The sequence below is a fragment of the Bradyrhizobium sp. Ken51 genome, from assembly GCF_055807435.1.
The window spans coordinates 56,607-112,838 of record NZ_JBVVPB010000004.1 but is presented as its reverse complement, the minus strand read 5'-3'; the positions used below and the strand labels follow the sequence as shown (position 1 = coordinate 112,838).

The following is a 56,232-nucleotide window of genomic DNA, read 5'->3' as shown; positions in this document are numbered from 1 at the left end:
GGACATCATGGGCGTGATGGCCTAAGGCCAGACGCCTGAACGGCCGCTGAATGCATGCCCGGGTCACTCGATCCGGGCATGCATCATTCCGCCGGGTTCGATCGCGGACCCCGGGATGAGGCGACCCAATAAGCAAGACACATCACGAAAGAAGAGGAATTGCAGACCATGGCTGCCAAAGACGTCAAGTTTTCCGGAGACGCGCGCGATCGCATGCTGCGCGGCGTCGATATTCTCGCCAACGCCGTCAAGGTGACGCTCGGCCCGAAGGGCCGCAACGTGCTCATCGAGAAGTCGTTCGGCGCGCCCCGCATCACCAAGGACGGCGTCACCGTCGCCAAGGAGATCGAGCTCGAGGACAAGTTCGAGAACATGGGCGCCCAGATGGTGCGTGAGGTCGCCTCCAAGACCAACGACCTCGCCGGCGACGGCACCACCACCGCGACCGTGCTGGCCCAGTCCATCGTGCGCGAAGGCGCCAAGTCGGTTGCCGCCGGCATGAACCCGATGGACCTCAAGCGCGGCATCGACATCGCGGTCGCGGCCGTCGTCAAGGACATCGAGAAGCGCGCCAAGCCGGTCGCCGCCTCCTCCGAGGTCGCTCAGGTCGGCACCATCTCGGCCAACGGCGATGCCGCCATCGGCAAGATGATCGCGCAGGCGATGCAGAAGGTCGGCAACGAGGGCGTCATCACCGTCGAGGAGAACAAGTCGCTCGACACCGAGGTGGACATCGTCGAGGGCATGAAGTTCGACCGCGGCTATCTCAGCCCCTACTTCGTCACCAACCCCGAGAAGATGACGGCCGAGCTCGAGGACGCCTACATCCTCCTGCACGAGAAGAAGCTGTCCGGCCTGCAGGCCATGCTGCCGGTGCTTGAAGCCGTGGTGCAGTCGGGCAAGCCGCTCGTCATCATCGCTGAAGACGTCGAGGGCGAGGCGCTGGCCACCCTGGTCGTCAACCGCCTCCGTGGCGGCCTGAAGGTCGCCGCCGTCAAGGCGCCGGGCTTCGGCGACCGCCGCAAGGCCATGCTCGAGGACCTCGCGATCCTCACCGGCGGCCAGCTGATCTCCGAAGACCTCGGCATGAAGCTCGAGAACGTCACGGTGAAGATGCTTGGGCGCGCGGGCAAGGTGGTGATCGACAAGGAGAACACCACGATTGTCAAGGGCGCCGGCAAGAAGCCGGAGATCGAGGCCCGCGTCGGCCAGATCAAGGCCCAGATCGAGGAGACCACCTCGGACTACGATCGTGAGAAGCTCCAGGAGCGGCTCGCCAAGCTCGCAGGCGGCGTCGCGGTAATCCGCGTCGGCGGCGCCACCGAGATCGAGGTCAAGGAGAAGAAGGACCGCGTCGAGGACGCGCTCAACGCCACCCGCGCCGCGGTGCAGGAAGGCATCGTCCCCGGCGGCGGCGTCGCGCTGCTCCGCGCCAAGAAGGCGGTTGGCCGTCTGACCAACGCCAATGCCGACGTCCAGGCCGGCATCAACATCGTGCTGAAGGCGCTGGAAGCCCCGATCCGCCAGATCTCCGAGAACGCGGGCGTGGAAGGCTCGATCGTCGTCGGCAAGATCCTGGAGAACAAATCGGAGACCTTCGGCTTCGACGCCCAGACCGAGGAGTATGTCGACATGGTCGAGAAGGGCATCATCGACCCCGCCAAGGTGGTGCGCACCGCGCTCCAGGACGCCGCGTCGATCGCCGGCCTGCTGGTGACCACCGAGGCCATGGTCGCGGAGTCACCGAAGAAGGAAGCCGCCCCCGGCATGCCGGCCGGTGGCGGCATGGGCGGCTTCTAAGCCCATCCGCGCCTGACAGTAGTTGCGAAGGCCGCCTCCGGGCGGCCTTCTTTTTTGCCGATCATGGCCCGAGCTTTCCAATTCAACCGGCGGCCAAAACCCACTACGGTGACGCCCGATTCGAATTGTTTGGGCATGATCTCATCGGAAAACCGCTGCACACTTTTCCGGATCATGCCCCATTGCCCCGGGGATTTCGTCGATGCGCCCGCTTCTGTTTTGCTCCACGGCCGTTCTGGCGGCTCTGCTTGCAGTTTCGCCTGAGGTCGCATCGGCCCAGATGAAGCTGGCGCCCAAGGCCACGGCGTCGGGCGGCGCCGAGACGCGCTATTTCACCTCGATCGACGGGCTGATGGACGGCAATGCCGACGTGATCCTGAAGGAGACACGCCAGGGCAAGACCGTCACCGCGGCCGTGCTCGACGTCTGTTATCCCGTCGCGAAGAATTCCGACCGCAAGGACCGCTTCATCGTCAATCTCCAGGTCGCGGGCCAGAACCTGACGGGTACGACTCAGAGCCTCGGCGCGAAGGCGCCGGTCACCGTCAAGCTGCTGCGCAAACAGGCCGGAGACACGTTCGAATTCCGCGGCCAGATCAGCATTGGCCAGGCCGTCACCGAGGTCACCTCGCCCGACAATTCCGATCTCAGCGAGAAGGAATTCCTCGACAACCAGACCTCCGACGACGGCATCACGCCGCAGCCGAAGGATTTCACCGACGTCTCACCGGAAGCGATCGCGGTCAAGGTCAAGGTGGATGCCGCGACCGAGTTCCTGAAGAGCCTGAAGGGCCAGGACGTCGAGGTGACGCTGGCGAGCCTCACCGTCGGCTGCGACGCGCTGCGCGCGGGCGAGCAGACCATCAACATGTCGGTCGATCCGGAGCGCGCCGGCACGCTGCTGGCAAAATTCAAGGCGATGCCCGGTGTCACTGCCGCGGGCTGGACCGCGGGCATGATCGAGATGGACCGCACCATCCGCATTCCCGCCGCCGACTGGCGCGACGGCGACAAGATCAACCGCGACAAGCTCGCGGCCGCGGTGGCTGGCGTGCTGAGCAGGACGCTCGCGGCAAAGCCGGTCTCGCAGAGCTTCAACCCGGCGACCGGCAAGCTCAAGCTGGTGTTCAAGCGGCCGAACCTGGATTTTCCCGCGCTCGAGCTCACCGACACGATCGAGGTTGCGGGTCTCGTCTCGCCCGACAAGCCCGGCACGACCGACAAGCTCATGCTCTGGGTCGGGAGTCCCGCGACCACGACCACTGACGAGAGCAGCGGCGCCAAGCTCAATCTCTCGGACGAAGCGACCGCCGACGAGGAAGGCGATCAGCCCGATGACAACGGTTCGGTCGAGGCGCTCGCCAAGGAACTGAAAGGCCAGCGCTGGGACGCCGACAAGTCGGTGTGGAAGTGACGTAACCCGCACATCAACTCTCGGTCGTCGCCCCGCTTGACCGGGCGACCCAGTACTCCGAGACGATTTTGATGCATCGAGAAGCTGCGGCGTACTGGATTCCCCGCTTGCCGCCTACGCTAAAGCTTCGGCGCCCCTGGACCTCAACCCCGGCGAAGCCTTGGCGTAGCCGGGTCGCGGGGAATGACAGCGGTGGCTAATTGCCGTTGACGCGGAAGCGCAGCGGCTTGGGGCCGACGAGCGTGAGCACGTCGCCCTGGCGCTTCCAGGTCTCGACGCTGCCGAGGGCCGCAACGAGATCGTCGTCGGCCTGCGCTCGCGCCGGCGGGCAGGAGCGGTCCTGGATCTGGCCGGGGACGAAGATCACGGTGTTGCCGGCAACCGAGAATTGGCCCTTGCCGCCCTTGCACCAGAGCTCCAGCACGACCTCGCCATTGTCGCCGATCTCGATGTTCGGAATCCGCTTCGAGCCCGGCTGCGGCAGCGCCTCCAGCGTCATCTCGGTGCCGAACGGAAAACCGTCCTCCGCACGCGCAAGCGTGGACATCGCGAGCATTGCAACCGCCGCACACACCGTCTGCCTGAACGAAACCATGAGACCTCTCGACCGACTTGATTTGCGGCACCTTCTATAAGACAGCGGCGCCGTTGAGAAGGTTCGCCCGTGCGCCACGCGAAAATCCCCGCGAGGACCAACCTCGCGGGGATTTGGGTTGAAGCGGGGCGTGGCCTGCTACTTCAGCACCATCGCCGTGAACGGCCAGACATAGGCCTGCAACGTCACGAACACGCCGACCAACGAGGCCAGCACGATCGAGTGCCAGAACACGAAGCGCAGGATCGTGCCTTCGTGCCCGTACCAATTCGTCGCGGTGGACGCGACCACGATCGACTGGGCGTCGATCATCTTGCCCATCACGCCGCCGGACGAGTTCGCCGCAGCCATCAGGATCGGCGACAGACCAAGCTGCTCGGAGGTGATCTTCTGAAGATTTCCGAACAGAACGTTGGAAGCGGTATCCGATCCCGTTAGCGCCACGCCCAACCAGCCGAGCAGTGTGCCGAAGAAGGGATAGAGCACGCCTGTTGCAGCAAAGGCGAGGCCGAGCGTCGCGTCCACGCCGGAGAGCCGCGTTAGCGTGCCGATCGCAAGCATCGCCGAGATCGTGATCAGCGAGATCGCGCAAAGCCGGATGGTGCGCCCGTATTCCGTCAAGAGCCGGCCAGGACCGACGCCCATCAGGAAGCCTGAGATGATCGCCGCAATCAGCATGCCCGTGCCGGTGAACGAGAGATAGGTGAAGCCGAACACCGCGCTCTCTTTCGTCGGCCCCGGCGCGACCGGCGGCATCTTGTTGATCATCTGATGCAGCTCGGGAACGGGGTAGTTCCAGGTAAAGATCGAGTTCGCCCAAGTCTTGAATCCACCATTGCCCCAGATCAGCATCACGATACAGACGATGATCCACGGCAGCAGCGCGCTGAACAGCTCGCTCTGCGTCAGCGGCGTCTTGTCCATCGGTTTTGCGGCGGCCATGGTGGCGGCCGATTCATCGCGGCCGCGCAGCGCAGGGGACAGCCAGAGCTGCCTCGGCTGCCAGACCTTCAGGAACAGGATCAGCGCGCCCATCGAGATCAGCGATGCGCCGATGTCGACGATCCAGGGATTGATGAAGTTCGAGATCACGAATTGCGGGACCGCGAATGACACGCCGGTGACCAGGATCGCCGGCCAGACATCCTTCATGCCCTTCCAGCCCGCGAACGCCCACACCACCCAGAACGGCACGATCAGCGAGAAGAACGGCAATTGCCGGCCGACCATCGCGCCGAGGATGTAGGGATCAAGCCCGGTGACCGAGGCAAGGCCCTGGATCGGCGTGCCCAGCGCCCCATAGGCGACCGGCGCGGTGTTGGCGATCAGCGACAGGCCGCTTGCTGCAAGCGGCGAGAAGCCGAGGCCGATCAGGACGGCGCCCGTGATCGCGACCGGCGTGCCGAAGCCCGAGGCACCTTCGAAGAAGGCGCCGAACGAGAATGCTATCAGCAGCAATTGCAGCCGCCGGTCCTCGGTGACGCCGCCGACCGCGCGCTTGAGCAATTCGAAGCGTCCGGTGCTCACCGTCACTTGGTAGAGGAAGATGACGTTGAGAACGATCCAGCCGATCGGGAAGAACCCGGTGACGATGCCCAGCACCGAGGCGCGGATCGACATGTTCGCGGGCATGGTGAAGACGAAGATCGTGATCAAATTGGCCACGATCACGGCGATGACCGCCGCGATATGAGCCTGGACGCGGCCGCTCGCGATCAGGACCAGCAATGTGACGACAGGGACTGCCGCCGCGATCGTCGACAGCACGGGGCTGTGCAACGGGTCATAAACTTGATTCCACATGGTCTTCCTCCCCCACGCATGTGTGCTGCAGGCGGCCCGCGTGGACAGCCGATCCTGCTTGGCGTTGAAGCGATAACCCCCGAGCCAGACGCGAATTCCTCGCGAATGCAGCGGTTCCCGTCCGCTCACAAGCTCGCGAAATCCCGAAGGCCCCCGCCCCGCGCCGTTGAGCCCATGCTAGGGTTGCAAGCTGCGACAAGCCAACGCAAATTGCAGGCCTTGCGACTTTAGTCTAAGCGCGCCGATTTCCGCCGTCGTCCCAAGTCTTTGGCCCCTGGCAGTTGTGCACATCCCCTCAGGAGACTCAGCTCTGTGAAGAACATCAGCGCCACGCTCGCGATCGTCTGGCGAATCGCCGCCCCATATTTCCGGTCGGAGGACAAATGGGCCGGCCGCGGTCTGCTGGCCGCTGTCATCGCGATGGAGCTGGCGCTGGTCGCGATCGACGTCCTGGTCAATCAATGGCAGAACCGGTTCTACAGCTCACTGCAGGCAAGTGACTGGGATAGTTTCGTCAGGGAGATCTGGATCTTCATTGGCCTCGCCTCCGCCTTCATCGCGCTGGCGGTCTACAAGCTGTACCTGAATCAGTGGCTCCAGATCCGCTGGCGGCAATGGCTGACCCGGCACTATCTGGGCGAATGGCTGCAAGGCGCCACCCACTACCGCATGCAGCTCAAGGGCGATGCGGCCGACAACCCGGACCAGCGCATCACCGAGGACGTCAAGAACTTCGTCGAGCAGACCCTGACTATCGGGCTCGGCCTGCTCTCGTCGATCGTGACGCTGTTCTCGTTCGTGATCATCCTCTGGGGGCTTTCCAACGCTGCGCCGTTGCACCTGTTCGGCGCCGATCTCATGATCCCCGGCTATCTGTGCTGGGGCGCGCTGGTCTACGCGATCTTCGGCACTGCGTTGACGCACTGGATCGGCGCTCCGCTGGTCAATCTCAATTTCGAGCAGCAGCGCTTCGAGGCCGACTTCCGCTTCAACCTCGTCCGCGTTCGCGAGAATTCCGAGCAGATCGCGCTACTCAAGGGCGAAGGCGCCGAGCGCGGCCGGCTGCTGGAGCGCTTCGGCTTCGTGATTGGTAATTGGTACGCCATCATGAGCCGCACCAAGCGCCTCACCGCGTTCACCGCGAGCTATCAGCAGGCCGCCGTGATCTTTCCCTACGTGCTGGTGGCGCCGGCCTTCTTCGCCAAGAAGATCCAGCTTGGCGACATGATGCAGACCGCCTCCGCCTTCTCGAGCGTACAAGGCGCACTGTCCTTCTTCGTCACGGCGTACCGGTCGCTGGCGGAATGGCGCTCGATCGTCGCGCGCCTCGACGGCTTCGAGATGTCGGTCGATGCGGCCGCGAATTTGCCGCCGCACGAGCCTGCGATTGCCCTCAAGGTCGCCGGCGGCAATCGCAATATCGCCCTCGAACAGCTCTGCGTGAACCTGCCGAGCGGCACGCCGCTGGTCGCCGCCGACGCCTTCTCCGTCCAGACGCCGGAGCGCGTGCTGGTGACCGGACCGTCGGGCTCCGGCAAGTCGACGCTATTCCGGGCCATCGCCGGCATCTGGCCGTTCGGCACCGGCAGCATCTTCGTCCCGGAAAAGGCGAAGCTGATGATGCTGCCCCAGCGTCCCTATTTCCCGGTCGGTGTGCTGCGCGACGCGGTGGTTTATCCGGCCGCGCCGGGCGCATTCGAAACCTCCCGTGTCAGGGACGCGCTGATCGCCGTGGGGCTGCCCGACCTCGCCGAACGGCTCGAGGAGGACGGTCATTGGAACCGGATGCTGTCGCTGGGCGAGCAGCAGCGCCTCGGGCTCGCCCGCGCGCTGCTGCACGCCCCGGACTACCTGTTCCTGGATGAGGCCACGGCCTCGCTGGACGAACCGTCCGAGGCCCGCCTGTACCGGCTGCTGGCGGAGAAGCTGCCGCAGGCCACCCTCGTCTCCATCGGCCACCGCTCGACGCTGGAAGCCTTCCATACCCGCAAGGTGACGATGGTGAAGCACGGCGCGATCCACGTCCTCGGTGACGGTGGTGTGCCGGTCGAGAAGGAGCCCAGCGCGGCACGCTGAGACGGCTCGACCGAGCCCTGAGGCTATTATGGCCCTTCGTTGCGGCCCTCCTTCGAGACGCCCGCCTTTGGCGGGCCCTCAGGATGAGGTCTGTCCTCGCGGTGAAATCTTTGACCCCTCATGGTGAGGAGCCCGCCGGAGGCGGGCGTCTCGAACCATGCAGGGCCCCGGCCCGGCGCCCCAAAGTCCCAAAGCAAAAGGGCGGCAGGTTTGCCCTGCCGCCCTTCATAAAGTCGCTTCGGGAAGAAGCTTACTTCAGGTTGCTCATCGCCGTCAGGTCGAACGACAGCTTGGCAATGCCGGCCGCGCCGCACCAGTTGGAGCCAGCGCCGCCCGGATTGATCGCGGTGACGTTGGCGGTACCGGTGGCGTTGAAGGCGCTGGTGAAGGCGTTGCAATCACCCTTGTTCAGGTCGGTGTCGGAGTAACGCAGGTCCAGCGTGAACACCTTGTAGGTGAAGCCGATGCCGATGTTCCAGGTGTTGTAGTCCTTGTACGGGATACCGTTGGCGAAAACGGTGCCCACGCCGGTGCCGTAGAAGGCGTCCGAAGTACCGAACCACTGCCGGCCGAACTCACCCGACACGTACATGCCCATGCCGGAGGGACCGAAGGCCGTGCTGGGCGCCGTGTACTTGGCGGTCAACGAAGCGTAGTTGCCCCAGGCACCCGAGTTCAGGAAGTTCGGCGAGTAGTACTCGGTCGCGCCGACCGTGAAGCTGTCGTTGATGGTGTAGTTCACCTTGCCGTAGACTTCGACGAAGCTGACGTCCTTCTTCATGACGTTGCCGTCGGCGAGGAAGATCGTGGTCGTGCTGACGCCGCAGACGTTGCCGCCGGGAATGCCGCCGGTGAGCACGTTGTCGGCGCAGCTGCCGCCCGGATACAGGTAGCCCCAGACACCGATGTCGAAGGCGAAGGCGCCGAAGGTCGGGCGGATACCGCCGTAGATATCGACTTCAGCAGCGGCGCGATTGGCGAAGGAGATGCTCTCCGCGGACACGCCGACGTAGAGCTGGAGGTCCTTGTTGACGTTGTAGCGCGGCTCGAAATAGGCCGCGACCGACGGCTTGTGGTTCGACTGCGTGACGCCGCGGAAGATGTAGTCGCTCATGATGGCGCCGCCGAAGGCGATATCCCAGGGGTCAAACGCGACGACCGGCGGGGCCTTCAGCGCCTTCACTCGCATGTCTGCCGCGAAAGCCGAGCCCGTCACCATTGCCAGCGCCGTTGCCAACAAAGCCACTTTTTTCATTTCGATCCCCATCACCAGTTCTAAGACCCCAGCCGATCCCGGAAGCCCCCGGAACGCTCGACCTGATTGAAAATTTCGTAACTGCGGCAATTTGGATGGAGTGACGTAAACCGTGAAGCAAAAAACACGGGCATCTGCCGACTTTTTGGGCGTTCTGACGATTCTACGGAAGGTTGTCAGCCTGTGTGTCTTCTTGATCACATTATTTGCATGCCAAAGTGCACTGGGGGGCCCGGGTTAGTACGGGCCCCGCGGTACCGTGCTGCCCGCGCCACGAATCAGGCTGCTTCCGGACAAGACCATCCCGCGCGCGCCGTCGCGCCGATGCAAAAAGGCCGCAGCATCGCTGCGGCCTTCCTGTTGTCGATCATGGTCGTCGGATTGGATCCAGCGCTTTGCCTAACCTTGGGCCTAACCTTGTCCTTCGGCCGGCGTCGTGTCCGCAGAAGACGAAGGCATCGCCCAGCTTGTCTCGGCGGCGGGCTCGGGAGCCGGAGCTGCCGGTGTTGACGGCTTCGGCGCGGGAGCTGCCTTCGCCTTCTTCGGCGCCGCTTTCTTCGCAGCCTTCTTGGCGGCCTTCTTAGGGGCAGCCTGCTTAGCGGCCTTCTTGGCCGACTTCCTGGCGGCCTTCTTTGGCGCGGCCTTCGCAGATTTCTTTGTGGCCTTCTTGGCAGACTTCTTCGCGGATTTTTTGGCTGCCTTCTTTGAGGTCTTCTTCGCCGCTACTGCCTTCTTGGCCTTTTTGGCCTTCTTGCTTTTCTTCTTCTTCGCTTTCGCCATCGTGGTCCTCCTGTTGCCGCCGAACAATGGTCGATCGGGCGTCTTCAGCCGTCACCTCCGGACGAAAGCTCAGCCTTCGAAAGCTCGGCCTTCGAAAGCTCGGCCTTCGAAAGCTCGGCCTTCGAAAGCTCAGTCTTGCGCGTTCAATGCCGGCCGCGACCCGCCCGTAGCCCAATCGAGAAGCTCAATCGTGTGTACGACCGGAACTGACGTGCCACTGGCAATCTGCACCATGCAGCCGATATTGCCTGCGGCAATCATGTCCGGGTTGACGCTCGCGATGTTGGCGACCTTGCGATCGCGCAACCGGCCCGCAAGCTCGGGCTGGAGAATGTTGTAGGTGCCCGCCGAACCGCAACACAAATGGCTCTCCGGCACATCTTTCACCACGAATCCATTATTGGAAAGCAATTCTTTCGGAAGGCCCGTGATTTTCTGCCCGTGCTGCAACGAACACGCAGAGTGATAGGCGACGACGATGTTGTCCTTTCGCGCTGTGGCCGCGAGTCCAAGGCCGGCGACGTATTCAGTGATGTCCTTGGCGAGCGCGGAGACCTTCGCCGCATCGGCGGCAAACGCAGCATCCTCTCGCAGAAGATAGCCGTAGTCCTTGATCACGGTGCCGCAGCCGGACGCGGTCACCAGGATGGCGTCGAGCCCCTCGCCGGCCGCTTCCGCGCGCCACGCCGCGACATTGGCGCGAGCCCGCGCCAATGCGTCCTGGTCGTTGCCGAGGTGATGGGTCAGCGCGCCGCAACACTGCTCGTCCCTGACGAGGACGACCTCGATGCCGTGGCGCGTGAGGAGACTGATGGCGGCCTGGTTGATGCGCGGCGCCAGCACCTGCTGGGCGCAGCCCTGGAGCAGCGCGACCCGGCCGCGCTTCTTGCCGAGAGCCGCGAACACACTTCCAGCGGCGGGCCCCCGCGGCGGCAGCCGGCTCGGCGCCAGCGCCAGCATCGCCTTGAGGCGCAGGATCATGCCGGGCGTCGCCGATGGCCGGGGCGTCGGCAGGAATGCGGCCAGCGGGCGGGCCAGCCGTGCCAGCACCATGCTGGCGCGGAAACGCTGCGGGTCCGGCAAGACGAAGGCCAACACCCGGCGCAGCAGCCGCTCGGCCAGCGGCCGCTCGTAACGCTGCTCGATCCTGACCCGGGCCTGATCGACCAGATGCATGTAATTCACCCCCGAGGGGCAGGTCGTCATGCAGGCCAGGCACGACAGGCAGCGGTCGACGTGTTTGACCACTTCGGCCGTCGGCGTCTGGTCCTTCTCCAGCATCTCCTTGATCAGATAGATGCGGCCGCGCGGGCTATCGAGTTCGTCGCCAAGCAGCACATAGGTCGGACAGGTTGCGGTGCAGAAGCCGCAATGGACGCAGGCGCGCAGGATCTTGTCCGCTTCCGCGATGTCGGGATCGGCGAGCTGCGCGAGTGAAAATTCGGTCTTCATGCGGCAGCGCCCCGCGTCAGCCGGCCCCGGTTGAGGATGGTCTTCGGATCGAAACTGGCGCGGACCCGCTCGCTCAGCGCGGCAAGGCCAGGGGCTTGCGGGTGGAATACATCGATCGCGCGCCTAATGTCCTCGGCCGCCCGGATCAGCGTGGCGTGCCCGCCGGCTGCATTCGCACGTTCGCGCACGGCCGGGCCATGCGCGTCCGGCTTCGGTGGCAACGCCGCCCAGATCAGTCCACCGCCCCAATCGTAGATCAATTCGCCACCGGTCTCGCGCGCCAGCAGCGTCCCGAGCGCCGCGCCCGACGCCGGCGGACAGACGATCCGCCAGACCGGCCAGGCCCCCAGCGCGCCGCCAGCCGCGAACGGCAGGACATCGCGGATCGTGGTCCACAGCGCCGCTGACGCCGTGTCCTCGACGAGAGTCGCGGTTCCGAACGGCGCCAGCAATTCGCGCAGCGAGCCGGCACGGTGGGCGGCCGAGGCGGTAATGCCTTCGAGCCGCAGCACGGTCAGCGCCTCGCCTTGGTCTGCGATATCGCCGAGACCTTCGATCCTGGTCCGGAACGCCGATTTCGGCAGGTGCGCGGCCCCGGAAACGTCGAAGGGCGAGCCAAGCGCCGCCGTCATTGCCTTGTTCGCGGCGGCATCGTCGAGCCCGCGCAGCAACAGCGTCCGCTCGGCCTCCGGCTTCGGCATCACCTTCAGGGTGACCTCGGTCATGACCGACAGCGTGCCCCAGGAACCGGCGAGAAGCTTGCAGAGGTCGTAGCCGGTGACGTTCTTCACCACCTTGCCGCCGGTCTTGAAGCTGTCGCCGAAACCGGAGACGGCATGCGCCCCGAGCAGATGGTCGCGCGCCCCGCCGGCCTTGATCCGGCGCGGACCGGCCAGGCCAGCCGCGATCATGCCGCCGATGGTGCCGAGCGCGGGCGTGCCGAGCAGTGACGCCGTGTTCATCGGCTCGAAGGCGAATTGCTGGTTCTTGGCATCGATCAGCGACAGCACGTCGGCCAGCGGCGCCCCGGCCTGGAGCGTGACAATGAGTTCGTTGGGCTCGTAGGCGGTGATGGCATTCAGCGCGGAGACGTCGAGCACGGCGTTGGTCGCCATCGCATGGCCGATGCTACGCTTGGAGCCATGACCGATGATCTCGAGCGGCTGCTCATTGGCAATCGCCGCGCGCACCACCTCTTCGACGTCTTTGGCGTCTCGTACCTTGAGCGTATCCACGCCTGTAGCGGGTAACGAAGTTTGCAGCGAAAATCAAATTTGGCGCGTTGCAGCGAGGCGACGCTAGAATCGCGGGATGTCAGGAAACGCCAGCTTGCCGGCGTGGACGTGCATGCGGCCGAGCTCGGCGCAACGGTGCAGGGTCGGAAACACCTTTCCGGGATTGAGCAGGCCCTGCGCGTCGAAGGCGCATTTCAGGCGCTGCTGCTGGTTGAGGTCGATCTCGCTGAACATCTCCGGCATCAGATCGCGCTTCTCGATGCCGACGCCGTGCTCGCCGGTGAGCACGCCGCCGAACTCGACGCAGGCGCGCAGGATGTCGGCGCCGAAGGCCTCGGCGCGCTCGATCTCGCCGGGCTTGTTGGCATCATAGAGGATCAGCGGATGCAGATTGCCGTCGCCGGCATGGAACACGTTGGCGCAACCGAGCTGGTATTTCTCCGATAGCTCGCGGATGCGCGCCAGCGCCTTCGGCAGCGCACCGCGTGGGATGGTGCCATCCATGCAGAGATAGTCCGGGGAGATGCGGCCCACGGCGGGGAACGCAGCTTTCCGGCCGGCCCAGAACAGATTGCGCTCGGCCTCCGAGGTCGAGATCTGGCAGGTGGTCGAGCCGCAAGCGTTCGCAATCGTCTCGACCCGCGTGATCAGCTCGTCGACCTCGATCTTGGGACCGTCGAGCTCGATGATGAGGAGCGCCTCGACGTCGAGCGGATAGCCGGCATGGACGAAGGCTTCCGCGGCGTGGATCGCAGGCTTGTCCATCATCTCCATGCCACCGGGAATGATGCCGGCGCCGATGATGCGCGCCACGCATTCGCCGGCCGCCTCGACTTGCGCGAAGCCGACCATCAGCGCGCGCGCCGTCTCCGGCTTTTGCAGGATACGCACCGTGATCTCGGTGATGACGCCGAGCAGGCCTTCGGAGCCGGTGATGACGCCCATCAGGTCGTAGCCAGAGTTCTCCGCCGACTTGCCGCCGATGCGCAGGATCTCGCCGCTCATCAGCACGATCTCGCAGCCGAGCACGTTGTTGGTGGTCATGCCGTATTTCAGGCAGTGCACGCCGCCGGAATTCTCCGCGACATTACCGCCGATCGAACAGGCGATCTGCGAGGACGGATCCGGCGCGTAGTAGAATCCGGCATGGGCGACGGCCTGACTGATCGCGAGGTTGGTGACGCCGGGCTCGGTGACGACGGCGCGGTTGTCGAAGTCGATCTCGCGGATGCGCTTGAACTTGCCGAGGCCCAGGAGCACGCCGTCTTCCAGCGGCAGCGCGCCGCCGGACAGCGAGGTGCCGGAGCCGCGCGGCACCACTTTGATGCCCTGCCCTGCACAATATTTCAGGACGAGCGAAACCTGCTCGGTCGTGTCGGGCAACACCACGACCATCGGCGGCTGCCGATAGGCCGTCAATCCGTCGGATTCATAGGCCCGCATCTCGGCGGTGCTGTCGATCACGCCTTCGCCCGGCACGATTGCGCGCAATGCAGCCACGATCTCGGCGCGGCGCGCGAGCACGGCCTGGTCGCTCGCCGGCATCATGATGGCCATAACATTTCCTTCATGGCATTTCCTTCCGGCCGAGGCCGCACGATCGATTTGTCGCGGTAAATCAACCACGTCCGCGGTGGTTTGGGTAGGCCATCCGAAAGTCGGATCGACGATCCTGCGCGAGTTCGCTCTGGGACAAGTAGGAAATCGTGAAACCTGTCATAGCTTGGCGGCTTGTCCAATCCGGGCAGGCCTGCCAAAACCGGCAGGTCCGACCATTGCCGATCAGGCAAGCAACAGACCAGCCCCCAGGGAAGAGACGAAGAGCACCCGATGACAAAACTGATTTTTGGCGCATTGACCATCCTCACCGCGATTGCCACCGCACCCAGCGCGATGGCGCAGGACGTCGCGGCCGGCAAGTCGTCGTTCAACAAATGCCTGGCCTGTCACGCGATCGGCGAAGGCGCCAAGAACAAGGTCGGCCCCGAGCTCAATGGCCTCGACGGCCGCAAGTCCGGCACCGCGCCGGACTACAATTATTCCGACGCCAACAAGAATTCCGGCATCACCTGGAACGAGGCCGTGTTCAAGGAATACATCAAGGACCCCAAGGCCAAGATCCCCGGCACCAAGATGGCGTTCGCCGGCATCAAGAACGAGACCGAGATCAACAATCTCTGGGCCTATGTGTCGCAGTTCGACAAGGACGGGAAGATCAAGCAGTAAGCGGCTGAACGGCGGCCGCTAATCGGCGGCCGCCTGCGCCGGAACGATGTTTCCGATCATCGTCTCGATCTCGGTCTTCACGAGATCGGGCACCGCGTTCTGCACCATGTGGCCGAGATCCGGCAGCACGATCAGCTTCGCATTCTGCACGGTGGCGGCGAACGGGCGCGCGTGAATGTCGGTCTTCACCGTCTTGTCGGGTTCGCCGGCGATGATCGTGACCGGCGCCGATATCTCGCCGTAGCGCGCGACCTGCGCGGCGACCGCTTCCTTCAGGGTCACCAGATCATAGGCATTGGCGATGAACTCGCGCGGGCGCAGCAGCAGCGGCGTCGCGGAGTCCTGCACGAAGCCATCCGGCATCATTTGCGGCAGGAAGACGTTGCGCGCGCCGGGCTCGCTCAGGAAATAGCCCAGCGGCAGGGTTATGGTGTAGGCGAGCAGCGGGCCGATCACCGGCGTTGCGATGATCTCGTTGTAGCGGCCGACGCCGCCGCGCCAGGGATGGGTGACGGGCGCGAGCATGACAAGGCCCGCGACGCGGCCGCGATGATCGAGCGCCAGCCGCGCGCCGAGCGCACCGCTCCAGGAATGCACCACGAAGACCGCGCGATCGATCCCAAGCTTGCCGAGCGCCTCATCGATCATCCGCGCCTGCACCTCCGGCGTCGAATCCTGCCGCCGCGCCCGCGTGCTCCAGCCATGGCCGGGACGATCGATCAGTATGACGCGATGATCTCTGGCAAGGAGATCGCCGAGCGGCCGCCGCATCGCTTCGAGGTTGGAGCTCGCGCCGTGCAGCATCACGACCGGCAGGTCGGAATCGCGCGGGCCGATATCGACGAGGTGAAGCACCGCACCCTCGACCTCGATCATCCGGCCCTGCGGTGGAAAGGCGCGTTGCACGGCGAGGACGCCGGCCTGCGTGACCAGCGCCAGCACAACCAGCGCGGTCACGACTGACATCACGATCATGGATGGAATCCGGGCGATCCAGGGCACAGGGCAGTTACGTGGCTTGCAGGCGGCAGTTTCGCCCGGGGAGCCTCCGCGCTCCACTGGAAAGGCCGGGGCTGTGGATATGTGCATAATTCAAGCAGGAAAAAATGCAACGAAATCAATGGCACTTCTCGCGGTAAGTCAGCCCCGAACGGCTTCATGCAGTCGTCATCGCGGCTTCCTTATAATCGCCACGGTCGGTTCCGCCATTTAGACGCGGGTGGGCGCCGATCGTGCTCGCAACCCTCTGGGATGCGGGAAAGACCGGCAGGATTTATCCTGATTTGAACCGGAGAATTTCGATGAGCCTGAGATCCAAAGACACTGCGATCGACGAGATCGTGGCAAGCTGCAACGGCGACCTTCGCGGTGCCGTGCGCGCGCTGCTGCTGATCAACGAGCACCTCGAGACGGAGCTGGCGAAGGCCTACGCCGCAGCGGTCGATCGCGGCCTCGCCGAGCGCAGCGGCAACGTCTTGCACTAGGTCGCTGTCGACCTAATTGGTGCTGTCCTCGTCCTTTTCCTCGTCAGGCGTGGGTGGGGGACAGGCGCGGATGGTCGAACGGGCAAGCTTGGCGTCGGCCTTCGATTTGTAGGGACCGTCACCGAACCAGACGTCGCCGATGATCACGGGATTGCTGGTCACGATGTTGCATTTTCCGGTGGCGCGGTTGCCGACCACCCAGAACAGTCCGTCGGCAAGGCTCGCCGTGCCCGACGCCAGCAGCAATATACCTGCAAAGATCAAACGCTTCATGGCTGTGCTCCCGCCATGAAGGTAGGCCTGCGGCGGGGCCACCCATACCCCTCGTAAGGCGGCGCGTGTCATCGTGGTTAATCCGCCTGCGCCGCATTCGCTCGAGCAATGATCGACTTGTCCGCTAAATATCGCGGCCTTCGACCTTCTCGGTCAGCGACTTGACCTGGTCGGGGATCTTCTCGAGGTGCGGATTGACGGCGAGCGCCTTGCGGTAGGCCTCGAGCGCGCGCTTTTCGTCGCCGACCTCCTGCATGATCATGCCGAGGCCTGCGAGCGCGCCGAAATGGCGGGGCTCGCGGATCAGCACCTCGCGAATGTCGGCAAGCGAGCGGCCATAATCGTTCTGCATGTAGTAGAGCGTCGCGCGACGATTCCAGGCCTCGATATAGTCGGGCCTCAGCTTGACGACCGAATCCAGCAGCTTGATAGCAACCTCGATCTTCTTTGCGTCGACCGCGGTCTTGGCCCGCGCCATCAAAAGCGCCGCGGTGTCGCTCGGGGTCTGGATCCAGATCGCCCAGATCCGCGCCTCGACGTGCTTGGCGCTGGCTTCGTCGGGCGCAGCTTTCAGTGCGCCGAACAGGAAATCGAGATTCTTGGTGCGATCGACCTTGGGCAGCTTGGCCGGCGCTTCCGGAAGTTTCTTCTGCTTGCCGGGCGGGGCCGGCGGATTAATCTGCTGTGCCAGCGCAGGAGCGAGGCCGGCGGCTCCCAGTACGAGAGCCAGACAAAGGGTGCGCGCGACGAAGAATCTCACTGCCATGGTCGAAGTCTAAACGCGCAAAGCCGCCCTTGCAAAGCAGGGCGGCGTCAAACTCGTGTGAGACCGTGGTCTTGCGGGGCGCGCGCTGGCGTCCGGCAGGGCAATATCAGCCCTGACGCGCCTTGAAGCGGCGCTGCACCTTGTTGATCACATAGACCCGGCCCTTGCGGCGGACCAGGCGGTTGGCGCGATGGCGACCGCGCAGCGATTTCAGCGAGTTACGGACCTTCATGGCAGAATCCTGAACGTTCGAAAGGCCGTGTTCGGCACTACCGTTTCGGCACGCGCGAATGAGGCAAAATGAGATTTTCCCGCTGGCGGACCGACCGCCCGGGACGGGGCGGTTCTTAAGGCATGGGAGGACCGGATGTCAATGTTAACTGCCCCAATCCCACCCAGCAAATTCTTAAAAACAACCCCATGCAAAGTAGAAGCGGCCGGATCGGCCCAATCTGGCTCGGACGACGCCTGTCCTACAACGCCTTATCCCACAACGCCTTGCCAAGTTCGTTATATCATATAATCAATTCGGCAACCCGTCGGGAGGAAACCCATGCCAAAGCTGAAGCTGCCGAACATCGACGACGTCGTCGCCATCGACATCCATACCCATGCCGAAGAGCCCTGCGGCACCCATCCCGACGACGGCTATGACGATTTTCAGGCGCAGATGGCGGACTATTTCAAGTCGCCGCACAAGCATCCGCCGACCGTGCCGGAGACCGCCGCCTACTATCGATCCAAGAACATCGCCGCGGTGATCTTCCCGGTCGACGCCGAGCGCGAGACCGGCTTCCGCCGCTACAAGAATGAGGAGATGCTGGAGATCGCCTCCGACCATCTCGACGTTCTCATCCCCTTCGTCTCGATCGACCCGCACAAGGGCAAGCTCGGGGTGCGCGAGGCGCGCAAGCTGATCGAGGAATACGGGGTGCGCGGCTTCAAATTCCACCCGACCATGCAGGGCTTCTACGCCAACGACCGCATGGCCTATCCGCTCTATGAAGAGATCAACAATGGCGGCGCGATCGCGCTATTCCACACCGGCCAGACCGGGGTTGGCTCCGGCATGCCCGGCGGCATGGGGATGCGGCTGAAATATTCCAACCCGATGTACATGGACGACGTCGCGGCTGATTTTCCCGACCTCAAGATCATCCTCGCCCATCCCTCCTTTCCCTGGCAGGAAGAAGCACTGTCGGTCGCGACCCACAAACCGAACGTCTATATCGACCTCTCGGGCTGGTCGCCGAAATATTTCCCGCCGATCCTGGTGCGCTACATCAACTCGATCCTGCAGGACAAGATGCTGTTCGGCTCGGACTGGCCGGTGATCACGCCGGACCGCTGGCTGTCGGACTTCGCCAAGATCGAGATTCGCGACGAGATCCGGCCGAAGGTGTTGAAGGCCAACGCAAGGAAGCTGTTGGGGATCTAGAAAGCGCGTCGAGGGCTTCGATCCATTGACCGAAGCCCTCACACTTAGGTGCTCAATTCTCAGACTTGTGCGAGGCCTCCATCCACGAAGACCTCGCCGCCGGTCATGAAGCTGCTGTCTGAGGAGGCCAGGAACGCGGCCACCGCCCCCGTTTCGCTCGGGTCGCCCACACGCCCGAGCGGCGTCATGCTTCCAAGCGCGTCGAACGCTTCCTCGCCGACGATCTCCAGCGCCAGCTCCGTCTTGGTCGGCCCCGGGGACAGCACATTGACGCGAATGCCTGTGCCGCGCAGGTCCAGCGCCCAGCTGCGCGCCAGATTGCGGATCGCGGCTTTGGTCGCGCTGTAGACGCTGAATTGCGGCGTCCCCATCACGCCCGTGCTCGAACCGGTCAGGATGATCGATGATCCCTGCTTCATTAGCGGCAGGGCCTTCTGCACCGTGAACACCAACCCTTTCACGTTGATGTCGAAGATCTGATCGTAATGTTCGGGCGTGATCTCGCCGAGCGGCGCAAACAATCCGGTCCCAGCATTGGCGAACAGAATATCGAGCCCGCCGCGTTCGGCCTTCACCGCCGCGTATAACCTGTCGAGGTCGGACATATCCGTCACCGAGCCCCTGACGGCGCGCGCCGAGGAACCCAGCTGCGCCACGGCGGCGTCGAGCGGCTCCTGCCGCCGCCCGAAGAGATAGACGAACGCACCTTCGTCGATGAATCGCTTGGCGGCGCCAAGCCCGATCCCGGTTCCACCGCCCGTCACCACCGCCGTCTTGCCTTGTAGTCTGCTCATGATGTGCTCCTTCATTAGGGTTGCACTGAGCTGGCGGCGTACCCACCTATCGGCAAGTATGTACCTTTTGGTAAGTACCCTAAAATGTCGTCAGATCTTTCGGCCCCGATTCCGCCGGCGCAGGCTTCACCGCCCGCCCAGAATTGCACCCCGACCTTGCCCGGCTTCACGTGTGGCCTCGACGCGACCCTGCGGGTCGTCGCCGGCAAGTGGAAGCCGCTGATCCTGTACTTCCTCGCCCAGGGCGGGCCGACCCGCTATGGCGAGTTGCGGCGAGCCGTGCGCGACGTCAGCGACAAGATGCTGATCCAGCAACTCAAGGAGCTGGAGGCCGATGGTCTCGTGAAGCGGACCGACTACAAGGAAGTGCCTCCGCGGGTCGACTACAGCCTTACCGCTTTGGGCCACAGCCTGGCTCAGGCGCTCGTGCCGCTGTGCTCGTGGGGCACGGAGCACATGGCCGAGGTCAGCCGCGTCTTCGCCGAGCGCGACGCCTGGAATACCAAGAGGCGGTGATTCTGATGACCACGTTGTGCGATCAATTCACGCTTGCCAGATAGCCCGCCAAAATTCTCCGGCTTTCGCTGAGCGTCTCGATACGTTCATCGATCAGCCCGACCTGCTGCGTGAGTATTTTTCGTAGCTCGTTGCACGGCGTGAAAGTTGGATCGTTGTTCCTTACGCAGGGGAGCAGCCGCTCGATGGTTTCGAGCGTCATTCCCGCGCCGCCGAGCATCTTGATCCGCCGAACGGTTTCCTCTTCGGCCAGGCCATAGTCGCGGTAACCGGAATCGGTCCGCAGCGGCGCAAGCAGTCCTTCGCCTTCATAGTAGCGCAGCATTCGGACGCTGACCCCCGTCCGCCGGGAGAGTTCGCCGATTCTCATCTGAAGCCTCTTGACCCTGACAGTTCTGTCAGACCTTACAGACTTTGCTCGTCCAAGTGAATGCCACTTGTGAAGGGAGCAACGATGAAAGCCTACCATTTGAATGGCCATGCTGGTGCCGGCCGACTTGTGCAGGTCGACGTCAGCAAACCCGAACCCGCCAATGGCGAGGTCCGCATTCGGGTCGAAGCGGTAAGCCTGAATTACCGCGACCTCCTGATCCTGGACCGTGCAGGCCAAGGCGAGCTCAACGGCCGCGTACCGCTCTGCGACGGCGCTGGCGTCGTTGACGCCGTCGGCTCCGACGTCGTGCAATGGCAGGTGGGCGATCGTGTCGCCGCATCGTACTTTCGCGATTGGATCTCGGGGCCGTTCAAGGCGAGCTACATTGCCTCAGCGCTCGGCAGCAACGCCCTTGACGGAATGCTGGCTGAATATGTCGTGCTGCCGGCGACCGCGCTGGTCTCAGTGCCGGCGCATTTGTCCGCGGTGGAGGCTGCGACCCTGCCCTGCGCTGGCGTCACGGCTTTTCATGGCCTCGTCGCACGCGGCGGGATGGGCAAAGGCGATACGTTGCTGGTCCAGGGAACGGGTGGCGTCGCGCTGTTCGGCCTTCAATTCGCAGCGGCGCTGGGCGCGCGTGCGATCGTGATATCCTCCTCGAACGAAAAACTCGCCCGCGCCAAGGCGCTGGGCGGCTCGATCCTCATCAACTACCGCGACACGCCTGACTGGGATGTCGCCCTCATGAAGGCGACGAATGGCGCCGGCGCCAGTCACATCCTCGAACTCGGCGGTCCCGGCACCTATGACCGATCGCTGCGATCGGTCGCTTCGGGTGGCAAGATCGTTCAGATTGGAGTTTTGACAGGGTTCGGCCCCAAGCCCGACCTCGCGCGCCTTCAGTGGGAGAACGCCGACATCATCGGCGTCACCGTTGGATCGCTCGAACACTTTGCCGCGATGAATCGCTTCCTGACCGAACATGCTATCCACCCGATTGTCGATCGGATCTATGGTTTCGACGAGGTCGCCGAAGCATATGCGCACCTGCGGACCGGCTCACATTTCGGCAAGATCGTGATCAGATTCTAGAAACCAGGCGTCCAAGTCGCGTTTCCGTCTTGGATCGATACCGCGGCGCCTTGTATAGTCCGTGGACCGCAACGATCCCGGAGGACAGGTCAATTGAGCCTCAAAGCCGTTGTCTTCGATGCCTACGGAACGCTCTACGACATCCAGTCGGTCGCGGAGACCACCGAGGATGCGTTTCCGGGCTACGGTGAGATCATCACGCAGATCTGGCGGATCAAGCAGCTCGAATACACCTGGTTGCGCTCGCTGATGCGACGCTACCAGGACTTTGCAGCCATCACGCGCGACTCGCTTGCCTATACGCTGCGCGTGCTCGGGCTCGCTTACGAGAACGAGGCATTCGAGCGCGTGATCGAGAAATATCTGCATCTCGATCTCTATCCGGATGCGACGGCAGCGCTCACGGCTCTGAAACCGCGAAAACTCGCCATCCTCTCGAACGGCAGTCCGGACATGCTGAATGCGCTGGTGCGCAACTCCGGCCTCGACGCCCTGCTCGACGCCACGATCAGCGTCGACGCGAAGAAGATCTTCAAGCCTAGCCCGGAAGCTTACATGCTGATCGGCGAGGTGCTCGGCACCGCGCCGGACGAGGTGCTGTTCGTCTCCTCCAATCCCTGGGATGTCGCGGGCGCGAAAGCGTTCGGACTGAACGTTGCCTGGATCGAACGGGTGACGCCGGAAGCGATGGCGCTGGCTTGCGTCGAGAACGAACTCGTGGCACCGCTGACGATGTTCAAGGCGATCCGCACCCAGATGGACGAGCTCGGCTTTGCGCCGGATCATCGTGTCCGGACGCTCTCGGAGCTGCCAAGGATTGCTTAGGCATCGCCGCCCGCCCGTAGGTCTGGAATGAGCTGACTGGAATGAGCCTGGAATCCGTTCGCAATTTCTTCGCCGAAAAAGCCCCCGACATCACCGTTATCGAATCCCAGATCAGCTCCGCGACAGTGCCGCTGGCCGCGGAAGCCTATGGTGTCGAGCCCGGGATGATCGCCAAGACGCTGTCGTTGCGGATCGGCGAGCGCGTGATCCTGATCGTTGCAGCCGGCACTTCGCGCATGGACAACAAGAAGGTGAAGGCGGCGTTTGGCGGCAAGCCGAAGATGCTGGGACTTGAAGAGGTCGCGGAGGTCACCGGCCACGAGGTCGGCGGCGTCTGCCCGTTCGGACTGAAGTCGCCGCTGCCGGTCTATTGCGACGTCTCGCTGAAGGCGTTCGACGTGGTGGTGCCGGCCGCCGGCTCGACGCATAGCGCGGTGCGCATCACGCCCTCCCGGATGGCCGAGCTGACCGGGGCGGAGTGGGTCGATGTCTGCGAGGTCAGGTCCGAAGCGCGCTAATCATCCTCGTCGTAAGGCCGAGGCTGGGTCGCCGGAGGCGGCGGCGCATTGTTATAACGTGGCGCCGGCGCGGCGCGATTGCCCGGAACCTGCTGCTGCGGCGGCATCTGGTTGTTGGACTGGAACACGGCGCGACAACCGCTGGAGAGCTGTGACGTGTTCTGCCGCAAGCAGGCCGTAATGCGGCTCACATCAGGGATCTGGTCGCTGCACAGCCGCCACACATCCGGCGTGCAGGCCATCTGCTGCTCCATAGTTCCACGATACTCTTCAGCGGATGCAGCGCCCTGCGCGACGATGCCGCCGATCGCAAGCGCCACACCCAGCGCAATCCGCTCTGTTCGCATGTCCGATTCCTTCACGAGTCTCTCGAATTCTGTTCAATCAATGAGACGCGGAGAGGTTCTGGACCAACAAAAAAATGTGAAAACGAGCTAGGAACCTATTCGACCTTGCCGATCTTCTTCACCGCCGTAATCAGCCGCGCGCTGTCGACCGCCACGAACTCGGCGAACGCCGGTGCGTCCTGATAGGCGACGAGACTGCCCGACGTTTCGAAGGCCTTGAGCACGTCCGGGCTCGTCATCACCTGCGCCATCGCCTCGCGCAGCCGAGTCACGATCGGCGCAGGAAGAGCATTCTGTGCAAAGAGCCCGGCCCAGATGTACATCTCGACGTCCTTATAGCCGAGCTCCTGGAACGTCGGCACATCGGGGAAGCTCGCGATGCGCCGCGCACCGCTATTGCCGAGCACCCGCAGCTTGCCGTCGTCAACCTGCGGCTTCAGCGTGCCGGGAGCTGCTGCAATCGCCTGCACAGTGCCGCCGAGCAGCGCGGTCAGTGCGGGACCTGCGCCGCGAAACGGCACATGCAGCAGCTTGATGCCGGCGCTGTTTGCAAACATCTCCATCGCCACATGCAGCGTGCCGTAAGGCCCCGACGAACCATAGGTGATCTGGCCCGGCCGCTTCCTGGCGTCCTCGACGAAATCTTGCGCCGTCTTCCACGGCGCTGAGGCCGGCACCGCGAGCAGCGTGGGATCGGCCAGCACCCGTGCGATGGGCATGAACTGCGAGACCTCGTAGGCGACCGGACGATCGAACAGCCGGTCGGCCTCGGGCAGCACCGCGAGCGAGGACAGCGTCATCAGCAACGTGTAGCCGTCGGGCTCGGCGCGCGCCGCCGCGGCATTGCCGACGGATCCACCGCCACCGCCGGCGCGGTTGTCGACGATGACCGCCTTGCCGAGGATTCGCTCCAGCGCCTGTGCGACGGGGCGGGCCGCAAGATCCGCCTGGCCGCCGGCCGGAAACGGCACGATCATGGTGATGTTGCGAGCGGGATAGGCTTGCGCGAAAGCCGCGCTCGACAACGCAGGCAACAACGGCAATGCGGCAGCGGCGCGCAGGACATCGCGTCGATCCATGGCAGATTCCCCCTGTTTTCTTGTTTCGCTGCCAGCCTAGCGTGACCGTCCGCAAGAACAAGCCGCGCGCGCGGGATTAACGAAGCATTATCCATATTCCGCCCGGTCAGGAACGCCCCGAGGACTCTACCGTTGCCTCCCAGGGAGTGGAGCGATGAATAAACTTCAGACCATTGACGTGGCGTTGGACGAGATGCTGGTGAATCTCGCCGCGATCGTCTTGCGGCTTTCAAAGCCAGACGTGACGCGAACGCCGGAAGCGCGACGCGCCTTGGCGCAATCCGTGCATCAATACGCGGTCTGCGCGAAGCGCTCGAGCGACCCGCGTGTTCATGATTTGAAATCGCAACTGGAAGAGACGTTGAAGCCGAGCCTGCGCCTGGTCGTGCGTAATGGTGAGAAGGTGTCGTAATCGTACTACTGGGCGATATGCCGTAGGGTGGGCAAAGGCGCAAAGCGCCGTGCCCACCAATCATTCGCCGAAGTGCCCCACGATGTCACGCACATCCCCTCCCCAGTCCATGGGAAGGGTGCCTTGATCAACATGGCGGTGGAAGCTGCTGAAAGGCCAATCGCGCACACGCGTGACGAGGCCATGCTTCACCGGATTGAAGTGGATGTAGTCAACGTGCCGCTCCAAGTCGGCATCGTCACGAATTGCGTGCTCCCAAAAGCGGCGCTGCCAGATGCCCTTCTCTCGCTTCATCAATTTACTGATTGAACGCTCGCCGGCCTCCCGCCGCCGCGAAAATCCGCCCTTGATCAGATTCCATCGCGACGAAAAGTCGGCGTCATCCTCACGCAACGCCCAGATCGCATGGAGGTGGTCAGGCAAGATACAGATTGCGACGGTCTCGAACGGCCGGCGTTGCACGACCGTTCGGTAAATCTGACGTAGGCGATCAACTTGGTCGACGAGTAGCGTACTTGACCTATCGGCTAGCGCGACGGTGAAGAAGAACATGTTGCCTTGCGCTCGGCGATACTGAGGCACTTGCGATCCTTCGCATGAATTGGTGGGCACGCTTCGCTTTGCCCACCCTACCGCACCTACGCTGTTCGCTCGCTCTTCTTTGCGCGCCGCGTGCACGTACCCGGCAGCTTCGCCGCGAGAAAATCGCCGAGCGCCTCGACGCGTGCGGGGCGCGGGCCGCCGGGTGGCGTCACCAGATGCACGGCGCCTTCGGCCTGCTTCCAGTCCTTCAGGATCACCTCGACGTCGCCGGAGGAGATGGCGTCACCGACGATGAATTCCGGAAGGTCTGCGATGCCGAGACCGGCGATCAGAGCCGGCATCACCGCTTCGCCGTTGTTGACGCGGAACTGTCCGCCTGGGCGTACACTCGCCTGCTCGCCGGCCGCGTTGGTGTAGTGCCAGACGTTCGGCGTCGAGAGATAGGTATAGCTGAAGCATTTGTGCGCGGCCAGATGCATCGGATGCGTCGGTCGTCCCTCGCGCTTCAGATAGGACGGCGCAGCTACCGTAAAGCGGGGCATCGTGAAGAGCCGCCTCGCAATCAACGAGGAGTCCGGCAGCCGCGCGATCCGCACCGCCATGTCAAAGCCCTCGCCGATCAAATCGATGGTCGCATCGCTCAAGTGCAGATCGACCGAGACCTCTGGATAAGCCTCAAAGAACTCCGGGAGCAACGGCGCCACCGCCTTGATCCCGAACGACATGGGCACGGCGAGCCGCACCAGACCCCGCGGCGCGACCGATTGCGCCAGCGCCTCGTTCTCCGCCGCCTCGCCGTCGGACAGCAGGCGCGTCGCACGCTCGGCGAGCTTATGCCCGGCATCGGTCAGCGCGAGCCGGCGTGAGGTGCGGTTGAACAGCCGGGCGCCGAGCCGCTCTTCGAGGCGCGTGACCGCCTTGGACACCGTCGCCTTGGACATCGCGAGCTCGCCCGCAGCCCCCGCAAACGACCGTAATTCCACGACTTTTGCGAAAATCGCGAGCGCCTCGAAATCGGGAAGTTTGGCCATGAAAGCAGATCCAATTGGGCTGTTTAAGGAAACAATATGTTTCAACAGTTTCTATTTCTATACCACAGGCCGAGGCTTATCCAAGGGTCATCAGAAATTCAGGACCGGAGAAATCCAATGACCAAGAAGCTCTCAGGCAAGGTTGCCCTCGTCACCGGCGGCTCGCGCGGTATCGGCGCGGCCTCTGCCCGCGCACTCGCCGATCAAGGTGCGGATGTTGCCATCAGCTACGTCGCCTCTCCCGAAAAGGCGGAAGCGGTCGTCACCGAGTTGAAGGCCCGGGGCGTCAAGGCCCGCGCCTTCAAGGCCGACCAGGCCTCGGCCAAGGACGTGACGCAGCTCGTCAACGACGTCGCGAAGGAGTTTGGCCATCTCGACATCTTGGTCAACAATGCCGGCGTCGCGAGCGGCGGCGCGATCGACGACGCCAATGCCGACACCGAGGCGCTCGCTCGACAGGACGCCGTCAACGTGCATGGCGTGATCGCGGCGATCCGCGCCGCTTCCCAATTGATGGGCGAAGGCGGCCGCATCGTCACCGTCGGCTCGATGCTCGCCGACCGCGCCTCGTTCCCGGGCCTTGCGGACTACGTCGCCACCAAGGCCGCCGTGGTCGGTTACACCAAGGGCGCCGCACGCGATCTCGGCCCGCGCGGCATCACCGTGAACGTGGTGCAACCCGGCTCGATCGACACCGACATGAATCCGAAGGACGGCGGCGAGTTCGCCGAGACCCAGCGCAAGCAACACGCGCTGCAGCGCTTCGGCCGCCCCGAGGAAGTCGCGGCCGGAATCGTCTTCCTCGCAAGCCCGGAAGCCTCCTTCGTCACCGGCACGGTGCTCAACGTCGACGGCGGTTTTGGCGCCTAGGCGCCACCGTCCCAACATAAGGAATCACGCAGATGATCGAACTCAGACCCTTCGCAAAGCTCGGCGGCGCCGATCACGGCTGGCTCAACGCCAAGCATCATTTCTCCTTCGCAAGCCATTATGACCCTGACAACATGGGTCACGGCGCCTTGCGGGTATGGAACGACGACGAGATCGCGCCGAACACCGGCTTCCCTGCCCATCCCCACGCCAACATGGAAATCATCACCTATGTGCGCGAGGGCGCGATCACCCATCAGGACAGCCTCGGCAACGAAGGCCGCACCGAGGCGGGCGACGTGCAGGTGATGAGCGCCGGCAGCGGCATCCGCCACTCCGAATATAATCTCGAGCCGACCAGGACACGTATCTTCCAGATCTGGATCGAGCCGACCGCGCGCGGCGGGCAGCCGACCTGGGGCTCGAAGCCGTTTCCGAAAGGAGACCGCTCGGGCAAGCTCGTCACCATCGCGAGCGGCTTCGAGAACGACACGGACGCGCTGCCGATCCGCGCCGATGCGCGGGTGCTCGCCACCACGTTGAAGGCGGGCGAGAGCGCGGAGTACGCGCCGCACAAGTCGCGGCACCTTTATCTCGTGCCCGCGGCGGGGTCGGTCGAAATCAACGGCGTGCGCGTCAACGCCCGCGACGGCGCCGCGATCCGTGACGAGGACAGGCTGAAGATCACGGCACTGGAAGATTCCGAGATCGTGCTCGTCGACGCGGCCTAACGGCTCTCACCGTCATGGCGGGGCTTGTCCCGGCCATGACGCCCCGACACCGCTCCATCAAATCTGCATCCAACGGAGACCATCATGACCAAAGTTCTCGTCCTTTACTATTCCGCCTATGGCCACATCGAAGCGATGGCCAATGCCGTTGCCGAAGGCGCGCGCGAAGCGGGTGCCACCGTCGACATCAAGCGCGTGCCCGAGCTGGTGCCGGCCGAGGTCGCCAAGGCGTCCTATTACAAGCTCGACCAGGCTGCCCCCGTCGCCAAGATCGACGACCTCGCTAACTACGACGCGATCATTGTCGGCACCGGCACCCGCTTCGGCCGGATGGCCTCGCAGATGGCGAACTTTCTGGACCAGGCTGGTGGGCTTTGGGCCAAGGGCGCGCTGCACGGCAAGGTCGGCGGTGCCTTCACGTCGACTGCGACCCAGCATGGCGGGCAGGAGACGACGCTGTTCTCGATCATCACCAACCTCTTGCATTTCGGTATGACCGTGGTCGGCCTAAACTACGGCTTCGCTGGCCAGATGAAGCTCGATGAAGTCACCGGCGGTTCGCCGTATGGCGCCACCACGATCACCGGTGGCGACGGCAGCCGCCAGCCCAGCGCCAACGAGCTCGCCGGCGCACGTTATCAGGGCCGCCAGGTTGCGGAGACGGCCAAGAAGCTGCACGGCTGAGCTACACGGCTGGTGCGAGGGGAGCGCCCGTCAGCGCATCCCCTTGCCAATCGCCTGCGCCGCAAAGGCGGCGAGCCTGGGGTGACGGCGCAGGCCCTGCGCGGCGTGGTCACGCCATGCGAAGGGCATGCCGCGCCAGGACAGCGGGACGCTGACATCGGTTAGCGGTACCGGCTTGGCGCCGAAGCGGCGCTTGTAGCCCTGGTTGCCGATGCTGAGGTCGAAACGGCGCGCGCCCTGCGCATGCAACGCCGCCATGGTGCGCTCGGTCACGAGCAGCCCCGGCGAGCAGCTCGACCAGGAATCGCCGGCGTGGCTGATGCGCAGGAGAAAATAGGTCGCACCAAACCTGACGCCGAGCGTGGTGGCGACAACGGCCTCGTCGCACACCAGCGCCGAAATGACGGCGTAACCGTCCGCGACGCCCTGGCGGGCGACCTCGCGATAGAACTGCGCATGGGTTTCGTCGTTGAGGACGAAGCGCGAGCCGAGCTTTCGCATGCGCGCCTGCTGCTGGGCATCCATCACGTCCAGCAGCTCGCGCGCACGCGCGACATCAGTGGCGATCTCGAATCGCGCCCCGGCGTGACGGCTGAAGACGCGCCAGCAGCGCGGCATCTGCATGCGCTTGATCGAGGCCTGGTAATCTTCATAGTCGTCGCCAGTCAGCACGAGGTTGCCGTTGAGCGAGCAGGAACCGATCCGGCCGAGCGACACCAGCGGGTTCGGGTTGCCCCCGATATGGGCCGGCATCTTCCTCAGGCGCAGCAGGTCGAAGCGGTCCGGCAATGCGCGCAATGCGTCGATCAGCGCCTCGCCGATCGCATCCGTCGCCGCCGCGTCCAACGCGGCATCGAGCGCCAGGATCGGCGCGTTGTTATCGGAGACGCCGAGATCGGCGAATTCGACGATGCGGATGCCGCGCCTGAGGTGGCTGATCATCGGCACCATTGCGATGTCCCTGCCGGTCGTGGCATCGGAGATCAATGCAATCAGCGGCGAGAAATCGTGGAACGCCTCATACCAGGCACCGAGCCAGTATCCATGCTGAAATGCAGTGCGATGGCCTGCATTCAGGCGCGATGCGGCCTGCCGCCAGTCACGCACAAAATCGACCGCGATTCCCGACGTGCTGGACACAAGACCATCTGGTTGCTCGACGCTGAGGATCGTCATCCGCGGGACATACGGTTACTGGGTGTTTCCAGATAGATTGTGTTTTGTTGCAGCCACAAGTTACCTCACTGCTTATCGTTAAGCCGAAGCCACTGCGGCCGCACCCGGCTGCGACAAACCGTCAGGGGCCGGTTCCGTTTCCGCGACGCATTGGAACCTGGCCAGGAAGTGCAGGCCGGCCACGGCGACGGCGAACATGAACCAGATCGGATTCTGCCGTTCGAGCAGGAAGGTCTCGGTGGCCCCGTAGTACAGGCCGAACAGCCACACGGTCAGGAACAGCTTTGCTAACGCACCGCTGCGGTTGTGAGTTCGGGCCGACTGGAAATTGCCGAGCGGCGCGAGCACAAAGATGAGGATCACCAGCAACAGCCCCGGCAGGCCGATGGTGACCGCGAGGTCGAGATAGCTGTTGTGGCTGTGCGCCGCGCTCGTCGCCCATTCGGCGCCCTGGGCGGTCTGCCGCGCGGTCACATCGTCCCAGAACGCGGCATAGCCGTGACCGATGATCGGCTTCTCGGCGACGGCTGCGAGCGCGAACTCCCAGATGGCGGAACGGCCGGTGAAGGTGGGATCGAGCGGAAGCAGCCGCGTCATTGCCCCGAGCGCCGGACTCACGACGCTGCCGACCGTCAACAGGTTCATCACGATCAGCGGCACGAAGCAGATGATCCGCTTCAGCCACAGGCTTGGTGTGACGCAGACCAGCGAGGCGAGCGCGTAGATCGCAAGGCATAGCACTGAAGAGGTCTTGCCGCCGGTGAAGATCAGGAAGATTCCGGCCAGCGCGGCGATGGCCGGACCCATCACGAACGAGCCGACGGCGGACAGATAGATGCCGACATAGACCAGGATGGTCATCACCGGCGAGGCGATGTTCTTGTGGCCGAAGCTGCCGCGCCAGTCGCCGGCCAACTGCGGCTCGGTGACATCGAGTGCGGTGTGCATCGAGTGTTGCGGCGCAAGGAAGACGCCGAGATAGCAGAGCATAAGCAGGACGAGCGCGGCGCCTCCGAGACACAGATTGAAGCTGCGCTGCGTCGGCGGCAGCAACGGCAACAACACCGCGAGCGACATCACGCTGGCTGCGAGCACGAAGCGCTGCATCGAAACTCCGCGATTCTCGGAGAAGACGATGTTGATCAAGAGCCAGCCGACCAGGCAGAGATGCAGCGGCGTCACCAGCGTCTTCAGCGCGGGCGCATCCGCCGCGGCGACGAACAGCACCGCGACCGCGGCCAGCAGGCCCCAGGAGACATAGGTGAGCGCCATCCGTCCGCCGACGACGGTGGTGACATCCTCGTTACGCAGGTCCGGAAACGGATCGAGCGTCACCAGCACGAGGAGCAGGGCTGCGACTGCGACGAGGCAGCGCGCCGCCCGCACGGCGTTGACCCCCGCAAGCCCATCGCGCAGGACGCCGCCGAACGATCGGGCCTCGACGTCGGTCATGTCAGTGGCGCTGCGATCCATGGCTCGAGGCTGGTGGTGAAGCCGGAGGGAAGCTCACAGTCTTAGCCGATCCCTGTTAAGCATCCGTCAACCAGTTCAGCGGGGCTCTGCGGCACCGCCTGCTGCCGCACGATGCTTCGCGCGATCTCGTAATATTGCAGCGCGCGCTGTTCCAGCGTGAGATTGTCGAGCACGAAGCCGCGCGGATCGAACGCATCAGCGGCACACCCGGCCCAGAACTGCTCCCAACCCGCCTCGAACCCGGCGATGTCGACGAACTTGGCGCCGCAACGATCGTCCCAGTACGGCACCGACGACACCGGTGCGAACTGGACGCGATGCGGATAATAATCGGGGTCCCGCCAAGGGCCGCCGGGATCCCAGGCAAGCACCGGCACGCCGCAAGACAAGGCCTGCTGATAGGCGATGCCTTGGCTCTCGTTCTGGCACAGGAAGATCATCGCACGCGATTGCGCGAGCGCAGCCCGATAGTCTTCCTCCTTGTAGCTGCCGTAACGCAGCTCGATGAACGAGCGGCCTTCCTTCGTGAGCCGGGCGCGGACGGGTTCGATCAACTCCGGCGCATAACGCTCGCGGTTCCAGTGCACCTTGTCGTAGATCAGGACGTCGACACTCTTTTGCGACGTCGGCGACGGTGCCCAGAGATCCGTGTCGATGCCGATCGGCCAAGCCTCCGTCTCGGGCCAATGCGGCCGATACATGTCGGCGTACCAGGGGCCCGGCACCACGACCTTCTTGACAGGCAAGCGCTTGAACAGGTCGGGATCGTCGAGCGGATGATTGTGGGCGGCGACGCCGAGCAGGATCGGATTTTTCCAGGCGAACTTGTCGAGCAGGAAGGTGCGGCCGATGATGCAGGCGAGTTCGCCCGGATGCCGCGCGATGTAGCTGTAGTCGTTGACGCGATAGCGGATGCCGAGCCGATCGAGCCCCGCACAGAGATTGAGGAACACGCGGAGCTGCCCGCTCATGCGCGGTTCGCCGAGCAGCATGCGACGCGCCATGCGCCGCAGATGCCGGTCGCCGGGAAACCAGCGATCGTCCTTATCCTCGTAGAACAGGTTGAGGACCATGTCGTCGGGATCGTAGTCGAATGTCTTTGCGGGCACTGGGTCCATCCGCGGCAGCCAGGTTGCGCATTCTCGCATGGGACCGGCTGTCGCACTCTTCCAAATTTGCCACAGGCTTAATGCCGGCGGCTTAACGCTAATTGACGAAACCAACGCTGCGGTAGCCGTCGCGGCGACGTTTTTTTCCCAATGTGAGTATCATTCGCGACGGTCAGGGTTGCGATCGATCGCATTGCGAACGCGCAGATGCGCCCTGGTTAACAGACGGTTAAAGGCGAGTCGTATCTTGATCACCGCGGAAGAAATTCTCGAATTGCCCGCCGCATCGCGCGTCGTTCCGGCGGCGCGTCTCCCGCTGCAAGTCGGCTCAGCCACATCGGTGTCTGTCGTCATCCCGGCCAAGAATGTTGCGGCCTATGTCGGTGAAACCCTCGCCAGCGCACTGGCGCAAGCCGAGGTCACCGAAGTGATCGTCGTGGACGACGGCTCGACCGACGGCACCACCGCCATCGTCCGTGCCATTCGTGACCCGCGACTGCGCCTGATGACCAACGGCGCGACGGGCGTATCGGCCGCGCGCAATCTCGGCGCGCAGCATGCGAACGGCCAATGGCTACTCTTCCTCGATGCCGACGATCGCCTGCGGCCCGGCGCGGTCGCGGCGCTGCTGGCGGCCGCGCGTGGCGCGCCGCGCGCGGTTCTCGTCTACGGCGACTACAACACGATCGACAGCGAGGGGCGGCAGATCGGCCGTCGGGATCTGCTGAAAGGGCGCCGCAAGCCGTCCGGCGACGTGCTGGCGCGGCTGGCGGCCGGCAACTTCATCGTCAATGGCGGCATTGCGCTCGCACGTGCAGAGGCCTTCCGCGCTATCGGCGGCTTCGACGTCTCGCTCAGATATTGCGAGGACTGGCACTGCTGGTGCCGCCTTGCCGCGATCGGCGAGTTCGAATTTGCGCCGAACCTTCTGCTCGACTACCGCCTGCACACGGCCAATACCATGAACGCGGCGGTGCGGACGCCACAGGATTTCTTTCCGGCGATCGCGCGGGTGTTCGACGACGGGCTGATCATGGCGCGACTGCCCGCGGGCATGGCAGCCGGGCTGCGCCAGGCCGCCGAAGTTCATCTCGTCACATATTCGGCGATGCAAGCGGTCCGCTTCGGCAGATATCGCCAAGCCTTCGCCTATCTCGGGATGGTCGGGCGCCGCTCGCTCAAATCGTTGCCGCGCTCCGCGGTCAGGGTTGCCCTCGCCTGCTTTGGTATTTAGCCCGCCGCCTCGGCGTCAGGACACGATCTTCGAGGCCTCATAGGGTTTCGGCTCCACGCCGAACGCGGCGAACAACGAGCCGAGCGCGACCATCACGGGATGCATCGCGACGACGGCCTTCGATGAGTTCAGCAGAGTGGCCGCGCGCACCAACGACAGCGGCAACCTCCCGAGCACCTGCGCAAACACCCACACTCGCGCCGCCGTGCCCTGCGCGGCCTTGGACTGCACACGATAATTGATCGCGCCGATGCGCAGGCCTCGCTTCACGATCCAGCCGAAACCGGTCCGGCTTTGCGGCACCGTCTCGGTGATGACAGCCTCCGCCGTCCAGTGGAACGTCATGCCGGCATCGCGGCAGCGCACGAAGAAATCGCAGTCGCCGCCCCCGAGGAAGTTGAAGCGCGGATCGAAAGCGGGCCGGGCGAACCTCTCGAACGCCGCACGCGTGATCAGGCAATTGCCGCAGCCATAGATCAGGGGCACCGCGCCGCTGTAATCATAGGCGGGACAGAAAACGGGGTGACGCGAAAGCCACGGCATGCTGTCGTCCTCGAAGACCGGCAGCACCGGCCCGCCGACCACATCGGCGCCGGTGGCCTCCGCGGTGCGAACCATCAGCTCGAGCCAATCGGGCGAAGCGATCTCGTCGTCGTCGATCATCAGAAAACGGGTCGCGGCGGGGAACAGCGCCAGCGCCGTCTCGAACGCGGCGTTGATCGCCTGGACGTTGCCTTGCCGTTTCTCGACCAGGCAGACGCCCTGAAGCCTGCCATCGGCGAGATATTCCGCGGCCACCGGCGCGCTTTCGCGCCGTACCGTATCGTTCTCGACCATGACGACGGCGAAGGAGCGCGGGGTGCGCTGGCTGGCGAGCGAGTCCAGTGTCAACCGCAGATGCTGCGGGCGGCGGAAGCAGGGGATGCAGACGACGATACCAACCGACAGGTCGATAATCCGGGAGCTGGCCGCGATCTCCCGGTTGGGATCGCGCACGGCATCCGAGATACGCGTGGCGGACAGGTCTGTCGGGATCAATGTCATGACGTTCTAGATGTGCGAGATAGATTGAAAAAGCCCTGCTTCGATCCCGGGGATCAGCGCCGTCCCGCGACGGCACATCGCCGCGGGACAGGCACGTCCCAAAATGAACGGCCGGTTGGAGCCTCGCGACGGCGGCACGCCGCCGATTTTCTGCCATCCATGCACTTAACTGCTTTCGGCTGTTTCTGCTGCGAAACCTTGCGCGCGTGATACTGCAATTCGCGGTCCACCGCGCCGATGGCGGCTGGCGCGGACGATGCCGTAGTTAACGCACATGCCCATTAACCCGATCGTAAGCACCGTGACGGGTGAAGCGTCGCGGCATCGGATTTGCTCTACGGCTACACGAGATTTTTCCTGTAAATTTAAGTCGAACAAGCGCGGTCAGAAAAAAAATATGAACAAGCCAGCCACGATCGATTTCGCGACAGCCACGGCGGTCCAGATTCCCGCGGCCATCGCCCACACTCAGGCGCTGCACGATCTCGTCCCCGGTGAAGCCCGCGACAGTCTGCTCGCCGTCCACGACGTACTGCGCCGCGAACTGCCGCAGGGCCAGCTCGCCACCTATGAAGCCGGAGGCGGCTCGTGCAGCGTACTGCCACCGGAATTGCTGAGTCGAAGCAAGGTCACCGTCGTCGACATCGACGAGGACCAGGTTCGCAACAACAGCTACGCGGACGAAGCGATCCTCGGCGACGTCCAGACCTACCGCTTCGGGCGCGAGACCTTCGATCTGGTGATCTGCTACAACGTGATCGAACATCTTCCCAACGTCGACGCCGCACTCCTGAATTTCCGCGATGCGCTCAAGCGCGGCGGGATGATCCTGATCGGCGCGCCAAATCCGCGCTCGTTGTCCGGGGTCGTCACCAAATACTCGCCGCACTGGTTCCACGTCTGGTTCTACCGGCACATTCGAGGCATCAAGAACGCCGGCTTGCCGGGCGAGCCGCCGTTCCCGACCTTCTTCCATCCCCTGGTGTCGCTGCCGAGGCTCGAAGTGTTCGCCGCCGCCAATGGCCTCGAGATGATCTACCGCCGTGAGGTCGAGAGCCCGCGCTATCCCGAGATGCGCCGGCGCAAGCCGCTGTTCGCAGCCCTGGTCGACGCCGGCGCCGCCGTGCTCAACGCCGTGCTCCCGCGCGGGACCGACGTCCGCCGCGGCGATTATCACGTCATCATGCGGAAAAGCTGACAGCCATGGTGCGCGTACGGCCGATCGCAAGACCAGCGAAGCCTCGCGGCCACGACGCACGCGGTAACGAACCGTTAAGCTCTGAAGGACCTCACCGCACGCGCCACGGCGATGCGTCGAAGAGTGGCATGCGCTTAAACGCTTTGTTTGCCATTTCGGTGAATAGTCCCTCAATGAGTATGGTTAATTTTCCCTGTTGCGTTGAGTGGGCACCTATATCCGAGGTGCGTGGCCTAGAGCGAAGAGTACCCCTCAGCACGCGGCACTTGGAATGAAAGCTGGGGATCATGCTTGACTATAACCAGCCGATAGACCGGGTCAGACCGGAGGCCCCGCAGCAGCGGCCTCAGGCCGGCTTCAACGTGCTGGAGCTCGTCAATCTGCTCTGGCGGCGGAAGATCGCGATTGCCGTTGCCGCGCTGCTCGGTGCGACGCTTGCCGTCACCGTGGGCAAGAGCCTGACGCCCCGCTACACCGCCACCGCCCAGCTCTATGTCGACCCGCGCGAGCTTCAGCTCGTCGATCGCGAGCTAACGCCCCGCGCGCAGGACGTATCCGGCATGTCGATGGTGGTCGAGAGCCAGGCGCGCCTGATCACCTCCAACAGCGTGCTGCTGCAGGTGATCCAGCAGGCTGATCTGGACAAGGATCCCGAATTCGGCGGCGGGGCCGACGGCAAAGGCGTGATGTCGTCGCTGCTCGGCCTGATCGGCCTTCAGCCCCACGCGCCCTCCGCCGCTGAGAAGAGGGAAGTGCAGCTCGCCGCCCTCGAGGCGCTGAACCGGCACATCACGATCCGCAAGACCGAGAAGAGCTTCATCGTCGACATCGAGGTCTGGTCGACCGATCCCGCGAAAGCGGCGATGCTCGCCAACACGCTGACCAGCGCCTACCTCGCGGAATCCCGCAACTCGCAGGCTTCGGCCGCGCGGCGCGCCACCAACGATCTCTCCGGCCGCCTGAAGGAGCTGCGCGAGCGGCTGCGCAGCGCCGAGACCGTGCTCGCGACCTACAAGGCTCAAAACAACTTCGTCGGTACCCAGGATGCGCTGATCAGCGACCAGCAGCTTTCCGCCAGCAACCAGCGGCTTTCCGCCGCCCGCGCCGCGACGATGGACGCGCAGGCGCGCCTCGACCAGATCGAGGCGAGCCGACGCACGACGGCAGATGCAGGCGCGAACTCCGAGGCGCTGCAATCTCCGACCATCGCGAACCTGCGCGCGCAATATGCCGACGCGCGCAAGAAATATGCGGAGCAGGCCGGCGAACTCGGCCCGCGTCATCCGGCGCTGCGCCAGACCGAGAAGCAGGTCGAGGATCTCAAGCGCACCATCAACGAAGAAATCGACCGCTTCGCCCAGTCCGCCAAGAACGATTTGACGCGCGCCCGCGACTTCGAAGCCTCGCTCAGCCGGGCACTGGAGGCGCAGAAGCGGCAGAGCGTCCAGCTCAGCCAGGCCGCCGTGCGCTTGCGCGAGCTCGAACGCGAAGCCGATGCCAGCCGTGACGTCTATCAATCCTTCCTCAAGCGCTCGCGCGAGACCGAGGAACAGGAGACGCTGAACACCTCGGCGGCCCGAATCATCGGCGAAGCGACGGTGCCGCAGCGGCGCTCGTTCCCGCCGGCGATGAGCCTGTTCGCCATGATCGGTTTCATCTTCGGCGCAATCGCTGCATCGAGCTGGTTCGTCGCGGCCGAACTGCTGTTCGCCAGTGCCTTCGCGCCGGCACCGGCGCCGGCCCGTCCCAATCGCACTCCGTTGCCGCAAGCTCCGCGAACTCCAGCGCCTTCGCGGGCGCCGGAGACTGTCCGGCCCCAGCCGGTCCCGCGCGCTCCGGAAGTCGCGGAGGCGCTACCGGAACTCGCCGCCCCGCCGCTGCAACCTTCGATGATCGAGAAGCCCCTGATCGAAAAGCCGCTGATCGCGCGCCTCCAGGAGGCCGACGTCATCCACACGCTCGGCGCCATTCTCGCCACCGGCGGGGGCATCGACCTCACCCGGCTGGGCTGGCCGACGCTGCGCCCCGGCTTTCCACTGACGACGCTGCTCAACGCCTGGCGCGACATGCGCGCTACGGCGGCCCGGCGCGCCGGCGGCAAGACAATGCCTGTTATCGCGCTCGTCGGTGCCAGCGAGACCACCGGGCGCAGCGTGACCGCGCTGAATTTCGCGCTCGCGGCCGCGCGCGACGGCGCCCGGGTGCTGATGATCGATGCCGACCATCAGGCGCATTCGCTCTCGAACAAGGTCAACCGTCCCGGCAAGAGCGAGCCGAGCAAGGTCGGATGGCTTTCGATCGGCAGCAAGGCCGCGCGCGAGATCAAGACCCTCAACGGCATCTCGGTGTTGCCGGCCGCCGAACGCGACGCAGGCAAAGCCGCCGACGCCATCCGCAAGGCCATCGAGCAGGCGCGCTCCGCCGGCGGCTATGACCTCGTCGTCCTCGACGGCCCCGCGGCGCCACTCACGGCCGGCAGCCGTAAGCTGCTCGATGATGCCGACGCGCTGGTGGCGGTGCTGCCGACCAGCCTCGACATCAACGACGGCCTGGAAGAGATATTGAGCACGCTCGGCCGTGCCGAGCGCAAGCTCATCGGCGTCGTGCTCGACGAACTCACCCCTATGGCCCAAGCTCGCCAACGAGGCAAACAGTATGCTTGAGCGCCGCATCAATCTCGATGGCCGGGCCGCAACCGCCGACGTACCGCGGATCACCATCGGCGGCCTTCGCATGGCCGCACTCGACCTGGAAGCGACCGCAGATTTCATGATCGAGGCGACCGATCCGCGCCATCGCATCGGCCGTCCGCTGCACCTGACCTCGGCCAATGGCGAGGTGCTGGCGCGGTGCTCGACTGAACCGGAGACCGAGCGCCTGTTCCGAGGCGCGGACCTCATCAACGCCGATGGCCAGCCGCTGGTCGCAGCGTCCAGGCTGCAATCCTGGTTTCCGCTGCCCGAGCGCGTCGCCACGACGGACCTGTTTCACGTCGTCGCGCGCAAGGCTGAAGCGGTCGGCCGCACGTTCTATATGTTCGGCGCCAGCGAGGACGAGAACGCCGCCGCGGTCGAGAACGTCCGGAAGATGTATCCAAACCTCAAGATCGTCGGCCACAGCCACGGTTATCTCCGTGGCGATGCGCTGCGTGCTAAGGTCGACGAGATCAACGCGCTAGCGCCGGATTATCTCTGGGTTGCGCTGGGCGTGCCAAACGAGCAGGCGTTCGTCGAGGAATTCACCCCGCATCTCACCAATGTCGGCGTCATCAAGACATCCGGCGGCTTGTTCAACTTCTTGTCGGGTAGCCGCTCGCGCGCGCCGCGATGGATGCAGAAGATCGGGCTGGAATGGGCCTGGCGCACCTTGCTCGAGCCCCGCCGCCTGTTCTGGCGCTATTTGACCACCAACCCTCGCGCCATCTATCTGCTGTTCAGCCGCAATCGGCCCTTCAATCGCTGAGTAGACAACGACATAGCCGCCGACGGTTACCAGCCCCGCCTGCGCTATTTCAATGCCAGCGCCGCCGGTATTGCGCCTTGCGGGCCGGGCTCATAAGCGGCTAAAGAGACTGTCACAGTCGGCGTCGGCAACTTTCCCGGCCGCCGCATGTTTTTTTATGGCCGCCGACACAAGCGGCGCAATGGGCTCAGCCGATAGCGCGAGCCAGCTTTTCTCAGCGAAGGCCACGATCGAGTCCGCGCATCGGCCTGCTTTCAGGCGCGACCCAAGGGAGCACGGAACGAATGCATCAGGCCGCAAGCCTGCAATTCGAGCGCATGATGGACGAGCTCGTCCTCTGGCATGCCGTGCCGGAGGACGAACGATCGCCGGCGCCGGCCTGGTGGTGGGGTCCGGCAATGGCGGTGTTCGACACGCATGAGCCGATGCGCCAGGCCTGGTGTCGTGAGCTCGGCCTTGGCGAGGGCTCGAGCTTCGCCGAAGGAGCGCATGTCCTTATCACGCTCTTCGCCGAACAAACCTCGCTTCCCTGGCCGGATCATTTTCCACGCAAGGCAGAGATCAGGGGCGAGGACATCCGCGAGCTGCACCCGCAGCCCTCAGACGACAGCGCTTTTCAAGCGTAGCGCCGCGGCCTCGGTGGCGACATGGTCCGGCTCCGGCTGGAGCGGCGGCGCGACCGGCACCTCCATCGGCCGCAGCAGCTCGGCCATCTCCCGCGCCGGCACGGGCTTGGAGATCAGGAAGCCCTGCATCTCGTCGCAGCCATGGGCGCGCAGGAACGCCTCCTGTTCGGCGTTCTCGACGCCTTCCGCCACCACGGTCATGCCGAGCGCCTTGCCCATGCTGATGATCGCCTGCGCGATCGCCTGATCCTCCGCGTCCTGTGGCAAGTCGCGCACGAAGGAGCGGTCGATCTTGATGGTGTCGATCGGGAAATGCTTCATCAGCGACATCGACGAATAGCCCGTCCCGAAATCGTCAATCGCCAAGCGAATGCCGCGGCTCTGGATGGCGTCGAGCACCTTGAGCGCGCGCCCGACGTTGCGCATCATCATGCTCTCAGTGACCTCCAACTGGAGCAGCACGGGTGACATGCCGCTGGCGGCCAGCGCCTCATCGACGTCCTGCAACAGATGCTCGTCGACAAACTGTCGCGGTGACAGGTTGACCGCCATCGACACCGGCAACAGGCCGCGGCGCTGCCAGGCCATGGCCTGCGCGCAGGCCTCCTTCACCACCCAGCGGCCGATCGGCACGATCAATCCGGTCTCTTCCGCAAGCGGAATGAACTGCGCCGGCGAGATGCTGCCGAGATCGGGGTGCGTCCAGCGCAGCAGGGCTTCCACGCCCGTGATCTGGCCGGTCTCCATGTCCACCTTGGGCTGGTAGTTCAAAGTGAATTGATCGCGCTCCAGCGCCCGGCGCAGCGCGCTCTCCAGCGACAGCCGCTCGATCGACTGCGTCTTCACTTCTTTGGAGAAGAAGCGGTAGCCGTTCTTGCCGTCCTCCTTGGCGAGATACATCGCCATATCGGCGTTCTTGGTCAGCGTCTGTGCGTCGGAGCCGTTGGTTGGATACATCGCGATGCCGATCGAGGCCGTGGTGTGGCACTCATGCCCCGCTAGCTCCATGGGTTCGGCAAGCGCCGTCAACAGCTCGTTCGCGATGCGCTGCACGTTATCGATCTCGCCACATTGATCGAGGATCACAACGAACTCGTCTCCGCCGAGCCGCGCCACCACGTCGCTTGCGCGCAGCGCACCACGCAGCCGGTTGGCCACTTCGAGCAGGAGCAGATCGCCAGCCTCGTGGCCCAGCGAATCGTTGATGACCTTGAAACGGTCGAGGTCGATGAACAGCACCGCAAAGCGGTGATCGTGGCGCTGCGCTTCGTCGATCGCCTCATGCAGCAGCGCGTTGAAGGTCTCGCGGTTCGGCAGGTCGGTCAGGCTGTCGTGCGAAGCGAGGTATTCGATCCGCTCGTCGGCCTCGTTTTTCTCGTCGGCCCGGTCGAAATTCTCCATCGCGAAGGAGACGTTGTCGGCGAGGCGCTGCAACAGCTCAACGAACTCGGCCGTGAAGGTGCCCGGCTCAGTGGACATATAGATCATGACGCCGACGGCCTGATCGTGCGCGACGAGCGGAAAAGCCGCGCCCGACCGCGCGCCGTCGTTGCGGACAATGGCATGGAAGGCGCGAACGCGATCGTCGTTGAGATAGTCGTTGCTGATGCAGGGCTGGCGGGTGCGGAACGCCGTGCCGCTCATTCCGCGCCCCTCGGGACGGTCGGGGTCGATTGACAGGCGGACATTGCGCGTGGTGTCAGACGATGGTCCGGCGCTCGACACGATCTCCAGCTGGTCGCTGTCGGCCCTCGACAGTGCAATAGTGGTCGATGTGAATTTTGCGCCATTCGAGGCGGCAAGGCAGACGAGGTCGAACAGTTCGGCGCGCGACTTCGCCCGCATGATCGCTTCGTTGGTGGCGCTCAGAGACGCAAACATGCGCGTCAGGCGTTCCTTCTGCGCCTCGGTACGGGCCTTCTCCTCGGCACGATCGAAATTGTCGAGGGCGAAAGAGACGTTTTCAGCCAGGCGTCCGAGCAGTTCGACCAGATCGGGTGTGAACGTATTCTCTTCAGGTGCGAGGAAAAGCAGGATGCCAATCGGCTCCTGGCCGGCCCGCAGCAGTGGGAAGCTGGCAGCAGCACGGGTTCCATCCTCGATCGCCTTGGAATGCCAGTGCATCGATCGCGGATCGTTCTGATAGTCGTTAATGACACTGGCCCGGTGGGTCCGCAGCGACATCCCTATGATTCCCTGGCCCTCAGGATGGTCGGCGGAAACACCGCAGGTGCGTCCCACCATTCGTTCCTGAAGGCGTCCCTTCACGGCGACCACCCGGACGAGTTCACGTTTGTCGTCCATAATGGCGATTGTCGCAGAGGCGAACACGCCGCCGAGCACCGCGGCTTGGCACGCGACCTCGAACAGCTCCTCGCGCGTCTTGGCGCGCATGATGGCTTCGTTGGTCGCGCTCAGCGCCTCGAACATGCCACTCAGGCGGTCACGCTGCTTGTCGGCCCGCGCTTTTTCGTCGGCCCGATCGAAGTTCTCCAGCGCAAAGGCGACGTTGGCTTGGAGCTTGCGCAGCAGCTCGACGAACTCGTCCGTGAAAGTGCCGAGCTCGCGCGAGTTGAACAGGAATACCCCTTCGACCCTGTCGCCGTTGAACAGCGGCAGCGCGGTTGACGACGCAATGCCATTGCGACGCGCGCTCGCGTGCCAAGGCTCGAGGCGCGCGTCTGCCAGGATGTCGTTGCTGATGCAGGCCTGCCGCGTCCGGAACGCAGTGCCGGTCAGCCCACGTCCCTCCGGCACCTTGTCGCTGACCGGCAATCTGAAGGTTCGTACCTCAGCGGCGTTCGGACCAAAAGATGCGACAACGCGAAGCAGTCCCGCGTCGCCGTCGAGCAACGCGATCGAGGTCGAGGCGAACTTCGCGCCCTGCACCGTGGCTTCGCAAACCAGATCAAACAGTTCGCTGCGGGACCTTGCCCGCAGAATGGCCTCGTTCGTCGCGCTTAGCGCCGCGTACATGCGCGCCAGCCGTTCCTCCTCCAGGGCGATCTGAGCCTTCTCCTTGTCGCGGTCAAAGTTCTCGAGCGCAAAGCATACGGCTTCGGTCATGCGCAGCAACAGTGCGACGATGCCTTCGTCTTTCGCCCAGGCTTTGCTCACGAAGAAAAACAGCACGCCGATGCTGGTGCCACGCTTGATCAAGGGAGCAGCCACGCAGGCGACAGCGCCGGCATTGACGTTGGCCTGCTCCCAGGTCGTCCCCTTGGTACGATTGAGGAGGTCGTCCTCGACGATCGTTTTCTGGGTCCGGAACACCTCACCGGAGATGCCCTTGCCGTAGGGACTCTCCGGATCGATCGAGTAGCGCGACTGTCTGATCAGATCCAGATTATGTCCGGTCGCTGCCACCGGCGTCAGCCATTCGGAATCCGGCTCGTGCAGCAGAACGAAAGTGCCAAGCGATTTGCCGCTATACACAGCGGCGTCGCAGACCCGCTGATATAAGTCTTGCTCAGTGCTGGCGTGCAGGATTGCTTCATTCGTCGCAGTGAGGGCGCCGAACATGCGGTTGAGCCGCCGCACTGCCCGCTCACCATCCAGGCGCGCTGTCTCGCGCGCGAAATTCTCCAGCGCATGTGAGATATTGCTCGACATCCGCTCGAACAGCGAGACCATCGCCTCGTCGAGCGTGCCTGCCCCCGAGCGCGTCACATACAACACCCCGATACTGCGACCGCCGCAGATCAGGGGAAGCGCCGCGGCTGCGCCGACGCCCGCCCCGGCCGCGCCCTCGCGCCACGCGAGCGAGCGAGGATCGTTCAGGTAATCGTTGCTGATGCAGATCCCCTGGCTACGAAAGGCTTCGCCGCCGACGCCCGATCCCTCCGGCGTGCCGGCCACCGTGGTGATCTTGATCGCACGCAGCCGCGAAACGTCGTCACCGCAGCCGGCCGCAAACCGCAGCCGCGGGCCATCCGGCTCCGCCAGGAAGACGGCGACGGCCATGAAGTCCCCACTCGAAAAGCCGGCGTCGCAGACCTTCTGGTACAGCTCGTCCGGCGATTTCGCGTAAAGGATGGCTTCGTTGATGTCGCTCAACGCTGCAAGTGTGCGCGCGAGGGTCCCCTGCACGATCTCAACTCCCCGGCATTTCTGCCATTTTATCCCGGGTAGCTTATGAGCCGATCGCCTAAGTGGGGGTTATTGGTTCCCGCAAACCGTCGATCAAAGTGAACGAGCTGCAAACAACCGGCGCGAAATCCCGCTGTACGGGATGGCGGTTTTGACCACAGACGCGTTCTGTTTACGAATTTGCAGCCCTGTATTGGTTTACGGGAGATTGATATCGCAGCCGCGCTTTGAGACCATGGCTCCCAACAAGCAGCCTGTTAAGGGCACCAGCCGGGGAAACGCCATGCCGATCGTCCAGGCCGACCGCCTCACGCGCATCAGCGCCGCGCTGCTTCGTGCTGCCGGAGCTTCCGAGGAAGAGGCCGACGCGGTCGCAAGCGGCTGCGTCAACGCCAATCTCGCCGGCCACGACTCCCACGGCGTGATCGCCGTTCCCACCTATATCGACCGCATCAGGGCCGGCCACATCGTACCCGGCGCCAAATGGAGCATCGTCCGGGAATCGCCGACGACCACCGTGATCGACGGTCAGTGGGGTTTTGGCTTCCACGTCAACGCCAAGGCGATGGCACTGACGATCGAGAAAGCGAAGACGGCGAATGTCGCCGCCTGCACCGTGTTCCGGCAAAGCCATGTCGGCCGCCTCGCCGCCTATCCGCTGATGGCGATGCGCGAAGGCATGATCGGGATCGCAACGGCGGATTCTGGCCGCTCGCCGAAGCACGTGGCGCCGTTCGGCGGCAAGGAGGCACGGCTCGGCACCAATCCGATCTCGATAGCGGTGCCGTCCGATCTCGATGCGCCCTTCTACCTGGACATGGCGACCTCTGCGGTCGCGGCCGGCAAGATCCAGCTCGCGGTCGCCCGCGACGAGGAGATTCCGAGGGGATGGATCATCGATGCCGAAGGACGACACACCACCGATCCGACCCAATACCGCAAGGGCGGCGCGCTGCTGCCGCTAGGCGGAACCGAGGGTTACAAGGGCAGCGGTCTCGCCGCTATGGTCGAGGTCCTGTGCGGCCTGCTCACCGGCCTCGGTTTCGGCGTCGAGCCCACGGGCCGGCACAATGACGGCTGTTTCATGGCCGTGTTCAACGTCGCCGCGTTTCGCCCGCTGCAGGACTTCAAGCGCGAGGTCGCCGAGTTCGCACGCTATCTCAAATCGACCCCGCCCTCCGAGGGCAGCAATGGCGTGTTCTATCCCGGCGAGATCGAGGGCGTGCGCGAGCAGCAGCGCCTGCGCGACGGCATCGAGATCGAGGATGCGACCTGGGAAAGGCTGCGCGCGCTGGCGCGCGAGTACAGGCTCGATACGGTCCTCGACCTCGCCTGACGCAATTCGGAGAACAGCAGCATGACGCGGCAGATGATACTGGTCGGCTTCCTTCAGGCCCAGAACTGCACGAATTTACCGAGCTCGTGGCGACATCCGGACTCGCGCGACGATTCGATGTCGGCGGATTATTATCAGGAGATCGCCAAAATCCTCGAAGCCGGCAAGTTCCATATGGCCTTCTTCGACGACCGGCTCGCGATGCCGGACCGCTACGGCAACGATCACGCCCATACCGTCGAATACGGCATCCGTTGCGTGAAGATGGACCCGCTGATCGTGCTGACCACGATGGGCATGGTTACAGAGAAGCTCGGGTTGGGGGCGACCGGCTCGACGACTTATTTCGAACCTTTCGACATCGCCCGCCGCTTCGCAACGCTCGACCTAATGTCCGGCGGACGCGCCGGGTGGAACGTCGTCACCTCGCTCAACGACGGCGAGGCACACAACATGGGGCGCGACTCTCATCCCGAACATGATTCCCGCTACGACAAGGCCGACGAATTCATGGAGATCGTGCTCGGCCATTGGGACACCTGGGAAGACGGCGCGCTCATCATGGACAAGACCAGCGGCCGCTTCGCCGATCCGGCCAAAGTAAAGCGGCTCGATCACAAGGGCTCATTCTACAAGTCGCGCGGTCCCTTCACGGTGCCGCGCTCCGACCAGGGCCATCCCGTGATCATCCAGGCCGGCGCGTCCGGCCGCGGCCAGCGCTTTGCAGGACGATGGGGCGAGGTGATCTTCACCGCTGCACGCCATCTCGCCGCCGCCAAGGAAGGCTATGCGTCGGTGCGTAACGAGGCCGCGAAAGCCGGCCGCGATCCGGAGGCGATGTTCCTCTGCAACCTGACGACACCCGTGTGCGCAGCGACCAAAGCCGAGGCCGAAGACAAGATGGCGCTGATCAACAAGCTGCCGCTGCAGATCGATGCGCTGTCGCTGCTGGCCGAAGCGCTCAACTACGACTTCGCTTCCAAGGATCTCGACGAGCCGCTGACGACGGAAGAGTTGAAGAGCATGCAGGGCATTCTGGGCATCCGGGACGGCGTGCTCAAGAACTCCGGCAAGAGCAATCCGAGCACGCGCGACTTCGTCACCTTTTCCGGCCGCGGTCAGGTCCAGGATGCGATGGTCGGGGGCCCCAAGGAGATCGCGGACAAGCTCGAAGAAATGTTCGTCGAGCGCGGCTGCGACGGCTTTGTCATCGCCGCGACCTATGTGCCCGGCTCCTATGCCGATTTCGTGCAACATATCGTCCCGGAATTGCAGCGCCGCGGATTGTTTCAGAAGGAATATCGCGGCAAGACGCTGCGGGAAAATCTCGGGCTCAAGCGGCCGGCTGCCGGCGACTGGAAAGTGCACCCGTACGATACCGCGGAATAACAACGGAGACACGGCATGCGCTGGCTGAAATTCACCGCCGCGGACAAGACGTCCTGGGGAATCGTCGAGGGCGACCAGGTTATTGCGGTCGACGGCGATCCCTTCGGCGAATGGCAACGCACCTCGCGCACGCATCCGCTGTCGCAGGTTAGAATCGAGCTGCCGCTGATTCCGCGCACCTTCTACTGCGTCGGTCTGAACTATCTGAAGCACCTGAAGGAGGCCGCCGACAAGCGGGGCGAGGTGCCGGCAGTGCCGGACAGACCCGAGATCGGTTATCGCGCCCAGAATGCGCTGATCGCACATGACGAGGAGGTCATGATCCCGTCCTTTGCGACGGACAAGATCCACTACGAAGGTGAACTCGTCGTCGTCATCGGCAAGAAGGTCAAGCATCTCACCAAACAGAAAGCCATGGATTGCGTCTTCGGCTACACCATCGGCAACGACGTCAGCGAGCGGAGCTGGCAGAAGGCCGACCGCAGCCTGTGGCGCTCGAAGAACGCCGACACGTTCAAGCCGATGGGCCCATGGATCGAGACCGAGGCCGATCTCGCCAAAATGCAGACGATCGTCCGGGTCAACGGCAAGGAGACCAACCGCTTTCACACCAACGACATGATCTTCGGCGTGGTGCCGTTCCTGGTCGAGCTGACCAAATACTTTACGTTATGGCCCGGCGACGTGATCTGGATGGGAACGGATGGTGCCTCGCCTGACATCAAGCACGGCGATGTCGTGGAGATCGACATCACCGGCATCGGGACGCTGCGGAACAGGTTCGTGCGCGAGGAGCGGTAACAGAGATGTCGTAGGGTGGGCAAAGGCGCGCTTGCGCCGTGCCCACCAGCTTTCCGCGACCGCAAACGAAGTGGTGGGCACGCTTCGCTTGCCCACCCTACGGAAGCCAGCGCCTCTCAAAACGGCAGCGCCACGCCGGTCTTGATCTCCTTCAGCACGACATTGCTTCTCACATAGCGAATGCCGGGAATGCGGAACATGAAGTGGTCGAGGAATCTGTTGTAGGCCGCCAGGTCCTGCACGACGACGCGCAAATGGTAATCGGCATCTCCTGTCGTCGCAAAGCACTCCAGCACCTCACGTCGCGTAGTCACCCGCGCGACGAACTCGTCGACGAATTTTGCGTCGTGCCGTTCCAGCGAGACGTGGAGGATCGCGGACATCGCAAAGCCGGCCTGCTCGCGCGCGACCAGGGCTGCGTAGCCCTGGATGGCACCGCTCTCCTCCAGCGCTCGCACCCGGCGCCAGCACGCCGAGGTCGACATGCCGACCGCGTCGGCGAGCTGCTGGTTGGTGGCGCGGCCGTCCTTTTGAAGGTAGGCGAGGATCCGCGCGTCCTGATCTTCGATCATGAAAATCACCGAAATGGATTAATTTACCTCGCTGTAGATCATATTGGATAACTCTACCATAATAAGCGCACCATCCGGAAAGAAAGGTAAGACCTACCACTTGCCCAGGCTTACCCTTCTCCCATCCGGCAAGGATGCCGTGGGGAGGTCCGCATGGACACCATTCCGTCTCTCGATCCTTACGAGCTTTCCGACCGCTACGATCGCGAAGAAGGTCGCGTCTTCCTCACCGGCACGCAGGCCATCGTCCGCATCGCGCTCGACCAGGTGCGGCGCGACCGTGCCGCGGGGCTGAACACGGCGGGCTTCATCTCAGGCTATCGCGGCTCGCCGCTCGGCGGGATCGACCTCGAACTGTGGCGCATCCAGGAGCGACTGAAGCGGGACCGCATCGAATTCCTCCCCGCAGTGAACGAAGATCTTGCCGCGACTGCGGTGCTCGGCTCACAACAGGTCGAGACGCAAGCCGACCGCGAGGTCGATGGCGTGTTCGGTCTCTGGTATGGCAAGGGTCCCGGCGTCGATCGCTCCGGCGATGCGCTGAAACACGGCAATGCCTACGGCTCGTCACCGCATGGCGGCGTTCTGGTGGTCGCTGGCGACGACCATGGCTGCGTCTCGTCCTCGATGCCGCACCAGTCCGACGTCGCTTTCATGAGCTGGTTCATGCCGACGCTCCACCCCGCAAGCGTCAGCGAATATCTCGAATTCGGTGAATATGGCTACGCGCTGAGCCGCTTCACCGGCATGTGGGTCGGCTTCAAGGCGATCTCGGAGATCGTGGAATCCGGCGCCTCCGTCGCGCTGCGCCCGCTACGCGCCTTCCATACGCCGGACTTCACGCCGCCACCCGGCGGCCTGCACTATCGCTGGCCCGATCTGCCGGGGCCGCAGATCGAGGAGCGGCTGGAGGCGAAGAAGCATGCGGTCTACGCCTTCGCAAAGGCCAATCCGATCGACCGTCACATCTACGACATCCCGGACGCCACCTACGGCATCGTCACCACGGGCAAAGCGCATCTCGATCTGATGGAAGCGCTGCGGCTGATGGGTCTCGACGAAGCAGCCTGCCGCAGCATCGGCATCGACATCTACAAGGTCGGCATGGTCTGGCCGCTGGCGCTGCACGACGCAATGGCGTTCGTGAAGGGCAAGCGCGAGATCCTCGTAGTCGAGGAGAAGCGCGGCATCATCGAAAGCCAGTTCAAGGAATATTTTTACGATTTTCCGGGCGAAAAACCCGAGCGCATGGTGGGCAAGCACGACGAGACCGGCGCGCGGCTGATCTCCTGGATCGGCGAATTGTCACCGCGCGCGCTCGCTGGGGTGCTCGCACGCCGACTCGATCCGATGTTCCCAAGCCTCAATCTCGGCGCACGCGCAGCCGGCTTGATGCCTGAGGCCGCGCGCACGATCAACGTCAGCGGTGCGACGCGCACGCCGTATTTCTGCTCCGGATGCCCGCACAACATTTCGACCAAAGTGCCGGAGGGGTCGAAGGCGCTGGCCGGCATCGGCTGTCATTTCATGGCGAGCTGGATGGACCGCGAGACCTCGTCGCTGATCCAGATGGGCGGTGAAGGCGTGAACTGGGCCGCCTCGTCACGCTTCACCGGCAACAAGCACGTTTTCCAGAATCTCGGCGAAGGCACCTATTACCATTCGGGTTCGATGGCGATCCGGCAGTCGATCGCGGCCAAAGCCAACATCACCTATAAGATCCTGTTCAACGATGCCGTCGCGATGACCGGCGGCCAACCCGTCGACGGCCCGATCAGTGTCCACGCCATCGCGCACAGCGTCCGCGCCGAGGGCGTCGCGCGCATCGCGCTGGTGTCGGACGATCCAGCGCAATTTTCGCCAGGCGATCTTCCGGTCGGCGTGTCCATCCATCGGCGCGAAGAGATGGACAGTGCGCAGCGCGAGCTGCGCGATATCCCCGGCGTCTCGGTGCTGATCTATCAGCAGACCTGTGCGACAGAGAAACGGCGTCGCCGTAAGCGTGGACAGATGGCTGACCCCAAACGCTTCGCCTATATCAACGATCTCGTCTGCGAGGGCTGCGGCGACTGCTCGGTCGAATCCAACTGCCTCAGCGTCGAGCCCAAGGAGACACCCTTCGGCCGGAAGCGGCGGATCAACCTCTCATCCTGCAACAAGGACTTCTCCTGCCTCAACGGGTTCTGCCCGAGCTTCGTCACCGTTGAAGGCGCGACGCGCCGGAAGAAGGGCGCAAGCCGGATTGACGCGGTCGGCCACGCGGCCACGCTTCCCCTGCCCGCGCCCGCAACGCTCGACCGGCCATATGACCTGCTCGTCACCGGCGTCGGCGGCACCGGCGTGATCACTGTCGGCGCGCTGATCGGCATGGCGGCGCATCTCGAGCGAAACGGCGTCTCGGTGCTGGATTTTACCGGCTTTGCGCAGAAATTCGGGCCGGTGCTGAGCTACATCCGGCTGGCCGCATCCCCCGATGCATTACACCAGGTCCGGGTCGACCAGGGTGCGGCCGATGCGCTTATCGGTTGCGACCTCGTCGTCAGCTCCTCGCCGAAGGCGTCCGGCACCTATCGAAAAGGCACGCGCGCCGCGGTCAACACCGCCGAGATGCCGACCGGCGACGTCGTCCGTTTCCGCGACGCCGACCTCGCCTCACCCGCCCGCCTGCGCGCGATCGGCCAGGTGATCGGCGACGGCAATCTCGACACCATCAACGCCAACGCGCTGGCCGAGCGCCTGCTCGGCGATGCCGTCTATGCCAACATCGTCATGCTGGGTTTTGCCTGGCAGCGCGGGCTGTTGCCGATCTCGCTGTCGGCGCTGTTGCGCGCGATCGAGCTCAACGGAGTCGCGGTCGAAAGCAACAAGCAAGCCTTTGCCTGGGGCCGGGTCGCGGCCGCCGATCCGGACTTCTTGCCCAAGGTGCATGAAGCGCCCAAGGCCGAGACGCTCGACCAACTGATTGACCGCCGCGCCGACTTCCTCACGGCCTATCAGAACGATGCCTATGCAGCGCGCTATCGAGCACTCATTGCAAATGTTCGGCATGCCGAAGCCAACCTGAATAGCGAGGCATTGACCGAGGCGGTCGCACGCGCCCTGTTCAAGCTGATGGCCTACAAGGACGAGTACGAGGTGGCGCGGCTGCACATGCAGAGTGGTTTCCTCGACGAATTGAAAGGCGAATTCGAAGGCGAATTCAGCGTCCGATATCACCTCGCCCCACCGTTCCTGCCCTCAAGGCGCGACGACCGCGGTCGTCCGCGCAAACGCAGCTTTGGGCAGTGGATCCAGATGCCGCTGGCCATGCTGGCGCGATTGAAGGGATTGCGCGGCACGCCGTTCGATCCGTTCGGCTACACGGCGGAACGGCGCGCCGAGCGGGAACTGATCACCTGGTACGATGGCGTCATCGAGCGGCTGCTCGGCGGGCTCGACGCGGCGCATCTGCCAAGTCTGGTCGCCATTGCAAAAACGCCGACGGAGATCCGCGGCTACGGGCCGGTTAAGGACGCCGCGATCGGGAAGGTGAAGGCCGAGGTCGAACGGCTGTTCGCCGAGCTCGACGCCCCATCACCTGCAAAGATGCAAGCCTACGGTTGACGGAGCGCCGACGAGGCTTCAGCCTCTGGAGCCGAAGGCGCGCCCTGATGGCGCTCCTGCAACCGGGTGACGCCTCATGGATTTCGACCAGTTGACCCTGACCCAGGCTGTGGCCGACCTCCGCGCCGGAAAAATCACCAGCACCGCGCTCACGACGGAAGCTCTCGCCCGTGCCAAGGCCAATGCCGATCTGAATGCTTTCGTCATCCTGCACGAGGCCGGCGCCCTGAAGGCTGCGGCCGCATTCGACGCGAACGACAACAAGTACAAGCCGCTCGGCGGCGTTCCCATCGTGATCAAGGACAATATCGAGGTCGCGGGGCTCCCCTGCAGCGCAGGAACGCCAGCGCTGAAACATTACGTTCCGAGGGCCGACGCGCCGGTGGTCACAAAGTTGCGCGCGGCGGGCGCGGTCATCATCGGCAAGACCAGCATGCACGAGCTCGCCTTCGGCATCTCCGGCTACAACACCGCGTTCAAGACCGGCGCGGAGTTCGGCGTGCGCAACGCCTATGACCGTGCCCTGATCGCGGGCGGCTCTTCCTCCGGAACGGGCGCCGCGATCGGCGCGCGGATCGTCGCGGGCGGTCTCGGCACCGACACTGGCGGATCGGTCAGGGTGCCGGCTGCGCTGAACGGATGCGCGTCGCTGCGCCCGACCATCGGCCGCTATCCGCAAGCTGGCATTGTGCCGATTTCGCACACCCGCGACACCGCGGGCCCGATGGCCGCGACCATGGCGGATGTCGAACTGCTCGACCGCATCATTGCGGGTGGCGAAGCCATTCAGCCAGCCGATCTGAAGCAGATGCGCATCGGCATCGTGCGGTCGATGCTGATCAATCTCGATACCGACACCGATGCCGCGTTCCAGGCGGCGGTCGCGAAACTGAAAGCGCAGGGCGTCACGGTGGTCGAGATCGAAATGCCGCATTTGGCCGAACTCAACGGCCAAATCGGCTTTCCCGTCGCGTTGTACGAGGCCTATGACGACATGGTGGCCTATCTCGCGCACACCGGCACCGGCATCACCATCGACGCACTGGCGCGGGAGATCGCGAGCCCCGACGTCAAGGGCACCTATGACGGCCTCGTGATCCCGCGCAAGCTGCCTGGTCCAGACAATACGCTGGTCGACGCCGCGCCGATCTATGACGCTGCCGTCAGGACCGCGCGCCCCGCCATGCAGGCGCTCTACAGCAGGACTTTCGCCGACAACCGGCTCGATGCCATCGCCTTCCCGACCACGCCGCGCGTGGCGATTGCTTCCAATCCCGACTCCAGCAGCCTCGAAAATTTCGGCCTGTTCATCCAGAACACCGATCCCGGCAGCAATGGCGGAATTCCCGGAATCCAGATCCCGATTGCGCTCGGCGCGGTCAGCAAACTTCCGATCGGGCTCGAACTGGATGGCCCCGCGAGCAGCGATCGCCGCCTGCTTGCGCTCGGCATGGCTCTTGAAAAAGTATTCGGCCGGCTGCCGGCGCCACCCCGATCATGAATAGGGATTGATCAGCTTCTGCTGCTCGGCGCTGTGATGCACGAGCACGTCGATGAAGGTCCTGACCTTCGCCGACAGATGATGCCGGTGCGGATAAACCGCGTTCATCGACATCTCGACGCGGAGTATTGGCTCGCCCGCCTTTCGCGGGCGAGGACACCGGGTGTGTGCTTAAACCGCCGTCGCCTTGGCGAACTCCACGTAGATCTCGCGCAACCGCGCGGCAAGCGGGCCGGGCTTGCCATCGCCGATCTTCTTGCCGTCGATCGCAACCACCGGCTGGACGAACAGCGACGCCGAGGTGGCAAAGGCTTCCTTGGCGGCGAGCGCCTCGGCGACCGTGAAGGAACGCTCCTCGACGCGGAGCTGACGCTCTTCCGCCAGCGCCACCACCGCCTTGCGGGTGCAGCCCGGCAGGATCGCGTTGGAGTTCTTGCGGGTCACGATGACGTCGTCCTTGGTGAGAATGAACGCCGAGGACGAGCCGCCTTCGGTGACGTAGCCGTCCTCCAGCATCCAGGCTTCGCCCGCACCCGCTTCGGCCGCGGCCTGCTTCGCGAGCACCTGCGCCAGCAATGCCACGCTCTTGATGTCACGCCGCTCCCAACGGATGTCAGGCACGGTGATCACGTTGATACCGCTCTTGGCCGAGGCGGCGTTGATGATGTCCTTCTCCGACGTGAACATCACCAGGCTCGACTTGACGTCGCCCTTGGGGAAAGCGAAGTCGCGGCCCTTGTCGGCGCCGCGGGTGACCTGGAGATAGACGAGGCCGTTCTCGACCTTGTTGCGCGCGATCAGCTCCTTCTGGAGCTCGGTGATACGCTCGACCGTCTCGGGCAGCTTCAGCTGGATCTCGCCGACCGAGCGCTCAAGCCGCGCCAGATGCGAGGCATTGTCGACCAGCTTGCCGTCGAGCACGGCCGAGACCTCATAGATGCCGTCGGCAAACAGGAAGCCGCGATCGAGGACCGAAATTTTGGCGTCCGAAAGCGGGACGAATGAGCCGTTGACATAGGCGATCGGATCCAAGGCAGGTCTCCTGGGGGAAAAGGGATTTTGTGCGCTTATACGCCAGTTGCCGCGGCCGATCACCCCTCTATTCGTCATTCCGGGGCGTCGCGAAGCGACGAGCTTTGATACGCAATTGCGCATCTGAGAATCCATAGCCACCAGTCTGGGATATGGATTCAGGGCCCGCGCCAAGAGGCGCGCGTCCCGGAATGACGACAGGGTTAATGCGACAGGATCTTCGACAAGAACTTCTGCGCGCGGTCGCTGCGGGGCTTGCCGAAGAAATCGTCCTTCGGGGCGTCCTCGACGATCTCGCCCCGATCCATGAAGATCACGCGGTTGGCAACCTTGCGGGCAAAGCCCATCTCGTGGGTGACGACCATCATGGTCATGCCCTCATGGGCGAGGTCCACCATGACGTCGAGCACCTCGCTCACCATTTCGGGGTCGAGCGCCGAGGTCGGCTCGTCAAACAGCATGACAATGGGGTCCATTGCGAGCGCGCGAGCGATCGCCACCCGCTGCTGCTGGCCACCGGACAGGTTCGCGGGATACTTTTGCGCCTGTTCCTTCAGGCCGACGCGCTCCAGCAGCTGCATGCCTTTCACCATCGCCTTGTCGCGCGACCGGTCGAGCACCTTCTGCTGTGCGAGGCAGAGATTGTCGATGATCTTCAGATGCGGAAACAGCTCGAAGTGTTGAAACACCATGCCGACACGCGAGCGCAGCTTGGGCAGATTGGTCTTGGGATCGTTGACCTTGGTGCCATCGACGCTGATGTCGCCTTTCTGGAACGGCTCCAGCGCATTGACGCATTTGATCAGCGTCGACTTGCCTGATCCCGACGGGCCGCAGACCACGACCACCTCGCCCTTGGAGACGCTCGTGGTGCAGTCGGTCAGCACCTGGAAGCTCGGGCTGTACCATTTGTCGACGTGGCTGATCTCGATCATGACAGACTCTATCGAATGATGGCGATGCGCGCCTGCAGGCGGCGAACGCCGAAGGACGCGACACAGGAAATGGTGAAGTAGACGATTGCTGCGAACAGATACATTTCGACCAGACGGCCGTCGCGCTGTGCGACCTTGCTTGCCGCACCGAGGAAATCGGTGATCGACAGCACGTAGACCAGTGAGGTGTCCTGGAACAGCACGATGGTCTGCGTGATCAGGACCGGCAGCATGTTGCGGAAGGCCTGCGGCAACACAACGTAGCGCATGGTCTGGGCGTAGGTCAGGCCAAGCGCGTTGGCTGCGGCCGGTTGGCCGCGCGAGATCGACTGGATGCCGGCACGCATGATCTCGGAAAAGTACGCGGCCTCGAACATGATGAAGGTGATGAGCGAGGATGCGAACGCGCCGACGCTGATCGGGCGCGACGCGCCGGTCACCCACTGCCCGATATAAGGCACCAGGAAGTAGAACCAGAAGATCACCAGCACCAGCGGCAGCGAGCGCATGAAGTCGACATAGACGCCCGCGATGCGGCCTAGCACCTTGTAGCCGGACAGCCGCATCAGCGCGATCGCCGTGCCGAAGACAAGGCCGCCGAGTGCAGCAAGCCCGGTCAGCATCAGCGTGAACGTCATGCCCTCATAGAATAGATAGGGCAGCGTGCGGATGATGACCCCGAAATCAAAATTGCTGAACATGGCGCTATTTCCCCGTGATGTAGCCGGGGATCGCGACGTAGCGCTCGAGGAAGCGCATCGCGGTCACGACGACGGCGTTGACGAGGAGATAGAGAAGGGTCGCGGCGGTGAAGGCCTCGAACACCTGGAACGAGAATTCCTGCATGGAGCGCGCTTGTCCGGTCAGCTCAAGCAAACCGATGGTGATGGCCACAGCCGTGTTCTTGATGGTGTTGAGGAACTCGGACGTCAGCGGCGGCAGGATGATGCGGAACGCCATCGGCAGCAAGATGTAGCGATAAGCCTGCAGGGTCGTCAGGCCGAGCGCGGTCGCCGCCATCTTCTGCCCGCGCGGGAGCGATCCGATGCCGGCCTGCAATTGCACGGCGACGCGCGCCGACATGAAGAAGCCGATGCCGATCGCCGCCGTCCAGAACGGCGCATTCGGCAGTTGCTTCAACCACAATCCCGCGGACCTTGGCAACACTTCCGGCAGCACGAAAAACCACAGGAAGAGCTGCACCAGCAGCGGCATATTGCGGAAGAACTCGACATAGGCA

52 protein-coding genes and 2 pseudogenes (2 of these 54 running past the window's edge) are annotated in these 56,232 nt (G+C 64.0%); 25 read left to right on the top strand and 29 right to left on the bottom strand.

What is annotated here, in order from left to right; all coding sequences use genetic code 11:
* From AC0L27_RS09850 to AC0L27_RS09840, 3 genes are all read left to right on the top strand, one after another.
* Window positions 1-25, top strand: the 3' portion of a protein-coding gene (locus AC0L27_RS09850) for a co-chaperone GroES (protein WP_007596954.1). It extends 272 nt beyond the left edge of the window; the window shows 25 of its 297 coding nt (coding positions 273-297); its start codon lies off the left edge, out of view; the stop codon is at window positions 23-25.
* Window positions 26-168: 143 nt separating this feature from the next.
* Window positions 169-1,800, top strand: coding sequence for a chaperonin GroEL (groL, locus tag AC0L27_RS09845; protein ID WP_354061446.1), 1,632 nt, complete (start codon window positions 169-171; stop codon window positions 1,798-1,800).
* Between the two features lie 202 nt (window positions 1,801-2,002).
* Window positions 2,003-3,214 (top strand): hypothetical protein, encoded by a 1,212-nt coding sequence (locus AC0L27_RS09840; RefSeq protein ID WP_354208264.1) that lies wholly within the window; start codon window positions 2,003-2,005, stop codon window positions 3,212-3,214.
* A 196-nt stretch (window positions 3,215-3,410) separates the two neighbouring features.
* On the opposite strand, the gene AC0L27_RS09835 is transcribed toward AC0L27_RS09840, so the two are convergent.
* Both AC0L27_RS09835 and AC0L27_RS09830 read right to left on the bottom strand, forming a co-directional pair.
* Entirely contained in the window at window positions 3,411-3,809 is a 399-nt protein-coding gene (locus tag AC0L27_RS09835; protein WP_007614988.1) for an META domain-containing protein, read from the bottom strand.
* 138 nt (window positions 3,810-3,947) lie between these two features.
* A complete protein-coding gene (locus tag AC0L27_RS09830) occupies window positions 3,948-5,612 on the bottom strand; it encodes an L-lactate permease (protein WP_275172381.1) in 1,665 nt (554 codons plus the stop codon).
* 312 nt (window positions 5,613-5,924) lie between these two features.
* On the opposite strand from AC0L27_RS09830, the gene AC0L27_RS09825 reads away from it, so the two are divergent.
* On the top strand, window positions 5,925-7,688 hold the full coding sequence (locus AC0L27_RS09825) for an ABC transporter ATP-binding protein/permease (RefSeq protein WP_275172380.1): 1,764 nt from the start codon (window positions 5,925-5,927) through the stop codon (window positions 7,686-7,688).
* 250 nt (window positions 7,689-7,938) lie between these two features.
* Here AC0L27_RS09825 and AC0L27_RS09820 read toward each other — a convergent pair whose 3' ends face one another.
* The 6 genes and pseudogenes from AC0L27_RS09820 to AC0L27_RS09795 all read right to left on the bottom strand — a co-directional run bounded on the left by AC0L27_RS09820 (window position 7,939) and on the right by AC0L27_RS09795 (window position 13,967).
* Entirely contained in the window at window positions 7,939-8,943 is a 1,005-nt protein-coding gene (locus tag AC0L27_RS09820) for a TorF family putative porin (protein ID WP_473318801.1), read from the bottom strand.
* A gap of 411 nt (window positions 8,944-9,354) precedes the next feature.
* Window positions 9,355-9,723 (bottom strand): histone, encoded by a 369-nt coding sequence (locus AC0L27_RS09815; protein WP_354208364.1) that lies wholly within the window; start codon window positions 9,721-9,723, stop codon window positions 9,355-9,357.
* Window positions 9,724-9,767: 44 nt separating this feature from the next.
* Window positions 9,768-9,824: pseudogene (locus tag AC0L27_RS09810) on the bottom strand (hypothetical protein); the annotation flags it as partial.
* A 28-nt stretch (window positions 9,825-9,852) separates the two neighbouring features.
* The gene (glcF, locus tag AC0L27_RS09805) at window positions 9,853-11,175 is read right to left on the bottom strand and encodes a glycolate oxidase subunit GlcF (protein WP_473318799.1); all 1,323 of its coding nucleotides are present in this window, start codon (window positions 11,173-11,175) and stop codon (window positions 9,853-9,855) included.
* Window positions 11,172-12,410: an FAD-binding protein gene (locus AC0L27_RS09800; protein ID WP_354208266.1), complete on the bottom strand. Its 1,239-nt coding sequence runs from the start codon at window positions 12,408-12,410 to the stop codon at window positions 11,172-11,174. Before AC0L27_RS09800 ends, glcF begins: the two co-directional genes overlap by 4 nt.
* A gap of 63 nt (window positions 12,411-12,473) precedes the next feature.
* Window positions 12,474-13,967 carry an FAD-linked oxidase C-terminal domain-containing protein gene (locus AC0L27_RS09795; protein ID WP_354208267.1) on the bottom strand — a complete coding sequence of 498 codons (1,494 nt, stop codon included), beginning with the start codon at window positions 13,965-13,967 and terminating at the stop codon, window positions 12,474-12,476.
* A gap of 273 nt (window positions 13,968-14,240) precedes the next feature.
* On the opposite strand from AC0L27_RS09795, the gene cycA reads away from it, so the two are divergent.
* Window positions 14,241-14,636 carry a cytochrome c-550 CycA gene (cycA, locus tag AC0L27_RS09790; protein ID WP_027520444.1) on the top strand — a complete coding sequence of 132 codons (396 nt, stop codon included), beginning with the start codon at window positions 14,241-14,243 and terminating at the stop codon, window positions 14,634-14,636.
* Between the two features lie 18 nt (window positions 14,637-14,654).
* Here cycA and AC0L27_RS09785 read toward each other — a convergent pair whose 3' ends face one another.
* Window positions 14,655-15,611: an alpha/beta fold hydrolase gene (locus tag AC0L27_RS09785; protein WP_354208268.1), complete on the bottom strand. Its 957-nt coding sequence runs from the start codon at window positions 15,609-15,611 to the stop codon at window positions 14,655-14,657.
* A gap of 326 nt (window positions 15,612-15,937) precedes the next feature.
* Between AC0L27_RS09785 and AC0L27_RS09780 the strand changes: the two genes are divergently transcribed.
* Window positions 15,938-16,120 (top strand): hypothetical protein, encoded by a 183-nt coding sequence (locus AC0L27_RS09780; protein WP_275172373.1) that lies wholly within the window; start codon window positions 15,938-15,940, stop codon window positions 16,118-16,120.
* 12 nt (window positions 16,121-16,132) lie between these two features.
* On the opposite strand, the gene AC0L27_RS09775 is transcribed toward AC0L27_RS09780, so the two are convergent.
* The 3 genes from AC0L27_RS09775 to ykgO form a co-directional block, all read right to left on the bottom strand.
* Entirely contained in the window at window positions 16,133-16,393 is a 261-nt protein-coding gene (locus AC0L27_RS09775; protein WP_354208269.1) for a hypothetical protein, read from the bottom strand.
* Between the two features lie 124 nt (window positions 16,394-16,517).
* Window positions 16,518-17,159, bottom strand: a complete 642-nt coding sequence (locus AC0L27_RS09770) for a tetratricopeptide repeat protein (protein WP_275171081.1) — start codon at window positions 17,157-17,159, stop codon at window positions 16,518-16,520.
* A gap of 106 nt (window positions 17,160-17,265) precedes the next feature.
* Window positions 17,266-17,391, bottom strand: coding sequence for a type B 50S ribosomal protein L36 (gene ykgO / locus AC0L27_RS09765; protein ID WP_006611362.1), 126 nt, complete (start codon window positions 17,389-17,391; stop codon window positions 17,266-17,268).
* A gap of 321 nt (window positions 17,392-17,712) precedes the next feature.
* Between ykgO and AC0L27_RS09760 the strand changes: the two genes are divergently transcribed.
* On the top strand, window positions 17,713-18,597 hold the full coding sequence (locus AC0L27_RS09760; RefSeq protein WP_027565452.1) for an amidohydrolase family protein: 885 nt from the start codon (window positions 17,713-17,715) through the stop codon (window positions 18,595-18,597).
* A 59-nt stretch (window positions 18,598-18,656) separates the two neighbouring features.
* Here the strand turns inward: AC0L27_RS09760 and AC0L27_RS09755 are convergent, their stop codons facing one another.
* Window positions 18,657-19,391: an SDR family NAD(P)-dependent oxidoreductase gene (locus AC0L27_RS09755; protein WP_275171080.1), complete on the bottom strand. Its 735-nt coding sequence runs from the start codon at window positions 19,389-19,391 to the stop codon at window positions 18,657-18,659.
* Between the two features lie 156 nt (window positions 19,392-19,547).
* Here AC0L27_RS09755 and AC0L27_RS09750 point away from each other — a divergent pair, with 156 nt between their 5' ends.
* Complete coding sequence (locus AC0L27_RS09750) at window positions 19,548-19,907, top strand: winged helix-turn-helix transcriptional regulator (protein WP_354208365.1); 360 nt, start codon at window positions 19,548-19,550, stop codon at window positions 19,905-19,907.
* A gap of 22 nt (window positions 19,908-19,929) precedes the next feature.
* Here AC0L27_RS09750 and AC0L27_RS09745 read toward each other — a convergent pair whose 3' ends face one another.
* Window positions 19,930-20,277: a MerR family transcriptional regulator gene (locus AC0L27_RS09745; RefSeq protein ID WP_354255221.1), complete on the bottom strand. Its 348-nt coding sequence runs from the start codon at window positions 20,275-20,277 to the stop codon at window positions 19,930-19,932.
* 84 nt (window positions 20,278-20,361) lie between these two features.
* Between AC0L27_RS09745 and AC0L27_RS09740 the strand changes: the two genes are divergently transcribed.
* The 3 genes from AC0L27_RS09740 to AC0L27_RS09730 all read left to right on the top strand — a co-directional run bounded on the left by AC0L27_RS09740 (window position 20,362) and on the right by AC0L27_RS09730 (window position 22,715).
* Window positions 20,362-21,372, top strand: coding sequence for a zinc-dependent alcohol dehydrogenase family protein (locus AC0L27_RS09740; RefSeq protein ID WP_275171077.1), 1,011 nt, complete (start codon window positions 20,362-20,364; stop codon window positions 21,370-21,372).
* A 93-nt stretch (window positions 21,373-21,465) separates the two neighbouring features.
* Entirely contained in the window at window positions 21,466-22,197 is a 732-nt protein-coding gene (locus AC0L27_RS09735; RefSeq protein ID WP_354061418.1) for a haloacid dehalogenase type II, read from the top strand.
* Window positions 22,198-22,238: 41 nt separating this feature from the next.
* Window positions 22,239-22,715 carry a YbaK/EbsC family protein gene (locus tag AC0L27_RS09730; RefSeq protein WP_354208271.1) on the top strand — a complete coding sequence of 159 codons (477 nt, stop codon included), beginning with the start codon at window positions 22,239-22,241 and terminating at the stop codon, window positions 22,713-22,715.
* Here AC0L27_RS09730 and AC0L27_RS09725 read toward each other — a convergent pair.
* Together AC0L27_RS09725 and AC0L27_RS09720 are read right to left on the bottom strand one after the other, a co-directional pair.
* A complete protein-coding gene (locus AC0L27_RS09725; protein ID WP_354208272.1) occupies window positions 22,712-23,062 on the bottom strand; it encodes a hypothetical protein in 351 nt (116 codons plus the stop codon). The two genes, AC0L27_RS09730 and AC0L27_RS09725, sit on opposite strands and share 4 nt — an antisense overlap.
* Before the next feature lie 95 nt (window positions 23,063-23,157).
* Window positions 23,158-24,141, bottom strand: a complete 984-nt coding sequence (locus tag AC0L27_RS09720) for a tripartite tricarboxylate transporter substrate binding protein (protein ID WP_275171074.1) — start codon at window positions 24,139-24,141, stop codon at window positions 23,158-23,160.
* 154 nt (window positions 24,142-24,295) lie between these two features.
* On the opposite strand from AC0L27_RS09720, the gene AC0L27_RS09715 reads away from it, so the two are divergent.
* Window positions 24,296-24,553 carry a hypothetical protein gene (locus AC0L27_RS09715; RefSeq protein WP_275171073.1) on the top strand — a complete coding sequence of 86 codons (258 nt, stop codon included), beginning with the start codon at window positions 24,296-24,298 and terminating at the stop codon, window positions 24,551-24,553.
* Window positions 24,554-24,613: 60 nt separating this feature from the next.
* Here AC0L27_RS09715 and AC0L27_RS09710 read toward each other — a convergent pair whose 3' ends face one another.
* Complete coding sequence (locus AC0L27_RS09710) at window positions 24,614-25,135, bottom strand: REP-associated tyrosine transposase (protein ID WP_473307715.1); 522 nt, start codon at window positions 25,133-25,135, stop codon at window positions 24,614-24,616.
* 56 nt (window positions 25,136-25,191) lie between these two features.
* A complete protein-coding gene (locus AC0L27_RS09705; RefSeq protein ID WP_473318797.1) occupies window positions 25,192-26,127 on the bottom strand; it encodes a LysR family transcriptional regulator in 936 nt (311 codons plus the stop codon).
* 117 nt (window positions 26,128-26,244) lie between these two features.
* On the opposite strand from AC0L27_RS09705, the gene AC0L27_RS09700 reads away from it, so the two are divergent.
* From AC0L27_RS09700 to wrbA, 3 genes are all read left to right on the top strand, one after another.
* The gene (locus tag AC0L27_RS09700) at window positions 26,245-26,997 is read left to right on the top strand and encodes an SDR family NAD(P)-dependent oxidoreductase (protein ID WP_354208273.1); all 753 of its coding nucleotides are present in this window, start codon (window positions 26,245-26,247) and stop codon (window positions 26,995-26,997) included.
* 32 nt (window positions 26,998-27,029) lie between these two features.
* Window positions 27,030-27,728 (top strand): pirin family protein, encoded by a 699-nt coding sequence (locus AC0L27_RS09695; RefSeq protein WP_354208274.1) that lies wholly within the window; start codon window positions 27,030-27,032, stop codon window positions 27,726-27,728.
* Between the two features lie 84 nt (window positions 27,729-27,812).
* Window positions 27,813-28,412, top strand: a complete 600-nt coding sequence (gene wrbA, locus AC0L27_RS09690; protein ID WP_354208275.1) for an NAD(P)H:quinone oxidoreductase — start codon at window positions 27,813-27,815, stop codon at window positions 28,410-28,412.
* 30 nt (window positions 28,413-28,442) lie between these two features.
* Here wrbA and AC0L27_RS09685 read toward each other — a convergent pair whose 3' ends face one another.
* The 3 genes from AC0L27_RS09685 to AC0L27_RS09675 all read right to left on the bottom strand — a co-directional run bounded on the left by AC0L27_RS09685 (window position 28,443) and on the right by AC0L27_RS09675 (window position 32,170).
* Window positions 28,443-29,588 carry a GNAT family N-acetyltransferase gene (locus AC0L27_RS09685; protein ID WP_354255224.1) on the bottom strand — a complete coding sequence of 382 codons (1,146 nt, stop codon included), beginning with the start codon at window positions 29,586-29,588 and terminating at the stop codon, window positions 28,443-28,445.
* A 78-nt stretch (window positions 29,589-29,666) separates the two neighbouring features.
* A complete protein-coding gene (locus tag AC0L27_RS09680; RefSeq protein WP_354208277.1) occupies window positions 29,667-31,061 on the bottom strand; it encodes an O-antigen ligase family protein in 1,395 nt (464 codons plus the stop codon).
* Window positions 31,062-31,102: 41 nt separating this feature from the next.
* Complete coding sequence (locus AC0L27_RS09675; RefSeq protein WP_354208278.1) at window positions 31,103-32,170, bottom strand: glycosyltransferase; 1,068 nt, start codon at window positions 32,168-32,170, stop codon at window positions 31,103-31,105.
* 247 nt (window positions 32,171-32,417) lie between these two features.
* Here AC0L27_RS09675 and AC0L27_RS09670 point away from each other — a divergent pair, with 247 nt between their 5' ends.
* Window positions 32,418-33,404 (top strand): glycosyltransferase, encoded by a 987-nt coding sequence (locus tag AC0L27_RS09670; RefSeq protein ID WP_275171064.1) that lies wholly within the window; start codon window positions 32,418-32,420, stop codon window positions 33,402-33,404.
* Window positions 33,405-33,419: 15 nt separating this feature from the next.
* On the opposite strand, the gene AC0L27_RS09665 is transcribed toward AC0L27_RS09670, so the two are convergent.
* Entirely contained in the window at window positions 33,420-34,448 is a 1,029-nt protein-coding gene (locus tag AC0L27_RS09665; protein ID WP_354208279.1) for a glycosyltransferase family 2 protein, read from the bottom strand.
* A gap of 397 nt (window positions 34,449-34,845) precedes the next feature.
* On the opposite strand from AC0L27_RS09665, the gene AC0L27_RS09660 reads away from it, so the two are divergent.
* The 4 genes from AC0L27_RS09660 to AC0L27_RS09645 all read left to right on the top strand — a co-directional run bounded on the left by AC0L27_RS09660 (window position 34,846) and on the right by AC0L27_RS09645 (window position 39,734).
* Window positions 34,846-35,646 (top strand): class I SAM-dependent methyltransferase, encoded by an 801-nt coding sequence (locus AC0L27_RS09660; protein WP_354208280.1) that lies wholly within the window; start codon window positions 34,846-34,848, stop codon window positions 35,644-35,646.
* A 287-nt stretch (window positions 35,647-35,933) separates the two neighbouring features.
* Window positions 35,934-38,309, top strand: a complete 2,376-nt coding sequence (locus AC0L27_RS09655; protein ID WP_354208281.1) for an exopolysaccharide transport family protein — start codon at window positions 35,934-35,936, stop codon at window positions 38,307-38,309.
* Window positions 38,302-39,108, top strand: a complete 807-nt coding sequence (locus AC0L27_RS09650; RefSeq protein ID WP_354208282.1) for a WecB/TagA/CpsF family glycosyltransferase — start codon at window positions 38,302-38,304, stop codon at window positions 39,106-39,108. Before AC0L27_RS09655 ends, AC0L27_RS09650 begins: the two co-directional genes overlap by 8 nt.
* A 284-nt stretch (window positions 39,109-39,392) precedes the next feature.
* The gene (locus AC0L27_RS09645) at window positions 39,393-39,734 is read left to right on the top strand and encodes a hypothetical protein (RefSeq protein ID WP_354208283.1); all 342 of its coding nucleotides are present in this window, start codon (window positions 39,393-39,395) and stop codon (window positions 39,732-39,734) included.
* On the opposite strand, the gene AC0L27_RS09640 is transcribed toward AC0L27_RS09645, so the two are convergent.
* Window positions 39,708-43,823 (bottom strand): bifunctional diguanylate cyclase/phosphodiesterase, encoded by a 4,116-nt coding sequence (locus tag AC0L27_RS09640; protein WP_354208284.1) that lies wholly within the window; start codon window positions 43,821-43,823, stop codon window positions 39,708-39,710. The genes AC0L27_RS09645 and AC0L27_RS09640 overlap by 27 nt on opposite strands.
* Window positions 43,824-44,106: 283 nt before the next feature.
* Between AC0L27_RS09640 and AC0L27_RS09635 the strand changes: the two genes are divergently transcribed.
* Genes AC0L27_RS09635 through AC0L27_RS09625 form a run of 3 tightly spaced genes read left to right on the top strand, consistent with a single transcriptional unit; the run spans window position 44,107 to window position 47,349 of the window.
* Window positions 44,107-45,159, top strand: a complete 1,053-nt coding sequence (locus tag AC0L27_RS09635; protein ID WP_354208285.1) for an Ldh family oxidoreductase — start codon at window positions 44,107-44,109, stop codon at window positions 45,157-45,159.
* 21 nt (window positions 45,160-45,180) lie between these two features.
* Window positions 45,181-46,548 carry an LLM class flavin-dependent oxidoreductase gene (locus AC0L27_RS09630; protein WP_354208286.1) on the top strand — a complete coding sequence of 456 codons (1,368 nt, stop codon included), beginning with the start codon at window positions 45,181-45,183 and terminating at the stop codon, window positions 46,546-46,548.
* Window positions 46,549-46,563: 15 nt separating this feature from the next.
* A complete protein-coding gene (locus AC0L27_RS09625) occupies window positions 46,564-47,349 on the top strand; it encodes a fumarylacetoacetate hydrolase family protein (protein WP_354208287.1) in 786 nt (261 codons plus the stop codon).
* Window positions 47,350-47,465: 116 nt separating this feature from the next.
* Here the strand turns inward: AC0L27_RS09625 and AC0L27_RS09620 are convergent, their stop codons facing one another.
* Entirely contained in the window at window positions 47,466-47,921 is a 456-nt protein-coding gene (locus AC0L27_RS09620) for an Lrp/AsnC family transcriptional regulator (protein ID WP_354208288.1), read from the bottom strand.
* Between the two features lie 153 nt (window positions 47,922-48,074).
* Between AC0L27_RS09620 and AC0L27_RS09615 the strand changes: the two genes are divergently transcribed.
* Together AC0L27_RS09615 and iaaH are read left to right on the top strand one after the other, a co-directional pair.
* Window positions 48,075-51,524 carry an indolepyruvate ferredoxin oxidoreductase family protein gene (locus AC0L27_RS09615; RefSeq protein ID WP_473318792.1) on the top strand — a complete coding sequence of 1,150 codons (3,450 nt, stop codon included), beginning with the start codon at window positions 48,075-48,077 and terminating at the stop codon, window positions 51,522-51,524.
* Window positions 51,525-51,600: 76 nt separating this feature from the next.
* Entirely contained in the window at window positions 51,601-53,025 is a 1,425-nt protein-coding gene (gene iaaH / locus AC0L27_RS09610) for an indoleacetamide hydrolase (protein WP_473318790.1), read from the top strand.
* Here iaaH and AC0L27_RS09605 read toward each other — a convergent pair.
* The 5 genes and pseudogenes from AC0L27_RS09605 to AC0L27_RS09585 all read right to left on the bottom strand — a co-directional run.
* Window positions 53,020-53,145, bottom strand: a pseudogene (locus tag AC0L27_RS09605) (LysR family transcriptional regulator); the annotation flags it as partial. The gene iaaH and the pseudogene AC0L27_RS09605 sit on opposite strands and share 6 nt — an antisense overlap.
* Window positions 53,146-53,196: 51 nt before the next feature.
* Window positions 53,197-54,057: a D-amino-acid transaminase gene (locus tag AC0L27_RS09600; RefSeq protein ID WP_354255234.1), complete on the bottom strand. Its 861-nt coding sequence runs from the start codon at window positions 54,055-54,057 to the stop codon at window positions 53,197-53,199.
* A gap of 203 nt (window positions 54,058-54,260) precedes the next feature.
* Entirely contained in the window at window positions 54,261-54,992 is a 732-nt protein-coding gene (locus AC0L27_RS09595; protein WP_275171051.1) for an amino acid ABC transporter ATP-binding protein, read from the bottom strand.
* An 8-nt stretch (window positions 54,993-55,000) separates the two neighbouring features.
* Window positions 55,001-55,693: an amino acid ABC transporter permease gene (locus tag AC0L27_RS09590; RefSeq protein WP_275171050.1), complete on the bottom strand. Its 693-nt coding sequence runs from the start codon at window positions 55,691-55,693 to the stop codon at window positions 55,001-55,003.
* A 4-nt stretch (window positions 55,694-55,697) separates the two neighbouring features.
* On the bottom strand, window positions 55,698-56,232 hold the 3' portion of the coding sequence (locus AC0L27_RS09585) for an amino acid ABC transporter permease (protein WP_354061372.1). Its footprint extends 197 nt past the window's final position; the window shows 535 of its 732 coding nt (coding positions 198-732); its start codon lies off the right edge, out of view; it ends in the stop codon at window positions 55,698-55,700.

What these genes read in the sequence shown, in the direction of transcription:
- groL (WP_354061446.1), top strand. Translation starts at nt 169, where the DNA reads ATGGCTGCCAAAGACGTCAAGTTTTCCGGAGACGCGCGCGATCGCATG.
- AC0L27_RS09840 (WP_354208264.1), top strand. Translation starts at nt 2,003, where the DNA reads ATGCGCCCGCTTCTGTTTTGCTCCACGGCCGTTCTGGCGGCTCTGCTT.
- AC0L27_RS09835 (WP_007614988.1), bottom strand. Translation starts at nt 3,809, where the DNA reads ATGGTTTCGTTCAGGCAGACGGTGTGTGCGGCGGTTGCAATGCTCGCG.
- AC0L27_RS09830 (WP_275172381.1), bottom strand. Translation starts at nt 5,612, where the DNA reads ATGTGGAATCAAGTTTATGACCCGTTGCACAGCCCCGTGCTGTCGACG.
- AC0L27_RS09820 (WP_473318801.1), bottom strand. Translation starts at nt 8,943, where the DNA reads ATGAAAAAAGTGGCTTTGTTGGCAACGGCGCTGGCAATGGTGACGGGC.
- AC0L27_RS09815 (WP_354208364.1), bottom strand. Translation starts at nt 9,723, where the DNA reads ATGGCGAAAGCGAAGAAGAAGAAAAGCAAGAAGGCCAAAAAGGCCAAG.
- glcF (WP_473318799.1), bottom strand. Translation starts at nt 11,175, where the DNA reads ATGAAGACCGAATTTTCACTCGCGCAGCTCGCCGATCCCGACATCGCG.
- AC0L27_RS09795 (WP_354208267.1), bottom strand. Translation starts at nt 13,967, where the DNA reads ATGGCCATCATGATGCCGGCGAGCGACCAGGCCGTGCTCGCGCGCCGC.
- cycA (WP_027520444.1), top strand. Translation starts at nt 14,241, where the DNA reads ATGACAAAACTGATTTTTGGCGCATTGACCATCCTCACCGCGATTGCC.
- AC0L27_RS09785 (WP_354208268.1), bottom strand. Translation starts at nt 15,611, where the DNA reads ATGATCGTGATGTCAGTCGTGACCGCGCTGGTTGTGCTGGCGCTGGTC.
- AC0L27_RS09780 (WP_275172373.1), top strand. Translation starts at nt 15,938, where the DNA reads ATGAGCCTGAGATCCAAAGACACTGCGATCGACGAGATCGTGGCAAGC.
- AC0L27_RS09775 (WP_354208269.1), bottom strand. Translation starts at nt 16,393, where the DNA reads ATGAAGCGTTTGATCTTTGCAGGTATATTGCTGCTGGCGTCGGGCACG.
- AC0L27_RS09770 (WP_275171081.1), bottom strand. Translation starts at nt 17,159, where the DNA reads ATGGCAGTGAGATTCTTCGTCGCGCGCACCCTTTGTCTGGCTCTCGTA.
- ykgO (WP_006611362.1), bottom strand. Translation starts at nt 17,391, where the DNA reads ATGAAGGTCCGTAACTCGCTGAAATCGCTGCGCGGTCGCCATCGCGCC.
- AC0L27_RS09760 (WP_027565452.1), top strand. Translation starts at nt 17,713, where the DNA reads ATGCCAAAGCTGAAGCTGCCGAACATCGACGACGTCGTCGCCATCGAC.
- AC0L27_RS09755 (WP_275171080.1), bottom strand. Translation starts at nt 19,391, where the DNA reads ATGAGCAGACTACAAGGCAAGACGGCGGTGGTGACGGGCGGTGGAACC.
- AC0L27_RS09745 (WP_354255221.1), bottom strand. Translation starts at nt 20,277, where the DNA reads ATGAGAATCGGCGAACTCTCCCGGCGGACGGGGGTCAGCGTCCGAATG.
- AC0L27_RS09740 (WP_275171077.1), top strand. Translation starts at nt 20,362, where the DNA reads ATGAAAGCCTACCATTTGAATGGCCATGCTGGTGCCGGCCGACTTGTG.
- AC0L27_RS09730 (WP_354208271.1), top strand. Translation starts at nt 22,239, where the DNA reads ATGAGCCTGGAATCCGTTCGCAATTTCTTCGCCGAAAAAGCCCCCGAC.
- AC0L27_RS09725 (WP_354208272.1), bottom strand. Translation starts at nt 23,062, where the DNA reads ATGCGAACAGAGCGGATTGCGCTGGGTGTGGCGCTTGCGATCGGCGGC.
- AC0L27_RS09720 (WP_275171074.1), bottom strand. Translation starts at nt 24,141, where the DNA reads ATGGATCGACGCGATGTCCTGCGCGCCGCTGCCGCATTGCCGTTGTTG.
- AC0L27_RS09715 (WP_275171073.1), top strand. Translation starts at nt 24,296, where the DNA reads ATGAATAAACTTCAGACCATTGACGTGGCGTTGGACGAGATGCTGGTG.
- AC0L27_RS09705 (WP_473318797.1), bottom strand. Translation starts at nt 26,127, where the DNA reads ATGGCCAAACTTCCCGATTTCGAGGCGCTCGCGATTTTCGCAAAAGTC.
- AC0L27_RS09700 (WP_354208273.1), top strand. Translation starts at nt 26,245, where the DNA reads ATGACCAAGAAGCTCTCAGGCAAGGTTGCCCTCGTCACCGGCGGCTCG.
- AC0L27_RS09695 (WP_354208274.1), top strand. Translation starts at nt 27,030, where the DNA reads ATGATCGAACTCAGACCCTTCGCAAAGCTCGGCGGCGCCGATCACGGC.
- wrbA (WP_354208275.1), top strand. Translation starts at nt 27,813, where the DNA reads ATGACCAAAGTTCTCGTCCTTTACTATTCCGCCTATGGCCACATCGAA.
- AC0L27_RS09685 (WP_354255224.1), bottom strand. Translation starts at nt 29,588, where the DNA reads ATGACGATCCTCAGCGTCGAGCAACCAGATGGTCTTGTGTCCAGCACG.
- AC0L27_RS09680 (WP_354208277.1), bottom strand. Translation starts at nt 31,061, where the DNA reads ATGGATCGCAGCGCCACTGACATGACCGACGTCGAGGCCCGATCGTTC.
- AC0L27_RS09665 (WP_354208279.1), bottom strand. Translation starts at nt 34,448, where the DNA reads ATGACATTGATCCCGACAGACCTGTCCGCCACGCGTATCTCGGATGCC.
- AC0L27_RS09660 (WP_354208280.1), top strand. Translation starts at nt 34,846, where the DNA reads ATGAACAAGCCAGCCACGATCGATTTCGCGACAGCCACGGCGGTCCAG.
- AC0L27_RS09655 (WP_354208281.1), top strand. Translation starts at nt 35,934, where the DNA reads ATGCTTGACTATAACCAGCCGATAGACCGGGTCAGACCGGAGGCCCCG.
- AC0L27_RS09650 (WP_354208282.1), top strand. Translation starts at nt 38,302, where the DNA reads ATGCTTGAGCGCCGCATCAATCTCGATGGCCGGGCCGCAACCGCCGAC.
- AC0L27_RS09645 (WP_354208283.1), top strand. Translation starts at nt 39,393, where the DNA reads ATGCATCAGGCCGCAAGCCTGCAATTCGAGCGCATGATGGACGAGCTC.
- AC0L27_RS09635 (WP_354208285.1), top strand. Translation starts at nt 44,107, where the DNA reads ATGCCGATCGTCCAGGCCGACCGCCTCACGCGCATCAGCGCCGCGCTG.
- AC0L27_RS09630 (WP_354208286.1), top strand. Translation starts at nt 45,181, where the DNA reads ATGACGCGGCAGATGATACTGGTCGGCTTCCTTCAGGCCCAGAACTGC.
- AC0L27_RS09625 (WP_354208287.1), top strand. Translation starts at nt 46,564, where the DNA reads ATGCGCTGGCTGAAATTCACCGCCGCGGACAAGACGTCCTGGGGAATC.
- AC0L27_RS09620 (WP_354208288.1), bottom strand. Translation starts at nt 47,921, where the DNA reads ATGATCGAAGATCAGGACGCGCGGATCCTCGCCTACCTTCAAAAGGAC.
- AC0L27_RS09615 (WP_473318792.1), top strand. Translation starts at nt 48,075, where the DNA reads ATGGACACCATTCCGTCTCTCGATCCTTACGAGCTTTCCGACCGCTAC.
- iaaH (WP_473318790.1), top strand. Translation starts at nt 51,601, where the DNA reads ATGGATTTCGACCAGTTGACCCTGACCCAGGCTGTGGCCGACCTCCGC.
- AC0L27_RS09595 (WP_275171051.1), bottom strand. Translation starts at nt 54,992, where the DNA reads ATGATCGAGATCAGCCACGTCGACAAATGGTACAGCCCGAGCTTCCAG.
- AC0L27_RS09590 (WP_275171050.1), bottom strand. Translation starts at nt 55,693, where the DNA reads ATGTTCAGCAATTTTGATTTCGGGGTCATCATCCGCACGCTGCCCTAT.